At 45.3% G+C, this 57,671-nt stretch carries 58 protein-coding genes (2 of these 58 cut by a window edge); 31 read left to right on the top strand and 27 right to left on the bottom strand.

Annotated elements, in window-relative coordinates; translation table 11 throughout:
• Positions 1-128: the 3' end of an START domain-containing protein gene (locus L1D37_RS12685; RefSeq protein ID WP_239848106.1), read on the top strand. The gene continues 508 nt to the left of window position 1, outside the view; the window shows 128 of its 636 coding nt (coding positions 509-636); its start codon lies beyond the left edge, outside the window; it ends in the stop codon at positions 126-128.
• A gap of 51 nt (positions 129-179) precedes the next feature.
• Here the strand turns inward: L1D37_RS12685 and L1D37_RS12680 are convergent, their stop codons facing one another.
• The 4 genes from L1D37_RS12680 to L1D37_RS12665 form a co-directional block, all read right to left on the bottom strand.
• Positions 180-710 (bottom strand): DNA mismatch repair protein, encoded by a 531-nt coding sequence (locus tag L1D37_RS12680; protein WP_176678999.1) that lies wholly within the window; start codon positions 708-710, stop codon positions 180-182.
• An 8-nt stretch (positions 711-718) separates the two neighbouring features.
• Positions 719-1,105, bottom strand: a complete 387-nt coding sequence (locus L1D37_RS12675) for an MAPEG family protein (protein WP_176679000.1) — start codon at positions 1,103-1,105, stop codon at positions 719-721.
• Between the two features lie 615 nt (positions 1,106-1,720).
• Complete coding sequence (locus L1D37_RS12670; RefSeq protein ID WP_004737023.1) at positions 1,721-2,188, bottom strand: YjiG family protein; 468 nt, start codon at positions 2,186-2,188, stop codon at positions 1,721-1,723.
• A complete protein-coding gene (locus tag L1D37_RS12665; RefSeq protein ID WP_048610036.1) occupies positions 2,188-2,925 on the bottom strand; it encodes a nucleoside recognition domain-containing protein in 738 nt (245 codons plus the stop codon). Before L1D37_RS12665 ends, L1D37_RS12670 begins: the two co-directional genes overlap by 1 nt.
• Before the next feature lie 533 nt (positions 2,926-3,458).
• Between L1D37_RS12665 and L1D37_RS12660 the strand changes: the two genes are divergently transcribed.
• Entirely contained in the window at positions 3,459-3,629 is a 171-nt protein-coding gene (locus L1D37_RS12660; protein ID WP_176679001.1) for a hypothetical protein, read from the top strand.
• A gap of 249 nt (positions 3,630-3,878) precedes the next feature.
• A complete protein-coding gene (gene nhaD / locus L1D37_RS12655; protein ID WP_210473463.1) occupies positions 3,879-5,318 on the top strand; it encodes a sodium:proton antiporter NhaD in 1,440 nt (479 codons plus the stop codon).
• Here the strand turns inward: nhaD and L1D37_RS12650 are convergent.
• The 3 genes from L1D37_RS12650 to L1D37_RS12640 form a co-directional block, all read right to left on the bottom strand.
• Entirely contained in the window at positions 5,315-5,701 is a 387-nt protein-coding gene (locus L1D37_RS12650) for a hypothetical protein (RefSeq protein WP_239848105.1), read from the bottom strand. The genes nhaD and L1D37_RS12650 overlap by 4 nt on opposite strands.
• A 215-nt stretch (positions 5,702-5,916) precedes the next feature.
• Positions 5,917-6,399: a methylated-DNA--[protein]-cysteine S-methyltransferase gene (locus L1D37_RS12645; protein ID WP_239848104.1), complete on the bottom strand. Its 483-nt coding sequence runs from the start codon at positions 6,397-6,399 to the stop codon at positions 5,917-5,919.
• 19 nt (positions 6,400-6,418) lie between these two features.
• Positions 6,419-7,795: an AlkA N-terminal domain-containing protein gene (locus L1D37_RS12640; RefSeq protein WP_239848103.1), complete on the bottom strand. Its 1,377-nt coding sequence runs from the start codon at positions 7,793-7,795 to the stop codon at positions 6,419-6,421.
• 237 nt (positions 7,796-8,032) lie between these two features.
• Here L1D37_RS12640 and L1D37_RS12635 point away from each other — a divergent pair, with 237 nt between their 5' ends.
• On the top strand, positions 8,033-8,236 hold the full coding sequence (locus tag L1D37_RS12635) for a hypothetical protein (protein WP_017630337.1): 204 nt from the start codon (positions 8,033-8,035) through the stop codon (positions 8,234-8,236).
• Between the two features lie 191 nt (positions 8,237-8,427).
• On the opposite strand, the gene L1D37_RS12630 is transcribed toward L1D37_RS12635, so the two are convergent.
• Positions 8,428-9,318 carry a LysR family transcriptional regulator gene (locus tag L1D37_RS12630; RefSeq protein ID WP_017630336.1) on the bottom strand — a complete coding sequence of 297 codons (891 nt, stop codon included), beginning with the start codon at positions 9,316-9,318 and terminating at the stop codon, positions 8,428-8,430.
• A gap of 154 nt (positions 9,319-9,472) precedes the next feature.
• Between L1D37_RS12630 and L1D37_RS12625 the strand changes: the two genes are divergently transcribed.
• Together L1D37_RS12625 and nagB are read left to right on the top strand one after the other, a co-directional pair.
• Positions 9,473-9,826, top strand: a complete 354-nt coding sequence (locus L1D37_RS12625) for a DUF413 domain-containing protein (RefSeq protein ID WP_010432477.1) — start codon at positions 9,473-9,475, stop codon at positions 9,824-9,826.
• 583 nt (positions 9,827-10,409) lie between these two features.
• Positions 10,410-11,210: a glucosamine-6-phosphate deaminase gene (nagB, locus tag L1D37_RS12620; RefSeq protein WP_017630335.1), complete on the top strand. Its 801-nt coding sequence runs from the start codon at positions 10,410-10,412 to the stop codon at positions 11,208-11,210.
• A 283-nt stretch (positions 11,211-11,493) separates the two neighbouring features.
• Here nagB and L1D37_RS12615 read toward each other — a convergent pair whose 3' ends face one another.
• From L1D37_RS12615 to L1D37_RS12605, 3 genes are all read right to left on the bottom strand, one after another.
• The gene (locus tag L1D37_RS12615; RefSeq protein WP_206598100.1) at positions 11,494-12,030 is read right to left on the bottom strand and encodes an MltR family transcriptional regulator; all 537 of its coding nucleotides are present in this window, start codon (positions 12,028-12,030) and stop codon (positions 11,494-11,496) included.
• 50 nt (positions 12,031-12,080) lie between these two features.
• Positions 12,081-13,229, bottom strand: a complete 1,149-nt coding sequence (locus L1D37_RS12610; RefSeq protein ID WP_060469071.1) for a mannitol-1-phosphate 5-dehydrogenase — start codon at positions 13,227-13,229, stop codon at positions 12,081-12,083.
• A gap of 183 nt (positions 13,230-13,412) precedes the next feature.
• Complete coding sequence (locus L1D37_RS12605; protein WP_132969294.1) at positions 13,413-15,305, bottom strand: PTS mannitol transporter subunit IICBA; 1,893 nt, start codon at positions 15,303-15,305, stop codon at positions 13,413-13,415.
• Positions 15,306-15,922: 617 nt separating this feature from the next.
• On the opposite strand from L1D37_RS12605, the gene L1D37_RS12600 reads away from it, so the two are divergent.
• From L1D37_RS12600 to norW, 4 genes are all read left to right on the top strand, one after another.
• The gene (locus tag L1D37_RS12600; RefSeq protein ID WP_239848102.1) at positions 15,923-16,789 is read left to right on the top strand and encodes a glycerol kinase; all 867 of its coding nucleotides are present in this window, start codon (positions 15,923-15,925) and stop codon (positions 16,787-16,789) included.
• Positions 16,790-17,081: 292 nt separating this feature from the next.
• Positions 17,082-17,738, top strand: coding sequence for an NAD(P)H-dependent oxidoreductase (locus L1D37_RS12595; RefSeq protein WP_161685409.1), 657 nt, complete (start codon positions 17,082-17,084; stop codon positions 17,736-17,738).
• Between the two features lie 278 nt (positions 17,739-18,016).
• Complete coding sequence (gene norV, locus L1D37_RS12590; RefSeq protein ID WP_239848101.1) at positions 18,017-19,516, top strand: anaerobic nitric oxide reductase flavorubredoxin; 1,500 nt, start codon at positions 18,017-18,019, stop codon at positions 19,514-19,516.
• Between the two features lies 1 nt (position 19,517).
• Positions 19,518-20,687: an NADH:flavorubredoxin reductase NorW gene (norW, locus tag L1D37_RS12585; RefSeq protein ID WP_239848100.1), complete on the top strand. Its 1,170-nt coding sequence runs from the start codon at positions 19,518-19,520 to the stop codon at positions 20,685-20,687.
• A gap of 73 nt (positions 20,688-20,760) precedes the next feature.
• Here norW and gltS read toward each other — a convergent pair whose 3' ends face one another.
• Positions 20,761-21,987 carry a sodium/glutamate symporter gene (gene gltS, locus L1D37_RS12580; protein ID WP_176679011.1) on the bottom strand — a complete coding sequence of 409 codons (1,227 nt, stop codon included), beginning with the start codon at positions 21,985-21,987 and terminating at the stop codon, positions 20,761-20,763.
• Positions 21,988-22,303: 316 nt separating this feature from the next.
• The gene (locus L1D37_RS12575; RefSeq protein WP_132761598.1) at positions 22,304-22,660 is read right to left on the bottom strand and encodes a YibL family ribosome-associated protein; all 357 of its coding nucleotides are present in this window, start codon (positions 22,658-22,660) and stop codon (positions 22,304-22,306) included.
• Positions 22,661-22,853: 193 nt separating this feature from the next.
• Between L1D37_RS12575 and L1D37_RS12570 the strand changes: the two genes are divergently transcribed.
• Positions 22,854-23,663: a DUF4344 domain-containing metallopeptidase gene (locus L1D37_RS12570; RefSeq protein ID WP_239848099.1), complete on the top strand. Its 810-nt coding sequence runs from the start codon at positions 22,854-22,856 to the stop codon at positions 23,661-23,663.
• A 107-nt stretch (positions 23,664-23,770) separates the two neighbouring features.
• Here the strand turns inward: L1D37_RS12570 and L1D37_RS12565 are convergent, their stop codons facing one another.
• On the bottom strand, positions 23,771-24,157 hold the full coding sequence (locus L1D37_RS12565; protein ID WP_017070218.1) for a tautomerase family protein: 387 nt from the start codon (positions 24,155-24,157) through the stop codon (positions 23,771-23,773).
• A 264-nt stretch (positions 24,158-24,421) separates the two neighbouring features.
• Between L1D37_RS12565 and L1D37_RS12560 the strand changes: the two genes are divergently transcribed.
• The 16 genes from L1D37_RS12560 (at position 24,422) to L1D37_RS12485 (ending at position 37,053) form a co-directional block, all read left to right on the top strand.
• The gene (locus L1D37_RS12560) at positions 24,422-25,042 is read left to right on the top strand and encodes an LON peptidase substrate-binding domain-containing protein (RefSeq protein WP_239848098.1); all 621 of its coding nucleotides are present in this window, start codon (positions 24,422-24,424) and stop codon (positions 25,040-25,042) included.
• Between the two features lie 110 nt (positions 25,043-25,152).
• The gene (locus L1D37_RS12555; protein ID WP_239848097.1) at positions 25,153-25,800 is read left to right on the top strand and encodes a sigma-70 family RNA polymerase sigma factor; all 648 of its coding nucleotides are present in this window, start codon (positions 25,153-25,155) and stop codon (positions 25,798-25,800) included.
• Entirely contained in the window at positions 25,793-26,473 is a 681-nt protein-coding gene (locus tag L1D37_RS12550) for a ChrR family anti-sigma-E factor (RefSeq protein WP_239848096.1), read from the top strand. Before L1D37_RS12555 ends, L1D37_RS12550 begins: the two co-directional genes overlap by 8 nt.
• 144 nt (positions 26,474-26,617) lie before the next feature.
• The gene (locus L1D37_RS12545; RefSeq protein ID WP_239848095.1) at positions 26,618-27,565 is read left to right on the top strand and encodes a DUF523 and DUF1722 domain-containing protein; all 948 of its coding nucleotides are present in this window, start codon (positions 26,618-26,620) and stop codon (positions 27,563-27,565) included.
• Positions 27,562-28,992, top strand: a complete 1,431-nt coding sequence (phrB, locus tag L1D37_RS12540; protein WP_239848094.1) for a deoxyribodipyrimidine photo-lyase — start codon at positions 27,562-27,564, stop codon at positions 28,990-28,992. The genes L1D37_RS12545 and phrB overlap by 4 nt, the downstream gene beginning before the upstream one ends.
• A 14-nt stretch (positions 28,993-29,006) precedes the next feature.
• On the top strand, positions 29,007-29,438 hold the full coding sequence (locus tag L1D37_RS12535) for a nuclear transport factor 2 family protein (protein ID WP_239848093.1): 432 nt from the start codon (positions 29,007-29,009) through the stop codon (positions 29,436-29,438).
• Entirely contained in the window at positions 29,438-30,169 is a 732-nt protein-coding gene (locus tag L1D37_RS12530; protein ID WP_239848092.1) for an SDR family NAD(P)-dependent oxidoreductase, read from the top strand. The genes L1D37_RS12535 and L1D37_RS12530 overlap by 1 nt, the downstream gene beginning before the upstream one ends.
• A 2-nt stretch (positions 30,170-30,171) precedes the next feature.
• A complete protein-coding gene (locus tag L1D37_RS12525; protein WP_239848091.1) occupies positions 30,172-31,443 on the top strand; it encodes an FAD-dependent oxidoreductase in 1,272 nt (423 codons plus the stop codon).
• Positions 31,440-32,246, top strand: a complete 807-nt coding sequence (locus tag L1D37_RS12520) for a DUF1365 domain-containing protein (RefSeq protein WP_239848090.1) — start codon at positions 31,440-31,442, stop codon at positions 32,244-32,246. Before L1D37_RS12525 ends, L1D37_RS12520 begins: the two co-directional genes overlap by 4 nt.
• Before the next feature lie 117 nt (positions 32,247-32,363).
• Complete coding sequence (locus L1D37_RS12515; RefSeq protein ID WP_239848089.1) at positions 32,364-33,644, top strand: cyclopropane-fatty-acyl-phospholipid synthase family protein; 1,281 nt, start codon at positions 32,364-32,366, stop codon at positions 33,642-33,644.
• Positions 33,622-34,146, top strand: a complete 525-nt coding sequence (locus L1D37_RS12510; protein WP_176679022.1) for a DUF2878 domain-containing protein — start codon at positions 33,622-33,624, stop codon at positions 34,144-34,146. Before L1D37_RS12515 ends, L1D37_RS12510 begins: the two co-directional genes overlap by 23 nt.
• Positions 34,147-34,149: 3 nt before the next feature.
• A complete protein-coding gene (locus tag L1D37_RS12505) occupies positions 34,150-34,773 on the top strand; it encodes a chalcone isomerase family protein (RefSeq protein ID WP_239848088.1) in 624 nt (207 codons plus the stop codon).
• Complete coding sequence (locus tag L1D37_RS12500) at positions 34,770-35,312, top strand: DUF3833 domain-containing protein (protein WP_239848087.1); 543 nt, start codon at positions 34,770-34,772, stop codon at positions 35,310-35,312. Before L1D37_RS12505 ends, L1D37_RS12500 begins: the two co-directional genes overlap by 4 nt.
• Positions 35,313-35,540: 228 nt before the next feature.
• On the top strand, positions 35,541-35,804 hold the full coding sequence (locus tag L1D37_RS12495) for a hypothetical protein (RefSeq protein ID WP_048660586.1): 264 nt from the start codon (positions 35,541-35,543) through the stop codon (positions 35,802-35,804).
• 227 nt (positions 35,805-36,031) lie between these two features.
• Entirely contained in the window at positions 36,032-36,706 is a 675-nt protein-coding gene (locus L1D37_RS12490) for an SDR family NAD(P)-dependent oxidoreductase (RefSeq protein WP_239848086.1), read from the top strand.
• Between the two features lie 107 nt (positions 36,707-36,813).
• Entirely contained in the window at positions 36,814-37,053 is a 240-nt protein-coding gene (locus L1D37_RS12485) for an RNA-binding protein (protein WP_017057644.1), read from the top strand.
• Between the two features lie 156 nt (positions 37,054-37,209).
• On the opposite strand, the gene L1D37_RS12480 is transcribed toward L1D37_RS12485, so the two are convergent.
• From L1D37_RS12480 to L1D37_RS12460, 5 genes are all read right to left on the bottom strand, one after another.
• Complete coding sequence (locus L1D37_RS12480; RefSeq protein WP_239848085.1) at positions 37,210-37,554, bottom strand: ribosome recycling factor family protein; 345 nt, start codon at positions 37,552-37,554, stop codon at positions 37,210-37,212.
• A 217-nt stretch (positions 37,555-37,771) separates the two neighbouring features.
• Entirely contained in the window at positions 37,772-39,004 is a 1,233-nt protein-coding gene (locus L1D37_RS12475; RefSeq protein ID WP_239848084.1) for a PatB family C-S lyase, read from the bottom strand.
• Between the two features lie 121 nt (positions 39,005-39,125).
• The gene (locus L1D37_RS12470) at positions 39,126-39,593 is read right to left on the bottom strand and encodes an OsmC family protein (RefSeq protein WP_239848083.1); all 468 of its coding nucleotides are present in this window, start codon (positions 39,591-39,593) and stop codon (positions 39,126-39,128) included.
• 29 nt (positions 39,594-39,622) lie between these two features.
• Positions 39,623-40,015, bottom strand: coding sequence for a GFA family protein (locus L1D37_RS12465; RefSeq protein ID WP_102314787.1), 393 nt, complete (start codon positions 40,013-40,015; stop codon positions 39,623-39,625).
• 107 nt (positions 40,016-40,122) lie between these two features.
• Positions 40,123-41,058 carry a LysR family transcriptional regulator gene (locus L1D37_RS12460; RefSeq protein WP_239848082.1) on the bottom strand — a complete coding sequence of 312 codons (936 nt, stop codon included), beginning with the start codon at positions 41,056-41,058 and terminating at the stop codon, positions 40,123-40,125.
• A gap of 125 nt (positions 41,059-41,183) precedes the next feature.
• Between L1D37_RS12460 and L1D37_RS12455 the strand changes: the two genes are divergently transcribed.
• From L1D37_RS12455 to L1D37_RS12440, 4 genes are all read left to right on the top strand, one after another.
• Positions 41,184-41,867, top strand: a complete 684-nt coding sequence (locus tag L1D37_RS12455) for an SDR family oxidoreductase (protein WP_239848081.1) — start codon at positions 41,184-41,186, stop codon at positions 41,865-41,867.
• A 107-nt stretch (positions 41,868-41,974) separates the two neighbouring features.
• Complete coding sequence (locus L1D37_RS12450; RefSeq protein WP_239848080.1) at positions 41,975-43,168, top strand: MFS transporter; 1,194 nt, start codon at positions 41,975-41,977, stop codon at positions 43,166-43,168.
• A gap of 73 nt (positions 43,169-43,241) precedes the next feature.
• Positions 43,242-44,330, top strand: a complete 1,089-nt coding sequence (locus L1D37_RS12445; RefSeq protein ID WP_239848079.1) for an alkene reductase — start codon at positions 43,242-43,244, stop codon at positions 44,328-44,330.
• Between the two features lie 208 nt (positions 44,331-44,538).
• The gene (locus L1D37_RS12440) at positions 44,539-45,360 is read left to right on the top strand and encodes an HNH endonuclease signature motif containing protein (protein WP_239848078.1); all 822 of its coding nucleotides are present in this window, start codon (positions 44,539-44,541) and stop codon (positions 45,358-45,360) included.
• Between the two features lie 270 nt (positions 45,361-45,630).
• On the opposite strand, the gene rlmJ is transcribed toward L1D37_RS12440, so the two are convergent.
• The 8 genes from rlmJ to L1D37_RS12400 all read right to left on the bottom strand — a co-directional run.
• Positions 45,631-46,497, bottom strand: coding sequence for a 23S rRNA (adenine(2030)-N(6))-methyltransferase RlmJ (gene rlmJ, locus L1D37_RS12435; RefSeq protein WP_057622728.1), 867 nt, complete (start codon positions 46,495-46,497; stop codon positions 45,631-45,633).
• A gap of 201 nt (positions 46,498-46,698) precedes the next feature.
• Complete coding sequence (gene secF, locus L1D37_RS12430) at positions 46,699-47,640, bottom strand: protein translocase subunit SecF (RefSeq protein ID WP_048660573.1); 942 nt, start codon at positions 47,638-47,640, stop codon at positions 46,699-46,701.
• A gap of 2 nt (positions 47,641-47,642) precedes the next feature.
• Positions 47,643-49,442, bottom strand: coding sequence for a protein translocase subunit SecD (gene secD / locus L1D37_RS12425; RefSeq protein ID WP_176679036.1), 1,800 nt, complete (start codon positions 49,440-49,442; stop codon positions 47,643-47,645).
• A 238-nt stretch (positions 49,443-49,680) separates the two neighbouring features.
• Positions 49,681-50,181: a hypothetical protein gene (locus L1D37_RS12420; RefSeq protein ID WP_239848158.1), complete on the bottom strand. Its 501-nt coding sequence runs from the start codon at positions 50,179-50,181 to the stop codon at positions 49,681-49,683.
• Between the two features lie 218 nt (positions 50,182-50,399).
• Complete coding sequence (locus L1D37_RS12415; protein WP_239848077.1) at positions 50,400-53,174, bottom strand: M16 family metallopeptidase; 2,775 nt, start codon at positions 53,172-53,174, stop codon at positions 50,400-50,402.
• A 384-nt stretch (positions 53,175-53,558) separates the two neighbouring features.
• On the bottom strand, positions 53,559-56,321 hold the full coding sequence (locus L1D37_RS12410) for a M16 family metallopeptidase (protein ID WP_239848076.1): 2,763 nt from the start codon (positions 56,319-56,321) through the stop codon (positions 53,559-53,561).
• Between the two features lie 175 nt (positions 56,322-56,496).
• The gene (locus L1D37_RS12405) at positions 56,497-57,339 is read right to left on the bottom strand and encodes a response regulator transcription factor (RefSeq protein ID WP_239848075.1); all 843 of its coding nucleotides are present in this window, start codon (positions 57,337-57,339) and stop codon (positions 56,497-56,499) included.
• 73 nt (positions 57,340-57,412) lie between these two features.
• On the bottom strand, positions 57,413-57,671 hold the 3' end of the coding sequence (locus L1D37_RS12400; protein ID WP_239848074.1) for a sensor histidine kinase. The gene runs 776 nt beyond the window's last position; 259 of the gene's 1,035 nt are visible here — the last part of the coding sequence; its start codon lies beyond the right edge, outside the window; it ends in the stop codon at positions 57,413-57,415.

Genomic DNA, 57,671 nt, shown 5'->3' with positions numbered 1-57,671 from the left:
TCTTGCCAAATTGGTTAATGAATAAGTTATCGATAGGCAGTGCGCTGAGCACGTTTAAGGGACTGAAAGAACAGTTACCAAAGTACCAAGGCCAACAGCACCCGAACCTGCCAAGCGAGCCTCGCTAGCGATACAGATACCAACAAAGGAAAGAGAAAATCATTAAAATCTTCTTCTTGTTAAGGTCTTCTTGCTAGGTCTCGAGCTAAGATAAGTGCCAAGCCAAACACCTGCAGAAACAAGGCTATGTTCTTGTAGAAAGCCATTTTCTCATCGAGCCTCTGGATCAACTCAACCAAGGTCAGGTTATCCAAATAGTAATCATCGATTCGAGTTCGCTGCGATTCTTGGGCGCTGTTTATCAGCGTCATCAGCTTAGGTAAGTTATCCAAAGAGATCGTCGGCACCTCATCACTTACCCAACGTCTGAGCTGCCCACGTAGAGCTTCATTGAGTACAGTGGCGGGCTGAGGCGCTTCTGTTGACAGTTTATCAAGGTGAATCAGAATCGCTTCACGCTTGCGCTCTAGGGTTTCGATCGTGTTCCAAGCCAACTGTATCGAATACACATTGCCATATTTGCGATCGTTGTATTCCGCTTTCTCAGCTTCAATTTTATCGAGCACCAAGCTCGACATGACAATCGCCATGACGTTGAGTATGAGACCTGCGAGGACAATCGCCCAAGCAGGAGGAAGGCGCAATGCCATAATGCTCCCTAGAACATTTTATCAAAAGGTAGATAAACTAAGTTTAGGACAATCAAAGAGATCATGCAGATAAGCGTTAACACCATGCCCACTTTTCGACCTTTGAAGTTCTTTGCCAAAATGCCTTTTGCATGAATCACTCGCCCTAGAATGAACGCCACACCCAGTACATGAATAAGCCATACATCGGCACCATTCATTTCTAACAATCCCATCAAGATAACCGTGATTGGGATGTAATCCATTGCGTTACTTTGTGCCGAGCGTGCTATCTGCAACGACTCAACACCGCCATCGGCATGAGCAACAAGATTGATTCGCCTCTGCTTAATAACTTCAATCGCTAACCAAATCATTACGACCGTCAGCAAGGCTGCGTAAAGTGCTGTTACCATCATATTTTCCTATTACTTGGAGTTTGTTGGGTGTGTTTCACCTGCCGATTGACGGGTGAGGTCAACATCGAAGGATATTCACGCCCGAACACTTGTAAGAGATCTCTCACATCGAACGTAAGAGATCACAATCAAGCTTCGCAGAAAATTCCTAAAATACAAACCCAAGCCCTTGTTTTGTATGAATCCACGCATATTTCTTTTGGTTAGCGAGGATATTTATTTACCCAGGTGAATTGCGACCAAAGCCCTTAGAGGGTTTAATACACATGTCGACAGGGAGTTGGCAGGAACAGGAAAAAGCCTAACGGATTAGGTATCTTCAGGACGAAGATTTGATGACTTAGGATGAGTTATCAGCAAGGAAGTTATGCTCTAGGATAGAGTCACTTGTCAGGATGATGAGTTAGTAAGGACACCGCTAGGACGGCGATGAATTGGATAGGTTAAAGGATTTAGCCACGTCAAGGAACGATGCAGGGAGCATGCGTTACCTTATTGAAAAATAAGTAACAACGTCAGTAGCAGGATGGCTACGAAAAAGAACAGAACCCGTTTGGTGAAAGCCAAACGGGTTTTCCTTTTTCTAAAGCTTATAAAGATTCAGAAGTCAGGCTACAGAATGATGTTCATCAAGAACATTGCGCCAAATGCGTTCAGTACCGAAATCGCTATCATCACTGGGATGTAACGACCTTCAGTTCCGATTGGCCCCATGATACGGCCCATGTATTGCACCTGAGAACCCATCAGGTAGATAGCTGGTGCCAAAATAGCTATGTGGTTGCCATTCAAGATGCCTTGGTCAAACAACGTGATAACCACACCCACTGCACCACCCATCGACATCCACGCACCAATCAATACCGCTGCCGCTTCACCTGGTAAACCAAACACCGCCATGATTGGAGCAAACACGCTGCCCATCAGATCCAACGCACCCGTAATCTGCAATGCCTTGATAATCACAAACGCCATCAGAACATTTGGCACGGTCGAGGTGGTCGCAATAACCCAGCCTTTCTTAGCACCTTCAACGAAAATATCAGTAACCATAGGTTTCTTTGCTTTAACTTCGCTCATTATGCTACTTCCTCTTCCAGTTTTTGCTCTTTGTCTGATTTTGGTTTGTCTTCTTTGCCTTCAGTAATGTTGAGGTAAATGCGGAATAGGTTTGCACCGACAAACTTGAAGATGAACATCACCGCTACAGCAAGACCAATTGACGAGGTTACCGCCAAAGAGCCATCCATCGCAGTTAGAGTGAACAACACGGCACCCGACGAGAAGAAGTTAACGATCGCGGCACCCGCCGTGAACTGGAACATAGTAAAGACATCGGTTTCACGCTTCGTTAGATGCCCTTCGTCTTTTAGCTGACGCGTCATCGCTGCACCCGCATCGGTACTTTGCAGAGAAGCAATCAAAGCCAAGCCAGAGTTACCCGGAATACCCATCAGAGGGCGAAGTAGAGGAGTAAGCAGTTTGCGAGCCGCATCCAGCGCACCATAGTGCTCAAGTACGTTGATCATACCCAGTGCAAACATCACGGTCGGAATAAGTGTCAAAGCAAAAATGAAACCGTCGCGAGCACCGCTACCGCCTTTACCACGCAAAGAGGTGGTCGCCGCTTGGATGCCATCGGCCGTTTCACTCACATCGTAAGCGACCTTGCCGAATGAACCGTTGAGCGTTGTAAAATCGAACACGCCATACCATTCATTCGACTGCATTAAGCCGGAGAAGAACACAATCGCAAAGGCGAGTGCGATGTAACTGCCAATCGTGACTTTACGATCGGTTTTGGTTGGATTAGTCATAAGGACCTCTATACATCTCGTTTATGTGGAACAGAACACGTATAGATAGTGCAAACTAATGAGCAAAAGGTTAATGACCAAAATCAAATAGCGTATAAGTTTGAATGAAAGAACATCAACAACATATAAAACTGTGATTATGGTTTAGATATAGAAATACATACTGACAAAATCCTCATATTTCAAATACAAAACTAATCATAATCCGCTTCAACAGCGCAACCGAAAACACACAGAATCGACACACAAATCAGGCTTCAAGAGAAAAACCTATCCACAGTCCGATCTCTGATAATTATGTGAGAGATCTCTTACATAGATTTCAGCAATGAAATATATTTTTATTATAATACAAATACTTAAAGCGTGATTTCGCTTCCAAAATGCAACCGTTTGCCTCTCGTTAATTGAGTTTTGAGCCGAGCTAAAGCGATGAGCCATTTTATAAAGGATTTGAGCTTGATTCGAAATTCCAGCCATTAGAGGTGCTATAGACTTCGCGCTGCCAATATAGAAGGAGAACGGTGACTACTATGGAAATGAGAACACTTAAATATCAAGTAATGGGCAAAGGCATGTGGATCACTGCAACGGTATCTCGCGTAGTAGCGGACAAACTTGCGTTGGAATACCAATCCTACGGCTGGCCTGTTGAAGTATGTGCTGCAGAGCAAACAATGACGTTTGAGCTCGATGCTGCATAATATTGGCAATGTCGAATAAGCTCTATCGGCGCCGAGTTCGGTAGGGCTTTTTCACCTAGCCTCTATTTTCCTCTGATCGACAATTTTCACTCCGTTCTGTGCTTTTCGACCCGATCTACGGTTTCCCAATTAATCTACTTTCTCCACCATAATCTGTTGAATTATTAAGATATCTATCACACCCCACATGGTTATTTAGGTCTACGCTTTTACCCGTGTTAATGACTTATTAACTTCGGAGCGTAATCCATGTTAGGTATCCAGCTTTCTGCTGTTCTCTCTTTGTTTTTCTTTTCTACAGTAGCCGGCGCTGCCACATCGCAGTTAGGAGAACCTCTCAAGCTCACCAGCTCCTTTGCTGGCTATCTATCACTGACCATTTTCGTCATTGCCTACATCGTCGTGATGATGGAAGAATACCTTAAGCTCCGAAAGTCCAAGCCTGTGCTGCTCGCTGCAGGTCTCATCTGGATCATCATTGGTTTCACCTACCAAGAACACAACCTTGTTGAAGTGGCTAAGCAAGCCCTCGAACACAACCTATTGGAATACGCCGAACTGCTACTTTTCCTACTCGTGGCCATGACCTACATCAGTGCCATGGAAGAGAGAAGATTGTTCGATGCCCTGCAAGCGTGGATGGTCGGCAAAGGCTTTAACTTCCGTTCACTGTTCTGGTTAACCGGTATTTTGGCGTTCTTTATCTCCCCTATTGCAGACAACCTCACCACGGCTCTTTTGATGTGCGCTGTGGTTCTCAAGGTCGCGGGTTCCAACCCTAAATTCGTCAACCTTGCCTGTGTAAATATCGTGATTGCCGCCAACGCTGGCGGGGCATTCAGCCCATTCGGCGACATCACAACGCTCATGGTGTGGCAGGCAGGTTACGTGAGCTTTACTGAGTTTCTTCCGTTGTTCATTCCTTCGGTGATGAACTATTTGGTACCAGCCTTAATCATGTCGTATTTTGTTCCCACAACTCAGCCCGACACCGTGCATCAACATGTGGAACTCAAGCGTGGCGCAAGACGTATCGTGTTCTTCTTCATCATGACGATTGCGACCGCGGTTGCTTTCCATGCTGTACTCCATTTCCCTCCAGTCATGGGCATGATGATGGGCCTCGCCTATCTGCAATTCTTTGGCTATTTCTTGCGTAAAACTCTGCCGAATTCTTTAGCGAAGAAGAAAGCGGTGGCGATTGCCAATAACGATGAAGGTGCCCTGAAGCGACTCGGCTCGGTGGTGCCATTTGATGTGTTTCGCAGAGTCTCACATGCCGAGTGGGACACATTGCTGTTCTTCTACGGAGTGGTCATGTGTGTCGGTGGTTTGAGCTTGCTTGGGTATTTAGAGCTGGCCTCTGGCGTGATGTACAGCCAATGGGATCCAATTTGGGCCAACATCATGGTTGGGATCTTGTCTGCAATTGTCGATAACATTCCGGTGATGTTTGCTGTGCTATCCATGGAACCACAAATGTCGATTGGTAACTGGTTATTGATTACCTTAACGGCAGGTGTCGGCGGCAGCTTATTATCGATTGGTAGTGCGGCTGGCGTGGCATTAATGGGCGCGGCGCATGGTAAATACACCTTCTTTGGTCACTTGAAGTGGATGCCAGTGATCATGATTGGCTACGCGGTCAGTATCGCCGCTCACCTGTGGTTGAATGGTGCTCTTTTCTAATTAGATGAACCTTTGCTCGGCTTCTCAACTCGTGTCCAGACATTGCTCAATTGCATCGCTGGACACGTATTGCATGTAAGCACTTCACCTTGATGCTGAATTCGCATCACCAAATCTGAATCCGTTCTGCTACTTCCTGAGTTCAGTTCAATGATGATCAAGTCATCGTCGACGCTATAACTGCGCGTAACCGTGTTATCCGTGGTTTGATAGGTCACTTGTCCCGATTCAAAAAGCAGATAGCTGTCATTATCCGCGTTCTCGTACATGCCTTTAAACAAGACAAGCTGTGGGACTTCGAAGGGGCGACTGGTATCGGTTAAACAACCCGTCAGCAATAGCACGCTACTGCAGCCGATGATCAAAGAGTGATGGCTATTCATTTGGGCATCCTTGCCTAGAGAACATGGTTAAAGGATATGCAACCAAATAGGTATTTTCCACAAAGTGACGATTTTATTGCAAAGTCGCATTTTTATTGCGAAGTAACTGTTTTATTGCAAAGTCACGATTTTATCGCAAAGTCACACCAACAGAACTCCCAGCGTTCACTAGCCATTGATACTCACGTCACCAGTCATTCCCTTTGAATAACGGTTTAATCTTCTGCTCTTCCCTCAATAACCAACAAGCGCTGTTTGCGCTCTACACCGCCCGCATACCCTGTTAGTTTGCCATTTTTACCAATAACGCGGTGACACGGCACAATCACTGATACCGGATTTTTACCATTGGCTAAGCCCACTGCACGCACCGCTTTCGGGTTACCAATCGCTTCAGCCAATTGAGCGTAGCTCCATGTTTCTCCATAAGGGATTGTAGTGAGAGCTTGCCAAACCGACTGTTGAAACGGCGTTCCCTTGGCGGCGATCGGTACATCAAACTGAATGGCCTCACCAGCAAAATAACGATTGAGTTGTTCAGTGACCAATTCAAAGATCGGAAAGTTATCGTCTTGATCGCCCAACTGATCTGGCTTCGTGGTATGGATTTCAAACCAAGCGCCAAGCAAGCCTTGCTCATTAGCTTGCAAAGTAATGATGCCTAATGGGCTCTCATAATAAGTAAAACGATTTGCCATGATATCTCCTAGCTTAGGATTAAGATTGATTCCAACAATGGAATGTGGCGTAACTGCCCCACGGCGACACGCTTTGTGCATTAATAGCAGGACGATGCTCGATGAATTTCTTCACAACCAAATCACCGACTAACAAATGGTTAGGTTCGCTCAAGCCCCGAAGCAGCGCATATTGAATCGTCCAAGGGCCAATGCCTTTTAGTTCAATCCACTTAGAAGGATGCTCGGCTCCGTTGTCGACCATGTACTCGGCAAAACGCTTTAGGGTTTCCTTGCGACTTCCCGGCATTCTTAAAAAGCTCACATCTGCCTCAGCGATCTGCTTTGGTGTCGGAAAGTAAGTTTTCTCATCTTCACCAGAAAGCTCTCTAACCAACAGGTTAAGCTGACCAATCGCCGCAGTGACCGACACTTGCTGCCCGAGAATCGCTCTTACTCCGGCTTCCCAAGCACTCCACACCCCAGGAATACGAATGCCACTTTTAGCTACCAAATTAGGGTCGATAGTTGTAAAGAAAGCTTCGACCTTTGCAATGTCGACATCTAGGTCAAACATGCGTCGAATATTCGCAATCAAGCTTCTTAGTTGATTGATATCGTCTAACTCAAACTCAATATCCAAGCGGTTATCTTTAACTAAAGTGGCCTTGAACCAGCCCTTCGAACCGTTCACATTCACCGAGCGCTGATAATAGTGCTCACCGACCTCTTCTATGCCTTCAATCATTCTTCGTCGGTAGAAAGCCAACAGGTGTTTCCAATCTAGCGGGCCATGAAAACCAAGCTGAATGTGATTACTCAAGTTGTTACTTGGCTTAGAGCGTCGGATTTGACTTGGCGAAAGCTTCAGCTCTTTTAGGAAGGCATCATTGAAGCGGCGCGTGCTATTAAAACCACTCGCAAAGCCGACATCGGTAATGCTCATGCTACTGGTGTGCAGCAACTGCTTAGCAAACATCAATTGGCTATAAAGTCTATATTGCTTAGGTGACACCCCGATGTAATTGTCGAACAAGGTGCGTAAGTAACGGTCGGAAATACCTAAACGGGTCGCAAGATCGACGATTGAGCCCGTATTCAATGCGCCGTTGTCAATCAACTGCAAGGCGCGCAAGAAAGTAGTTTCAACGCCCTTCCATGCCGGAGAGAAAGGCGCACTGTCTGGTCGACAACGCAAACAAGGACGATAACCTGCCTTTAGTGCCTGAGCTTGATGAGAAAAGTACTCAACGTTCTCTTCTTTTGGTGGACTCGCAGGGCAAATAGGACGACAGAAGATCCCGGTCGTTTTCACCGCAGTAAAAAACATCCCATCAAAGCGAGCATCTCGCGCATATCGAGCTAAATGGCACTGCTCACTCGTTAAGGTACTGTTGTGATGGATATTTTTCGACATGATGTGTTCTTCCCATTTGCCATAATTTTGGCTCCGATAACTAAAAGTTTACCGTGAACGACCAGAGTCGCTAGCCACTTTCGGAAGCGAAGGTTATATAAATCACAAAAAAGGGTTTTAATTTTATTCAATTCGACTAAATTTAACCTAGAGAAGGCATTCTTCTCACAACGTCAACGATAGGTACTTAGCACGCCAAAGATGCAGAGACCTATCGAATATAAAAAGGAAAAGGCTATGGTTCTTCACACGTGTCGTATTGTTTTATCAAACCAACAGGTTCTCACCAGTCAATCAGTCGAACAGTCTCTAAGCTTTCTTGAAGGCAAAGCAGATAACGGGATTTCTAAAATTGAGATTGACGCAACGGATGGCCACACAATCCATTCGTACATGTCACACTCTCTCGAAGAGTCTATTGAGAATCTAATGAACCTATAAGTGTTAACACTATAGAGCCTTTAAATAGGGCTAGGTATACCAGGCTTAAACGATTTTATTGGAATTAGAAACGATCTCTAATTCAGAAAAGAAGTACATCTCTGGTTTAAAACAAAAATGGCACCTAACTAGTTAGGTGCCATTTTTTTATCTAGTCAACAGAGCATGCATATTGCTGGCTGCGCGTGCTATTACTCTGGCGTCTGCTCAGCGGCTTGTTGCAACGTATAAGCGGTCGATGGGTCAATCTCGTTAACCAATTTCTCAACCTGCATGATCGCATCCACCGAGGTACTGCTTTTTCGGTAGCTTAGGTAAATTGGGCGATACCAGTCTTCCACCCCTTTCACCTTATGTAGCTGGCCCGAATCGATAAAAGGTTCGACTAGAGAGACTGGCAAATACGCACTGCCACCTTTCTCTAAAATGAAATCGAGGGCAATACGAGCGGTTGAAGTACGTAGGTATGGCGCTGGTACTTTAGGGTGACGTTCTGCATGTTCAGAACCAAAGCGCGTACCCCAATCAACATAAACGTATTTATGTTGGAACACAGATTCCAAGTCATCTTGCTGAGTTGATACCAACACCAACACCAGATCAGCGACTTTTTTACAGTTCAGCTCTTCTGCTTTGATCTGATCGAAAGCGAAAGCCATGTCTAAGGTTCGCTCTAGCAAATTACGATTCAGTTGCTCACGCCCCATCACCTCTGCCATGAAGCCGTAACCACCAAAAGAGTCGGTAACTACGCTCAAACAGTTTTGCAAATACGCATCCCAAATATTAGGTGTGCCGCCGAGTGTTAACTGTAAGGCTTTTCCACTCTCTAACGACAGCTCAAATTTGGCTTGTTGTAAGGTGGACACCATCACTTCAGCATAACCAATCAAACGCTCACCAGAAGATGTGAGCTTGATGTTATTGCGGTCACGAATGAAGAGTTGAGTATCAAAATAGCCTTCAAGCTGTTTGATTCGCGCACTCACCGCCGCTTGCGTTAAATACAAGTTTTCAGCTGCACGCCCAAAATGGCGCACCCTTGCAACCTCAAGAAAGGTTCTAAATACTTTCACATCCATCAAATACATCTCTGTAATAAATCTGCTAACTAGCCGATCTAGGATTGTTTATCGTAAAGGCAAAAACGTTTTGTTTCCTATTTTAGCCTTTTAACAATATTTTCGCGTGAGCAATAAACACTAATTTCTATCTAACCACATTACTGAGGCTGATATGTCTGAGACCGAATTCCGTCACGGAAAAAAACGTTTTTATGACACAATTAAATTCCCACGAGGGTTCGCTAAGTCGGGTGATTTTACTCTGTCAGAAGAGGAAATCCTAACCTTGTTTGGTGACACTATGCTTGCACTTGAGACTGGTGAATTAACACCAACCAATGCAGAAGAAAAGCACTTCATCAAAGTGTTATCTCACCCTCACAAGGCAAAGTCCAAGTTAGAGCGTGTTTGGTTGAAGTACATTCAACTGGCTCGTGGACGCCGTCGCTTTCATACCCTAAACGGCTGCAAACGCGGCGAAGTGCCTAGGGAAGAATACGAAAGTGAGTTAGTGTTAGAAGATTAGTAAAATCGCTCAAGGTGATACCTCATCACTTTGGGCTTTTTTTTGCCTTCAAGGTTTACACTTCAAGCTCGCTTTTTCTTCGTAATAGGTAAGTTTAGCTAACCTGTTCGGTTTTACCAATATTTATAGATAATTCATAGCGATAGCGTGAATCAACATCTATCCCTAGCCATTCAAGTGGGTATCTAACCCAGCTAAATTCTTCTAACCTCGTTTAACAACTTCCTTTTATCACGATAGCGGCACATTGCCATCATTATTTTTCACGCCTCAACTATACTCTCAAAGCCCGTGAGCACGCTGAAGCTCTTTAATGCGCCAAAGCTTGTCAATCTACAGAAACGCACAGACCCTTTCAGGCACTGAATCAAATCAACATTCCTGTATATGACAAGCGTATTAATCTTGTTTAACGCTACCAAATATCCATACAATTATTGTGCAATTTTGAGAGTTCTAGTCACAGATACGACGAAAAAAGCAAAAACTTGACCTAAAACAATAGCGGAACTCGATAACTTATTTTATAATGCGAATTAATGTTTCAGAACACTATAAAATTTAATTTCTAGGGGCAAAATCAATGAGACTTATTCCATTAAGCAACAAAGCTAAAGTAGGTAAATGGGCTGCTCGTCACATCGCAGATTCTATCAACAAGTTCGCTCCAACTGCTGAGCGCCCATTTGTACTAGGTCTTCCTACTGGTAGCACACCTCTAACTACTTACGCTGAGCTAATTGAACTTTACAAAGCTGGCGAAGTTAGCTTCAAGCACGTTGTAACATTCAACATGGATGAGTACGTTGGTATCGACCCGAACCACCCAGAGTCTTACCGCACATTCATGCACGAGAACTTCTTCAACCACGTTGATATCCAAGCAGAAAACATCAACCTGCTAGACGGTCAAGCTGAAGACATCGATGCTCACTGTGCAGCATACGAAGAGAAAATCCGTTCTTACGGAAAAATCAACCTATTCATGGGCGGCGTAGGCATCGACGGTCACATCGCATTCAACGAACCAGGTTCTTCTCTATCTTCACGCACTCGTATCAAAACGTTGACTGAAGACACTCGTATCGCGAACTCTCGTTTCTTCGATGGCGACATCAACCAAGTTCCTAAATACGCACTAACTATCGGTGTTGCTACTCTTCTAGACGCTGAAGAAGTAATGATCCTTTCTCTAGGCCACAACAAAGCGCAAGCGCTTCAAATGGCTATCGAAGGTTCTGTAAACCACATGTGGACTGTTACAGCTCTACAGATGCACCGTAAAGCTATTATCGTTGCTGATGAGCCAGCTCAACAAGAGCTTAAAGTTAAGACTCTACGCTACTTCCAAGAGCTAGAAGCTGAAAACATCCAAGACCTATAATCTAAGGTTTTGTTGAATCAAAAAAGCCACTGTGTGTGGCTTTTTTTGTACCTGAAATTCACGATCGTAAACCGAGTAACCAAAAGATGATGATCAAGGAATAGAGTTAATAGGTGTAGGAAGTGATAACTAAGTAGGTTGGAGAAAAGGCAAAGATAAATACTGAGGCGAATACAAAAAAGCGACTCCTCTAACAAGAGAAATCGCAATAACTGTAAATTCTAGGATGAGTAAAACAAGTTATAGAGAACTGAATTGCAAAGAAAATGCTCAATAACGAAAACTAAGAACTCAAAGCGTTATCGCGGCATAAGGTGTTGATGATGTCTGTGATAGCCAAAACGATCGTCGACTTCACTTTCTGATGGTGTCTGCCCAAGAACATTTGAAGCATAGGGCCAGACATGGTTTCCACCATCTCTGCATCATATTCGATAGGCATAATACGCTGAATAGCGTGTACCTTGTTAAGCTCAAAAATAACGTCAACTTCCGTGAAGCTGGTGTCTTCACCTTGTATTTTCGCCCACTCTTTCAAGGTTACGAAAACCTCTAAATCGTCATAAAGCTCTTTGCTGATCACACCAAGCCCTAATAGAAGCTTACCGCGAACCATGATCTCGCCTAAAGGCCCACCACTGTTGAGTAGTGGCTCGACAACGAATTTAATCGCCGTGTCGTCTTTCTTGAAAATGTTTTTTAAAACCGCATCCACCGTGTCATCCAATGCATCATAAGCTGCCATTAGGCAGGCGCCAGCGCTCTCAGCTTCTGATAGGGCTTCGAGTAATTCAGTTTCGTGGCTAGGATGTATTGGCATAACGGCTCGGTAATAAGAAAGTGCCACAGGTGTGGCACTTTGATGATTTATCATTTCAATGCTAGATAAGCTTGTTCCGCTAGTTTAACAACTTCTGAGTCACTATTCAGCTCAGAATAATGCGCTAATGTCTCAGCAAAACCTTTTTCTGCGAACATTGCCTGAAGTTCAACCGCTTGTGGGTCATCTTCATTCTTGTAATGGAACGCAGCTGCGATCGCTTTTACTAGGTGTGCATTAGGAAGGCCGTATTCTAGCGTACCGTTCAATGGCTTGACTAGACGATCTTGTGGGCTCAGCTTACGAATAGGCTGACGGCCAACACGGTCCACTTCATCACGTAGGAACGGGTTCGCAAAACGACCAAGAATTTTCTGGATGTATGCCGCGTGCGCTTCAGGATCGAAGCCGTAACGCTTGATCAGAACTGCACCGCTCTCTTCCATCGTTGCTGTTACTTCAGCGCGGATTTTGTCGTCTTCGATAGAATCTTTGATTGTCTCGTGACCCGCAAGCACACCAAGGTATGCCGTTACCAAGTGACCTGTGTTTAGCGTGAACAGTTTGCGCTCAACGAAAGCCATTAGGTTATCCGTGCATTCCATACCTGGGATGTTTGGAATCTCACCTTTAAATTGTGTTTGGTCTACGATCCACTCGCTGAACGTTTCAACCGTTACCGCTAGAGGGTCTGTTTCGCCTGCTTCTGCCGGTGGAACGATACGGTCAACCGCTGAATCAACAAAACCAATGTGCTGTTCAGTGAAGGCTTTCATTTCATCAGAAAGGTGCTCTAGAACCGCTGCTTTTAATTGGCTAGTACCGCGAACCATGTTCTCTGCCGCGATGATGTTCATTGGTGCAGTGTTGTTTGCTGCTGCACGCTTTTCAATGCCTTGAGCGATAGACTTAGAGATGATTTTAAGAACAGTAGGACCCACAGCGGTCGTCACAATGTCAGACTCAGCAATGCAATCTACCACTGCGCTTGTTGCCGAGTTTACTGCTGTCACGTTCTTAACTACTTCAACAACACACTCTTCGCCAACAATCTTAACTGGGTATTCTTGGCGTTCAATTAACGCATTTACAACCGTTTCATTTACGTCAGCAAACGTAACCTTCATACCAGCGTCAGAAAGAAGCTTACCAATGAAACCACGACCGATATTACCTGCACCAAAATGTAACGCTTTCATAATTTTGACCTTATAAATATTTGAATCTAGATAGCTAACTGCTCAACAACATGCCTTGACGATGTGCCCTAGGCATTAAGCAGTAAGCTATTCAGACTGAATCTTCTTAGAGAGATTAAGACCGAAAATGAGGCCAGTAGGGGGATACCGGCCTCCTTCACTCAGGAGCTTGACTAGAGCTTTTTAGTTTCCGTTGAGAATACGTAGAACATCAGCAGGGTTTGTTGTGTTCTGTAGGCATTCCACAGCTTCTTCATCATCAAGTGAATTGGTAATAGCCATCAGCACCATGTTGTGCTCATCGCCTTGTGCGGCAATACCGATAACCATCTTAGCGATATCATCTTCATCTTCGCCCCACTGAATACCTTCAGGGTACTGACAGAAAACAATGCCGGTTTTTTGTACGTATTGTTTCGCTTCGATTGTGCCGTGTGGTACTGCGATAGACTCACCTAGGTAGGTAGACACAAGCTCTTCACGAGCAAACATACCAGCTACGTACTCAGGTGATACGTTGCCAAGTTTTACCAGTTGGTCGCCAGCGAACTTGATTGCGTCTTCTTTTTGAGTCGCTTTTAAGCCAAGGAAGATGCTGTCGTCAGTCAGTGCAAGTTTGTTGCCTTCTTGTGCTGGAGCCGCTGCAGGAGCCGGAGCTTCTACTTTTGCTTCACCACTTTGAGCGTCGGTAAGCTCAGCAACTAGCTGGTCGTATACACCACCATCTAAGAAGTTGTTCAGAGACATGTGCATTGCACCTGGTACGGTTTTGCGTGCACGGTCTGTTAAGTCTTTATGCGTAATAACGATTTGCGAATCAGCAGGTAGGTTGTTGATTGCGTAGTTGGTTACCTCGATGTCTAGACCTGCTGCTGCTACCTTTTTGCGAAGTAGACCAGCACCCATTGCACTCGAACCCATACCCGCATCACACGCTACATAGACTGCTTTTACATCCGCTAGGTTTACGTTTGCTTCTGCTGCTGCACCTTTAGAAGACGCTTTCATGTCTTTCATTTGAGCAGAGGCTTTTTCTAGTGAATCTTCGTCGTCACCTTGAGCTGAAGTCTTAAGTAGAATTGAAGCTACGATGAAAGACACAGCCGTTGCAGCAATAACAGAAAGAATCACACCGATGTAAGAGCCTTTAGGTGTCATCAACAATACTGCGAAGATAGAACCTGGAGATGCTGGAGAGATAAGGCCAGAATCGAACACTACGTTAGTGAATACACCCGCCATACCACCTGCGATTACAGCAAGGATTAGACGTGGGTTCATTAGAACGTAAGGGAAGTAAATTTCGTGGATACCACCTAGGAAGTGGATGATAGAAGCACCAGCAGCAGATTGCTTCGCGCTACCTTTACCAAACACCATGTAAGCAAGTAGAAGACCAAAACCAGGACCTGGGTTCGCTTCGATTAGGAAGAAGATTGAACGACCAATTTCTTCAGATTGCTGGATACCTAGTGGAGAGAAGATACCGTGGTTGATTGCGTTGTTTAGGAATAAGATTTTCGCAGGTTCAACAAAGATAGATGCAAGAGGTAGTGCACCTGCTTCAACCATCACGTTAACGCCAGCCGCTAAACCAGAAGACAGAACTTTAACTGCAGGACCAATCACGATGAACGCGATGATTGCGCAGATCATACCGATGATACCAGCAGAGAAGTTGTTCACTAGCATTTCGAAACCACTCTTCACTTTACCGTGAACAGCTTCATCGAATTTCTTAATTGCGATACCACCTAGTGGACCTACAATCATTGCACCCATGAACATTGGGATATCAGTACCAACGATAACACCCATTGTTGTGATAGCGCCGACTACCGCACCGCGGTCACCACCAACCATTTTACCACCGGTGTAACCGATCAATAGTGGTAGAAGGTATGTAATCATAGGACCAACCATTGATGCTAACGTTTCGTTAGGCCACCAACCTGTTGGGATGAATAGTGCAGTAATGAAACCCCACGCAATGAATGCGCCGATGTTTGGCATTACCATATTAGATAAGAAACGACCAAAGTTTTGAACCTTGATCTTAGCTTCTGGTGATAACATAGGTAGAACCCCGTAGTGTATTGGTTGGTCAAATGACCGAAAGTGTGTGCTCAAAAGTTGATTAAAATGTATCACAACATTCCCAAAATGCACCCCAGCCCAACTTTCGTGATAAACATCACACACAAAAAACACTTTGGGGTTAACAGTAACGCCTTAGATCACAAAAATGTCATGAATTTAAATTACAAAGTAAAATTAGTGAGAATAATTCCCATTAACACACGATCAAGATCACACTTTCACTCGCGACCATAAAAAATAAATAGTGATCAAAATCACACATAATAAAAGTTCACTCCATAAAACTATAAACCACGTATAAAAGAACGCCATACAAAGTGTGAAATATACGCACACTCTTGAGTATGAATTGGCATTGTGTAATTTAATTACAAAACCAATGAGATATAGATCACACTCGAAATTATCCTATCGCATCTTCTCGATTACACTATCGGCTTGTGCATCATGCGCACCTTCACCACACTATTTCAGCAAAAGCTGAGCACAACGCACTGCTGTCAGCGACAAGAGATGTGTTATTGTATTTACCTATTCATATTCACCACCGCCTCAACCTGAATCCGCAGATCGCTCTGCTTTGAGAAAAGACTATGTCAGACAAAATTTCCACATCAGCACTCGCGAAACAGAAAGGCGTAGAAGCCAAAGCGCTATTTGGTGATCTAAAAACCGCTGGCTATATTGTGCGTTCACAAGAGCGTTGGGTACTGACAGAGCGAGGGGAAAGTTTTGGTGGGGAGTATGTGGAGCACAAAAAGTTTGGTGTCTTTATCGTATGGCCAGAAAAACTGCTTATCGACTTAGAGTCATTCTCTGGCAAAACATTAACCGCGACGCAACTTGGTCACGCCTTTGAGCTCAGCGCCAAGAAGATCAACTTATTGCTCAATGAACTTGGGTGGATAAAGAAAGAAGAAGATGGCTGGCACGTCACCTCCACAGGCTTAAAAGCCGGAGGTGAACAAAGAGAAGACAAAGCGACTGAGAATTTATTTGTGGTGTGGCACGACTCGTTAGTCCGCAATAAACGATTAAAGCAATCTGTTGTCGAGTTCTTAGGCCACGATGCAGAAAGCCACTCGACCGATGTGTCGTTTTCTAGCTTCCGTCAGAAATTTGAGGCGAAACACCGAACCTTAGATGGGCACTATGTTCGTTCAAAGGGAGAGCTGATCATCGATAACTGGCTTTATATGGCAGGAGTAGTGCATGCGTATGAGCGTCCACTACCAATATCAAAAGAAGTGATCAGTGATTTTTATCTGCCAAACGGCAAGGTATACATCCAGTTCTGGGGAACCGACTCTGCCCCAATAGCAGAAGAAAAACGCGTTGAAACGAGAGAAACATACGCAGAACACGGCTTCAGCTTAATTGAGATCACCCCTGAAGACATCCCAAACCTAGACAGCGTACTTCCACCATTATTGCGTCAATATGGCATCAAGGCGTACTAAGCGACTGATCTTAGCGCTCCATAACACATCAAGATCACATTTAATTACTAATTATGGACATTATTTACCATAGTGATTTGATATGTTCGCTATTTTTCCCCAACCCATCTTCTATTATCTTACACCCATCGACTTGAGCTACCGCAGATACTCGATTTAATTGGGGCATGTTCGATAACTATTTAGACGTTCAATCTATTGAGAGCCGTCTAAATGCGTTATCTGTTTATTGTTGACGTTACCGAACATAACACCCTACAACATTTATTATTGATAGATATTAGGATTCAACATGACTCATCCAATCATTACTGATCTAAACACTCGTTACACAGCTAAAAAATACGATGCAGAAAAACGCATCTCTGCGGAAGACATGGAAGTAATCAAAGAAGCACTTCGTTTGTCTGCTTCTTCAATTAACTCTCAGCCTTGGAAATTCATCATCATTGAGAGCGACGCAGCTAAACAGCGCTTCCACAACACTTTCGAGAACATGTTCCAGTTTAACCAACCACATGCGAAAGAAGCGTCACACACGATCCTATTTGCTCATGATCCTAAGTACACTAAAGAGAAATTCGCTAAGCGTGCTGATACAGAAGTAAGCTCTGGTCACCTACCAGCTGAAATGTACGAGCAATTCCTAGGTGCTTACGCATTCGCAGAAATGAACACAGACGAAACAGGTTTCAACGGTAACTGGACTAAGTCTCAAGTTTACATCGCACTAGGTAACACACTGCACACACTAGCTCGCCTAGGCATCGCTTCAACTCCTATGGAAGGCGTAGACGCTGCTATGATCGGCGAAGAGTTTGCTGAAGAACTAGAAGGTCACGTTGTTGATGTAGCACTAGCTATCGGCTACCACAAAGACGGCGAAGACTACAACCACGGTAAACCAAAAGCGCGTCTAGCTCTTGATGAAGTGGTTACTACGTTATAACAGCTACTACGCTGTAATCGCTAAAACAAATCGCACTGCTTTATTTGGCCAGACTCTCGTCTGGCCTTTTTTATTCATGCTATATAACTGCTGCTACACGCTTAAAACACACCAGTCAAAAAGACACAGCGGAATCATATTGATTACAAAAATACACGAGTCATAAAGACACAATAAAGCGTTCAAAAAGCAAACAAACCCCTCCAAAACAACCATTTAAAAACATGGCACAACTAGTGCAATGATGACCTTAGATATTTAAATAAGGTATTATCATTATGACTATTCACGTTAAATCAAATGTTCATTGGGTTGGTATTCACGACTGGGAAACCGAGCACTTCCACGGCAAGGAATACCACATGAACAAAGGTACCAGTTATAACTCGTACCTGATCCGTGAAGAGAAAACGGTGCTTGTCGATACCGTTGATCATCGCTTTACTGAGCAATTCCTTGCAAACCTTGAGATGGAAATCGACATCAATGACATCGACTACATCATTTGTCAGCACGCTGAAGAAGACCACGCAGGTGCCCTTTCAGCGCTGTTAGCTAAGATCCCAAATACGCCTGTCTACTGCACTGAAGCAGGTGTTAACTCGATTGTTGGCCATCACCATCAACCAGACTGGAACTTCAGAACCGTTAAAACTGGCGACACGCTCGATGTGGGTAACGGCAAACAACTTATCTTTGTTGAGATGAAAATGCTGCACTGGCCAGATTCAATGGCGACCTACCTAACTGGTGATGAAATCCTGTTTAGTAATGACGCCTTCGGCCAACACTACTGTGACGAGAACCTATTCAACGACCAACTAGACCAAGTTGAACTGCACGAGCAGTGTCTACGTTACTTCTCGAATATCCTGACGCCATTTGCACCTCTAGTGAAAGCCAAAATCGAAGAGGTGTTGAGCTTGGGTGTGCCTATCGATGTTATCGCCACTTCTCACGGATGTATTTGGCGCGACAACGCCACCCAAATCGTTGAGCAATACTACGAGTGGTCAAAAGCCTACAAAGAAGATCGCATCACGATTGTTTACGACACCATGTCGAACAACACTCGTATGATGGCCGATGCTATCGCCAAAGGGATCCGCAAAGGCAGCCCAGAAACGGCGATCAAGGTGTTCAACATTTCCAAGCACGACAAGAATGACATCCTTGCCAATATCTTCCGCTCAAAGGGCGTACTCGTTGGTTCATCAACCATGAACAACGTGATGATGCCTCAGATCGCAGCTTTGCTTGAAGAGATACACGGCCTGCGCTTTGCAGAAAAAAGAGCCGCAGCCTTCGGGTCTTCAGGTTGGACTGGTGGCGCAGTAAAACGCATCGATGTTCGCCTACGTGAAGCCAATTTCGAAGTCAGCGCACCACAACACATCCATTGGAAACCAGACACAGATGCCCTTCGCCAATGCATCGATTACGGCATGACACTGGCTGAGGTTTGGCGCGCTGATGAAACTGAGGTTAGCCAACCTAAGCAAGTGGAGCGCAACGTTCAACGCATTGAATCAGCACCGACAAGCACCCCAACAGAGCTAAAAGGCGCGACAGAGCAGAAAACAGAAGAAGCACAAGATAAGCCTGTCCACAGCGCAGATTGTACGTGCTGGCGTTGCACCGTGTGTGAGTGGGTGTACGACCCACAATTAGGCGAACCGTACCAAGGCGTTGAACCGGGAACACCATGGGCACAAGTACCTGATGATTTCCTTTGTCCAGAGTGCCATTTAGGCAAAGAAGTGTTTGTGGAGAAGTAACATGTCGAACATTGTTATCGTGGGCGGTGGTTTCGCTGCCCTTCAAACCATCAAAATGGTGCGCAAGCTAGACCAAGATATTGCGATTACCATGATCACCGCTGATGCGGGCGTTGAGTACAGTAAGCCAAACCTTTCGCATGCGTTCAGCCAGGCACAGACGCCTGAAACACTGGCAATACATAGTGCGAAACAGTTGGCTGAGCAGTACAACGTCGTTATCAAGACCAAAGCGCTGGTGAGCGAGATAGACACTAAACAGCAATGTGTTCATGTTGATGACGAAACTATCCATTATTCGAAGTTGGTATTAGCGACAGGCGCAACGCCCTTCATACCACCAGCTAAGGGGTTAAAACGCAGCGCGACGATTACTCTTAATAGCTTGGAAGAGTTCGAAAAATACAAAGCGCAGATCGATGATGCACAGCGAGTCACTGTGATTGGCGGCGGCTTGATCGGGGTCGAGCTCGCCTTCGACCTTCAAACCGCAGGCAAAGATGTCACTATCATCGAACCCGCGAGTTACTTGCTCAATAGCTTAGTGCCACCTTTCGTGTCCCTAGACTTGGAAAGAGAGTTAAGAAAAGCAGGCGTCACCGTTGAAACCGATTCAACGGTGTGTCGAGCAACTGATCTCGCTGATGGGGTCAGGTTGCAAACCACTTCTTCTCGCTTGATACGAACTGATGTCGTGATTGCAGCCGCAGGGCTAAAACCAAACACGCAGCTCGCGACACAAGCGGGCATCGATGTAAACAGAGGGATTGTGGTCGATGAAACCATGAGAACCAGTGCCGAGAATGTGTATGCGATTGGTGACTGCGCCGAAATAGAGGGTCGTGTGATGGCTTATCTGCAACCCGCTATTTTGTCTGCAAACGTGTTGGCGAAGCAGCTCTCTATGGATAAAGATAAGCTCATAGCGGGAGAAGGAAAGCTCAGCTTGCCTCACATCATTACTAAGGTGAAAACGCCAAGTTACCCAATTCAGCTTGCCGGACGAGATATTCAAACCGCGCAGAGCTGGGAAACGCGATTCGACCCGAAAGGCATTATCGCAAAAGGCTTTAATGAAGATGATCAGTTGGTTGGGTTCATTGTCACGGGCGAGCACACCAAAGCCGCTTTCCCTCTGCTTAAAGAGCTACAAGCAAGCTCACCCGCATAAATACTGCTGCCAATAAAACGAAAAAAGCCAGTCAACAGACTGGCTTTTTTATACGTTAAACGTGTTGTTCACATTAACCGATAAACGAGATGTACCCTTGTAGGATAATCAGGTTAACAATATCGATAAAGAAGGCACCCACGATTGGAACAACCATGAAGGCTTGTGGTGACGGACCGAAACGGTTCACCAAAGAACCCATGTTCATTACCGCTGTTGGTGTTGCACCTAGGCCGAAACCACAGTGACCACCCGCCATAACTGCAGCGTCGTAGTTCGAACCCATCACTTTGAACGTCACAAAGTAAGAGAAGATACCCAACACAACGGCCTGAACAGCAAGGATGACCAAGAACGGAATCGCAAGGTCAAAGATGTTCCACAGTTTCAAGCTCATTAGCGCCATCGCTAGGAACAGTGACAATGACACAGTACCCAGAATATCGACCGTTTCGCTGTCGGTTTTGTGCAGCTTAGTCACTTCAAAAACGTTAGTGATGAACACACCAATAAACAACGCGTAAACGAAGTCAGGAATCATCAACCAAGAAATTTCAAAGGTCGCTACCCATTGCTCTAAATATCTCGCACCCGTGATACAGATAAGAAGAATGAACAATACTTCAATCACCTTCTTCGCCGTCACTTTGTCTTCTTCATACTCGTTATAAGTAACCAGTTCAGGGAAGCGTTCGTGCGTTTGCGTGCCAGTACCGTATTCAGATTCAAGATTGTTCTTATCAATCAGCTTTTGCGCCACAGGGCTACCGATGATACCGCCGATAATCAAACCGAAGGTGGCAGAAGCCATCGCGATTTCTAGGGTGTTAGCAATGCCAAACGTGTCTGCGAAGGTTTGAGACCAAGCCGCGCCTGTACCGTGACCGCCAGATAACGTGATAGAACCCGCTATCAAACCCATTAAAGGTTCAAGACCTAGGGCGGTTGCCAGTGTCACGCCCACACCATTTTGAATAATGATGTAAACCGAAGCGACACCTAAGAACAAGAACACCTTTGCGCCACCCTTTATAAGCTGGGTGTAGTTAGCAGCAAGGCCAACCGTTGCAAAGAACATCAACATGAATGTGTTCTGTAAAGGCAAGGAGAACTCAAGATCAACGCCGTTAAAATGTAGGGCTGTAATAGCAAAAGCGACGATCAAGCCGCCGACGATGGGCTCTGGAATGTTGTACTTTTTGAGAACCGGTAGCTTTGCATTTACAAAATGCCCTAGAAACAAAACACTAATCGCGATTAGGAAGGATTCTAGTGGCCCTATTGAAATTAATTGATTCATATAACCTCTATTTTTTTACGTTCTCATCTTCCCTAATGAGTCTAGTTTTATCTGTAATTGTTTGTGCTGCTCTACCTATATTTATGCAAATCGGTAAGAAATTGTGGATTTGAAAGCCGAACACATTACTGCGTCTGCCTAGTGTCATGTTAGTGGCACGTTAACTTTTATAGGAGATAGAAGGTTTTGTGACAACAATCACCTCCAAATAAGTCTAGGCTGATACAAATGTTATTGTCGATATTCCGCTTTCTGCATGCCTAAAAAAGCAAAAAGGAGCTATTGCTAGCTCCTCTTTTATCACCATCGCTGGTAATTAGAATTTTTTCGGTGCGTAACCCGTCATAACCTCAATGCGAAGCTCTTTACCAATCTTCGTCATTGGGTGAACAACCACTAATCCTTTTACAGACTTTTTCAGTTTACCCATATCTGCTTGCTCAGCTTTCGTGATTTCACGGCTAAATGGCATATCAAGCAACGACTTACGCTCTTGATTCACATCGAAGCTTTGCTTGTGCTTAAGCTGGGCAATTTTCTTCGTTAGCTTCTTAATCTCTTCTTCAAACTGACGAACAACAGGACGATCATTACGAGTTTTAGCAGCATCTAACTTGTGGCGACACTTGTCTAGACGGTTGTTAATTTGTTGAAGTTCGTTTTTAGCACTCATAATAATTTCCTAAGATTAAGCAAGCCAATTCGGATTGGGGCGCGGAGTATAGCACAAGGGTTTACGTGAACCGAAATTTATCTTAAAAATCACCAATGGGATGAAATCTAACCTAAACTGTCTATCAATCCACCTTCAGTCGCTCGCGAATCAATCTGGAGCTGAACATTCAAACAAATCACAAGGACCCGCGATGACACACCTGAAACAAGCACTGATCTATAGCCTAGCCATTGGCTCTGTGTTTGCCACAACTTATGCGTCCAGTGAAGCATCCGATGACAATACACTGCCTAACAATCTGATCGTTGAATATGCAACGCCTCAAACTGATGAAGAAAGGCAGATTAAGGAAGAGATTGAGCTCAGTGGCGTCAATGACACCGTGATTGACCTATCGAATCAACTATTCATGTTCAAGCAGCCCTTGGTCATTCAATACGGTGGCGATGATGGTCCACTCTACGATCCACAAACCCATCAGGTACTCATCCCATACGGTTTTTACGCCGAATCCCTCAATTACTTTGAGAAGAACCAATACGAAAAAGAGTACGGCAAACCGGCACAAACTGGGGCTGTCGATACCTTGCTGCATACTCTGTTGCACGAAGCAGGGCATGCTTATATCGAAGACCAAAAGATTGCCATCTTGGGCAAAGAAGAAGATGCAGTCGACAACCTAGCGACCATCCTGCTGCTGAACTATGTGGAACACGGTGCCGATGCCGCGATCAGCGCGGCCGACATGTTTGCCTTCGAATCTGAAGATCGCCCTGAATATTATGATTTAGGTGAATACATCGATGAGCACAGCTTTGACCTTCAACGCTACTTCTCTACTCTGTGCTTGGTGTATGGCAGCGACCCTGAAGCCTATAAGAATTTACTCGATGAAGTGGAAAACGACTATTTGAAAGACAGAAAGGAGTTCTGCGTCGAGCACTTTGATGTGATTACAGAGAATTGGCATCAGTATTTAAAAGATAGTGACGATGCTTGAATGCTTAAAGTTTAGTGTCGAGAACGAGACAAAACGGCTTTGGCATCAAACTCCAAAGCCGTCACTTGATAGGTAGGCTTAAGTCTTATGTGTTAAGAGCATAAACCCTACACCTTCACTTTGTACTTAAGATCTTGGGCTTCATCGCCTGTCATGCCTCGGAATCCCCAACAGTGCGACGGCTGTTCTTTGATGGTAATTTCAATATCAATCGGAGAGATAGCCAGCTGCTTTTCTATTTCAGAAAATATCTTCTTAATTAGGCGCTTCTTGGTGTTCACTGCTCGACCTTCCATCATGTTGATCTCAATAACGGTGTAGGCCTCTGTCCGTCCTTCAGGGTAAAAGAAATCGTCTCTTTCTAAAGGCACAAACCGATGGGCGCGCTTGTCATCAGGTAAACCCATCTCACTGTTTAAACACTGCTGCAACACGTTCGAGAGTTGCAACTTAATTGGATTTAAGCACTCTTTGATACCATAGATAACAATCATGACCATTCCTTTGATGCGATGTCAGGTAAAGAAGAACGTTAGATAGCAGCATCGTCTAGCCACTACACATTCGCTTACTATTTGTACATATAGTACCTAATACCGTCGATGAAAGAAGGTTAAAACAATGAATTTATGAACAGGTGCAACAAAAAACATATCCTCACCAAATGGCAGCAAACAATTACAGCCACAGCGAATTGATCGAACCCGTGCCACTGCCCGTATATCTCCTTGAATCACATCTGAACTAAGGAGTGCTATGTGCCTAATACACCTAGGAAGACCACACGGACAAAAGCCGAACCAGAAACACCCGTAGAGTCTTCCCTAGAACTCGCTGTGTTTCCTCTTCCCATCTTCCTGTTACCTGGAGGGAGACAAAGGCTGCGCATTTTTGAGCCCAAATTCCTTGCGATGGTCGCACACGCAGCGCAGGGCGATGGCTTCATCATTGCCACTCAAGACAACGTAAAGGCAGAACACCTCAGCTCTTGGGGAACCAAAGTATCCATCGTAGACTTTAATATGTCTGATGATCAGATATTGGAGATCGATGTGGAGGGTCAGCAACTTGTGCAGCTTCACTCCTCTCACAGAGATACCGTTGGCCTAATCAAAAGTAAATTCAGACCACTGCCCCATTGGCCAGTTCTCGAATACGACGTGCCTAACGTGTTTACTGCGTTTTTGGTCCAACTGTTTCGCGACCACGATTCGATAAGAACCCTTTACCCCACACCTGATTTCGAAAGCCCGCAATGGATTTGCGCGCGGCTACTCGAAATGATGCCTATCCCTTTGGAAAAGAAAACAGAGTTCACCGAGCCTGCTAGCTTTCCTTCTTTAGTTCCTTTTTTGAATCAAATCATTACGGGGCAATAAGCACTTTTCTTCACTATAATTTTGTATAGTGGAAATTAATTTAAATTAAAGTGATCCCGGCCTTCAACTTTCACGTAGTGCCACTCAAATTCGCATGATGGTTATTTACTATGCAAGTCGAAAGTAGAAGTTCAGGGAAAGGCAAGGAGCATGTCATTATCCCAGACAAAAAAACAACGACCGAATCCAAGGTTCCAGCAGAGCTTTCAAGTTGGTTGATCTTGGTTGGTACAGACAGAGACAAGCAGGCATTTACCTGTTTGTTCAAGTTCTTTGCTCCCAAGATAAAGCGCTTCGGAATTAGCAAGCTAGGCGGTGAAGCTGCTGCAAACGAGCTGGTTCAAGACACCATGACCAACGTTTGGAAGAAAGCCCATCTTTACAATGAAGACAAGGGCGCTGCGACGACTTGGGTCTACACCGTTATGCGAAACGCCGCTTTTGATATGTTGCGTAAAGTTAAAGCCAAAGCGGAACAGACAATCGCAGACGACATCTGGCCTATTGACGCGATGGTTGCTGAATCTCAAAGCGATGAATTACCGTTTGGCGATCATTTGATGAGCCGACACGTAATGACTCAAATAGAGAAACTGCCTCTGGCTCAGAAAACTATTGTCAAAGGCGTTTACTTTCAAGAACTCTCTCAAGAGCAGCTTGCACAACAACTTGGCGTCCCACTTGGAACAGTGAAATCACGTCTAAGACTCGCTTTAGCCAAACTTAAGGTTCACATGGGGGAACAAAGCCATGATTAAACATCACCCTAACGAAGCAATTTTGAAAGACTTTGTTGACGGCACGCTTGCTGACTCAGTGTCTCTAATTGTGTCGAGCCATGTAGAGCTATGTGAACACTGCCAAGAGAAAGTGAAACAGTTAACGGCTGAAGCGGCGAACAATGCCTTTGATAAAGAACCTGCGTTCGCGAGCGAAGAATCAGACAACTTTGCGATGGACGACATGGATTTCGACTTTGATGCAATCGAGCAGATTACTGCTGATTTATCTCAGTCAGTGGAAGTTGAGCCTAAGGTAGAGCAAGTTACCGTTGCAGATACCACGTTCACAATTCCTCGCGCTCTGAATTCAGTGGCGAGAAAAGATTGGATGAACCTAGGCAAAATTTCACGAGCAAGACTCGATTTCGATGACGAAGCACACCACACCAGTTTGCTGCACATCGATAAAGATGGACAAGTGCCTTGCCACACTCACAAAGGCTTCGAGATCACGCTGCTTTTAGAAGGTAGTTTCGAAGACGAAATGGGTGTCTACAACAAAGGCGACTTCATCTGGTTGGATGGTAATCATACTCACCAACCTGCGACCAAAGAAGGTTGTGTGTGCTTGACCGTTTCAAGTGATGCCTTGTACTTCACTAAAGGTGTCAGCCAATTGTTCAACCCGTTAGGTAAGTACATTTACTAGTTTAAAATGATTTACCGGGTAGATCACAAGATGCACAGCGTTGGCTAGGTAGAAAGGTAACAACCGGACTAAAGTAGTCTGGTATAAGCAATAAACCACATAATATAAAAACAATAATGAGCAATGAGCGTAAGGAATTGACCAATGGATAAAAAAATAAAAATAGGCATTAGTGCATGTGTCGCCGGTCATAAAGTTCGGTTCGATACTGGCCATAAACGTTCTCGCTTCTGCACAGACGACCTAGCAGATTACGTTGAGCTGGAACCCGTTTGTCCAGAAATGGGCGTTGGTCTTCCAACTCCACGTCCAACTATACGCCAAACAAGAATGCTGGATGACATCATCCATGTTTCTCGCCCAGATGGGTCTGGTGATGTGACCAATGAGTTAATCGAATTCGGTCAAAACTACTCGAAGAATAACCAACACATCGCGGGTTTCATCGTTTGTCAGAAGAGCCCAACTTGTGGCATGGAGCGCGTGAAGGTGTATCACCATCACGGTCGTGGCTCTGAATCAACAGGTGTGGGTATGTTCACCCAGCAGATCATGGATGGTAATCCGCTGCTTCCAGTTGAAGAAAACGGTCGCCTTAACGACCCAATTCTGCGAGAAAACTTCATGACCCGAGTGTTCACTTACCAGAAGTGGTTAGACCTTGTTGACGAAGGCATAACTAAGCACAAGTTGATTCAATTCCACAGTGCTCACAAATATCTAGTGATGTGTCATCACGTAGAAGGTTACAAACGCCTTGGTAAGCTTCTAGCCGGGAACGATCTCGACATCAACGAGCTTGCAGATCAGTACATCGAAGGTTTGATGACGGCGTTATCACATCACGCAAACCGCGGCAGTCACGCTAATACACTTCAGCATTTACAAGGCTACTTTAAGAAGCAATTGAGCAGTGCTCACAAGCAAGAGCTAGCTAACCAAATTGCTTCATTCAGAGAGGGCGTTATTCCCCTGTTAGTGCCACTGACACTGATCAACCACTACCTGATGGAATATCCGAACGAGTACCTAGAATCACAGGTTTATCTAAACCCTCACCCTCAAGAACTTAAACTGAGATATGGATATTGAGCGACATTCTATGGATACGACGAGACCTGCGGATTCACGATAATCCAGCTCTCGTCGCTGCAATTGAAAACGGCGTTTCTATCGCCGTTTTTATTTCAACTCCGCAGCAGTGGCAACAGCATCACCTTGCTCCAATAAAAGCAGACTTCATTTACCGACACCTCAAGCAGCTCGAATCACAGCTCGAGGAATTCGGTATTACTCTGATGCACCTCAAAGCCACAGATTTTGACGACCAAGCCACAAAGCTTATCGAATTGTACAAACAGCTCGATGCTCAGTCTGTTTACGCCAATTCAGAGCCGGAAGTGGATGAGCAAGCTCGCGACCATCAACTCATATCACGCGGTGTGAACCTCCAAATCAGCGATTGCGACGTGATGCTGCCATTGGGTAGCGTGCTTAATCAGCAAGGCGAGATGTTCAAGGTATTCACTCCCTTCAAAAACGCTTGGTTAAAACAGGTACAAGCTAAAGGCATTCAATGCAGTCATGCTCCAGTGATGCCAACTGAAATCCCTGATGACCAACGTTCAGAAGCGCAGTTACCTGACAGACTTTCAGCCTATCGACTTGCCGATGATTACGACTTCGACTTCCCTCGCGTTGATTCAAGTCGCTGGCCGATGAGCGAAGATGTACTAAGCAGCGTGATCCCCAATTTCTTGGCTAACAAAGTCAATGACTATGCACACCTGAGAGACATCCCTTCCGTCAAAGGAACCTCTGGACTGTCACCTTACTTGACGATCGGTGCAGTGAGCCCAAGATGGTTAGCGATTCAATTGATTCAGCAACAACCTGATCTGCTGTTTGACTCGCAATTACCTGCCTTTTCTTGGCTTAATGAATTGATTTGGCGAGATTTTTATAAGCATTTAATGTTTCATCATCCTAAACTGGTTAAAGGCGCTAACTTTCAACAAAAGTACAATGGCTTAGATTGGTATCAGGATCACCCGAGCTTCAAAGCTTGGTGTGAAGGGAGAACCGGCTATCCGTTAGTTGATGCAGCCATGCGCCAATTGGTTGATACAGGTTGGATGCACAACAGACTAAGAATGGTGGTGGCGAGCTTCCTGACCAAACACCTGCTGATTGACTGGCGTTGGGGCGAGCGATTCTTTATGACGCACCTTATCGATGGTGATTTCAGCGCTAACAACGGTGGTTGGCAGTGGGCTTCAAGTACTGGCTGTGATGCTCAACCTTACTTCCGAATTTTCAATCCAATCACCCAGAGTGAAAAGTTTGATCCGAAAGGGATTTTTATTCGTAAGTACATACCAGAGCTGCAAAATATTCCCGACAAGCATGTGCATTTTCCACATGATTACATTGCAAAAAACGGAATTAACAGCGAATACTGGCAACCCATCGTTGAACACAAAGAAGCACGATTGAGAGCCTTAGCCTTTTTCAAATAATTAGAGTGAACACTATGGATAACTCTCTATGGCTTGATAACTTTCTCAACATGTATCGAGAACTCGGAACCGACAATTTCGATGTGCTAAAGACGGTTTATCACCCTGATATCGAATTCCAAGATCCGCTGCATCATGTCAGCGGAATTGCTGCGCTAACTCATTACTTCGAAAACATCTACACACAAGTGACCAGCTGTGATTTCCACATCGAGCACGTTTTTGAAGCCAATGGCGAAGCCGCGGTGTATTGGACGATGCAATTCGCTCACAAGCAGTTGAACGGTCAAAAGCCTATCGAAGTTCAAGGCCACAGCCACCTGAAGATGCTCGATGACCAAGTGATCTATCACAGAGATTATCTCGACGTCGGCTCGATGTTGTATGAACACATTCCAGTCTTGGGGTGCGCAATCAAATCCATCAAGAAAAGAGCGAGCCGATAATGCGTATTATGATCACAGGCGCGACCTCAGGTATCGGCCAATCACTGACTCTCGATTATGCTCAACAAGGGCATCAGGTGATTGCTTGTGGCCGTAACCCAGAAAAGCTACAAGCGTTAGTCGATTCCCACGAGACGGATTTATCTCACTCATCGATAGAGCCACTTTGCTTTGACCTAACCGATTACCACAACTTCCCGGAACTAGACCCAGACCAGCCGCTCGATCTGCTGATTTTGAACGCGGGGGATTGTGAGTACATCGACGACCCAATCAATTTTGATGCGGAGCTTTTCGAGCGCGTCATCAACATTAACCTAATATCCATTGGCTACGCCTTAAAAGCGTGGCTCAAAAATATCAAACCCGGCGGTCGCTTGGTTTTGGTAAGCTCAAGCGCCAGCTTTTTGCCTTTGCCTAGAGCCGAGGCTTATGGCGCTTCAAAGGCGGCACTCACGTATTTAGGAAGAACGCTTTCGGTTGACCTGGCACAGCACGATATCCATGTCTCAATTGTGCACCCTGGCTTCGTAGAAACGCCATTAACCGAGCGAAATACGTTCTCTATGCCTATGATTATTAGTAGTGAGGCCGCAACTCAGCGAATCGTAAACGGTATTGCTCAAGGAAAGAGTGAGATCGATTTCCCAAGACGATTCATTATGTTGATGAAGCTGTTAAGAATGCTTCCAACTCCAGTTTGGCAAAAACTCGCTTCAAGGATGGTATAACAATGAAGAAGATCGCCATTATTGGTTCAGGCATCTCTGGACTCACTTGCGCGCACATATTAGATAAGCACCACGACGTAACGGTATTCGAAAAAAATGATTACGTTGGGGGTCACACCGCCACTGTTGATATTGAACATCAAGGCTCGGCGTTTTCTATCGACACTGGCTTTATCGTATTCAACGATCGAACCTATCCAAATTTCAATCAACTCCTCGAACAACTGGGCGTCGAAAGGCAACCCACCGAGATGAGTTTCAGCGTTCACAACACAACCACCAAGTTTGAATACAACGGCCACAGCATTAATTCTCTGTTTGCTCAACGAAGTAATATCTTCAAACCGCAGTTCTGGTCGTTGGTTTCTGACATTCTTAAGTTCAACAAATTGTGTAAAGCACAATTCGAAAGCAATGTGTTTACTCCTGACGTTACCCTTGGCAGTTTCTTGCGTGATAACCAGTTTTCTGACTTCTTTAGCCAGCACTACATTCTGCCGATGGGCGCCGCTATTTGGTCGACAAGCTTAGAAGAGATGGAAGAGTTTGAGCTCAAGTTCTTTATTCAGTTCTTCTATAACCATGGCCTGCTCGACATTGCCAACCGCCCGCAGTGGTACGTGATCCCTAAAGGGTCTCGCTCTTATGTTGAGATCATCCTTTCGCGCTTGAACAAACCAGTCGCGTTGAATACATCAATCAAACAGGTCACCCGCCAAGAGACTGGCATTACCATTGAGTTTGAAGATGGCGGCGCGCAAGACTTCGATGAAGTGATATTCGCTTGTCACTCAGACCAAGCCTTACGCTTACTTGGTGACGCAACCGAACATGAGCAGCAGGTACTGGGCGAGATCCCATACAGCCGCAACGAAGTGGTGCTGCACACAGACACCAACCTGCTACCAGACAGAAAACTAGCGTGGGCGAGCTGGAACTACATGCTCGATGGCAACAGTAAACGACCAGCTTGTGTGACGTACAACATGAACATTCTGCAAGGTATTGAAAGCCAAGACACCTTCTGCGTGACCTTAAATCAGAGTGAAGCGATCGATCCAAAGAAAATCATTCGAAGCTTTGTGTATCACCACCCTGTTCTGAATTCGAACACGGTGAACGCACAGCAACAACGTGAAAAAATCTGCGGCCAAAATAAGACCCACTTTGCAGGCGCTTATTGGTACAACGGATTCCATGAAGATGGCGTCCACAGTGCGCTCGATGTGACTAAACGCTTCGGCTTAGATTTGAGTACGAGTTCAGCACTATGAACACGCACACCATGACACCCAACATGGGGGCCGCATCCGAAAAGAGTGAAGAGTTCAGCGGTATCTATTGGGGTAACGTAAGACACCGCCGTTTTGGTGACATCACTCATGAGTTCAGTTATCAGCTTTATATGATGGGGTTGGATCTTGATGAACTGCCCCAAACCACAGCGCGCAGTGCGCTGTTTGGAACTCGATGGTATAACCCGATTCGCTTCGTCGAATCGGATTATCTTGCTGAAAAAAAAGAAAATGTCTCAACGAATGAACCTAAATCGCTCAAGCAACGTATAGCTTCCAAAGTGCAACAACTTGGTGGGATTTGGTCTGATTCAAACCGGGTGACGATGCTAGCTCAGTGCCGTTGTTTAGGTATCTATTTCAGCCCGATCAACTGCTTCTTCTGTTATGACGAAATAGGCGATTGCAGATATATGTTGGCTGAAGTGAGTAACACGCCTTGGCGAGAAAGACACTACTACCTCATCGACATGCACCAAGAGCTGAAGGTAAAGAAAGAGTTTCACGTTTCGCCGTTCATGGACTTAAACATGACCTATTTTTGGAAGATTAAGCCACCATCGAAACGAACACTCGTTCACATCGAGAGCCGCAGAAGTGACAAAATTTTCGATGCGACACTGGCACTGACTAAGCAGTCTGTGACCCAAAAAAACATTAGACGAACGGTATTCAAGATTCCGGCAATGACGATAAAAGTCGTGATGGGCATCTATTATCAGGCTCTCAAATTATTCCTGAAAAAAGTACCGTTCGTGGCGCACCCTGACTCAACGTCTTAAGCGCTTTTACAGTAACTAGACAGTACAACTCAAGCAACAATTTGGGTGTGCTTAACCAAAGAACAGCACCCGACTTTAGTTGGCAAAAAGTTAGAATGAATTCTCAGCGAGGTTTACATGGAACAGCTTGCAAAACAAAACAACAACATTGAACAACAAGCTAATGCCGTTGCTGTTTCAAGCAACTGTAAATATCGAGCTTTAATCTTCAAGGTGTTAGAACGCCTTCAATTCGCAACGCTTGAAATCATCGAGCGCGATCAGCATTCAGTGTTTGGTGATCGAGAAGCAGACTTGAAAGGTCGAATCGTGATTCATGATGCGACCTTTTTTAGAGATGTTGTTATCAACGGCAGTATCGGGGCATCTGAAGCCTACATTGATGGTAAATGGACCAGCCCGAATCTGACTCGTGTTATCCAAATCATGGCGCGCAACCAAGCGCAACTAGACGAACTGGACGATAAGACACAATGGATCTCTCGCATCAAAAATCTGCTACTGCGCCGTAAGAATGCCAATACCGAGCAAGGGTCTAAACGCAACATTCTGGCTCACTACGATATCGGCAACGAACTGTATGAGCGATTCCTAGATAGCTCAATGCAATACTCATCGGCTATCTACAGTGAAGACGCGTTAACCCTTTCTAAAGCCCAACAAAACAAGATGAAAACCATCTGTGAGCGTTTAGAACTTTCGGAATCGGATAGCGTGGTTGAAATCGGCACTGGCTGGGGCGGCTTAGCGATATTTATGGCTCAACATTATGGCTGCCACGTGACGACCACTACCATTTCAGACGCTCAGCACGAGCTTGCTGAACAACGCGTGAAAGCGCTTGGTTTAACCGACAAAATTACCCTGCTTAAAGAGGATTATCGTAACCTCACTGGTGAGTATGACAAGTTGGTCTCTATTGAGATGATCGAAGCGGTAGGCCACGAATATCTGCAAACCTTCTTTGAGAAGTGCTCTTCGTTACTGAAACCTTCAGGCAAGATGCTGATTCAAGCCATCACCATTGCTGACAGCCGTTATGAGAAGTACCGCAAAGGCGTCGACTTTATTCAGAAGTACATCTTTCCGGGTGGCTGTTTACCTTCCGTTTCTGTCATGACCCAGCACCTTGCGACCAGTACCGACCTTGTGGTTCAAGAGATTGACGACATCGGCCTGCACTACGCTCGCACACTGAACGACTGGAATGTTGCCTTTGAAAACAGTTGGGAAGAGCTAGAGTCTCTGGGCTACTCAGAAGAGTTTAAGCGCTTATGGATCTTCTACTTCTGCTACTGTGAAGGCGCATTCTTAGAACGCGTGATCAGCACTCACCATGTTGTAGCCAGAAAGCCTCGTTACTTTGGAGCAAAAGATGAAACGGTTTTGGATTATTAATCTCGTTCTGTTTCAAGCGACCTGGGTTTGCAGTGCATTCTTTACCGCGCAAGCCCCGTTCATCGCGCCACTGATTGTGGCCGTGCACTTCTTTCTCTCTCCAACTCGCAATAGCGATCTGAAAATACTCTGTTTACTTCCGTTGGGGCTATTACTCGATAGCCTCATGCTCCACTTCGGCGTGTTTGCCGTCGATTCTGAAATTGCCAATCAATCATGGTTTCCAGTGTGGCTCATCTGCCTATGGATCATGTTTTTGATTAGCTTCAACCACAGCCTTAATTGGCTTTTAAAATGCTCGAAAGTGATCTTGTTCGCCATAGGGTTCGTAGCAGGTACTAGTAGTTATTGGGGAGGCATCAAAGCAGGCGCCCTTCTTACTACTTGGCCAGATGCATCGGTAGTTGCTGCCCTTGCAATGAGTTGGGGGATTTTGTTGCCCTTGCTGGTGGCCGCCTACTCCAACTTAGTACAACCTGAAATGGCAAGGACAACGAGGTGACTTATGGCTTATTCACGTAACCCTGCACAAGCGTTCAAATCAGAGAGCGGCACTAGTCGCGTTGGTGCGCTATCAAACTTTCATACTCAAACTACTCATACGCAGACCGCTTATACGCAGACCAGAAACAAACTCTTCGGCTTCATCACTCTTTCTTTAATCTTTGCCGCGCTGCTATTCACCGCAAGCGCGAAAGCCTCTGCGGTCGATGACTTAAACAAACGTGGTCAAGGGGAAATGAGTTATCTGTTTTGGACACTCTACTCTGCTGAATTCTACGCAACACCAACCAACTCTGAACGTGCACTCAAGCTTGAATATTACCGAGCTATCGACAGCAAAGACTTAGTCGATGCGACCGAAGACCAGTGGAACAAACTTGGTTACTCAAATAACAGCATTCAGCGTTGGTTGGAGCCTTTGTACGCGATGTGGCCAAACGTTGAAGCAGGAAGCACACTCACCATTCGTGTCGCTGAAGACAATGTCAGCCGCTTTTACTTTGACGAGCAACCTATCGGGGTAATCCAAGACAAACAGTTTGGCGAGGCCTTTTTAGCCATCTGGTTATCTGAAAACACATCCGAGCCCGGCCTTCGCAAACAACTACTAGGTTTAAATAAATGAGTCCAAAAACAAAAATAACAAAATTCGCTCTGGCACTGCTTTCTCTCACTTGGCTAGCGGGTTGTGGTTCTGCAAATCTAGAGAATCACGTAGAGACCACTCCCGAGCTCAAGCTTGAAACTTTCTTCAATGGCGAGTTAATGGCCTACGGCATCGTGCTTGACCGCTCTGGCAATTTACTGCGCCGCTTCGACGCTAAGCTGATCGCCACATGGGACGGTGACAATGGAGAGATCAAAGAGTGGTTCTCTTTCGCCGATGGTGAGCGTTCAACCCGAGTTTGGAACCTAATTAAAACCGGCGAAAACACCTATTCAGGTACTGCCAATGATGTGGTGGGCACCGCTTACGGCGAGACCCAAGGTTCGGCTCTGTATTGGAAATATGACTTAGAAATAGAAGTCGACGGCAGCACTTATGAAGTCGTCTTAGATGATTGGATGTTCTTAATGGATGAGAAACGATTGTTCAATAAAACCGAGATGTCTAAATTCGGCTTTAAGGTTGGAGAGGTCATCTTATATATCGAGAAAATCTGATGGACCGAGCCTTAACTTCACCTTGTTTGGTTAGCCTTTAATTACAGCCCACGACGACATGTTGTGGGCTGTTTTGTTTGTTCCCGCGAATTGCATACCTGAAAGCTCAAGCCTCTGTGCTAAGATGCGCCACCAGCATACAAATAGGCTAGACTCATACTCAGTAGTTCCTGTTTGTTTCGCTTAGCGTAGATTCCCTACCATGATTAATTGAAAAGGCTTTAAAGCATGAGCAAGTTGACCTCAGCGGAGCGTAAAGCTCGCGACAATGAACGTTTCTCACAACGCGTAAACGACCGCAGAGAAAAGGGTGAAGACGTAGTTGCTTACGCACTGACCAACAAAAAAGCAGTGAAGTTCCTAACGAAGTCAGAGAAAAAGCGCCTTAACGAGATGAAAGCGACTCTACAAGAAGAGAAGCGAGTTAAAGAACAAGAAGAGCTAAACCGAATCGAAGACGCGTTCACTGTTAAACAGTTCGACGACGAATAATCACTTCTGATTGCTCAAAAGCGCTGGCTCTATGCTGGCGCTTTTACTTTCTGACGCACTTTCCCTCTCGAGATGCATTCCATTTGCCCTTTCACCTCTCTCATCTCTAATCTCAGCTTACCGAGCAGCTCATCACCCAAGCCATCCGCCAACTTTAGCCCCAGATCTCAGAAAAACTCGTCTCAGCCCCTTACTATCTCGGTTCAATTCTACAAATCTAAGACAGTATGATTTTAATTACCGGATCAAGCAGCGGTTTAGGCGCAGCGCTCGCGACACAATACGCTAACACTGCAACAGACGCTCAACGCATCGCCATTACGGGTCGCAATGCACAACGTTTAGCTGAGGTAGCGAAAAACCTACCAGCGAATACCATTAGCCACGCGTGTGACCTCTGTGACCCTCACTCCGTGAGCGAGATGCTTGATATGTTGCCAGAAATGCCCAAGCTCGTGATTCACAGTGCTGGCAGTGGCTACTTCGGTAAGATAGAGCAACAGGACCCTGCAGCCATCAGTGACATGCTGAAAAACAACATCGAATCGTCGATCTTTTTGATTCGTGAATTGGTTCAGCGTTACAAGGATCAACCTGTCACGATTGCTGTAATTATGTCGACAGCTGCCCAAGGCGCTAAAGCAGAAGAGTCCACCTACTGCGCTGCCAAGTGGGCAGTGAAAGGCTTTATCGAATCAGTAAGATTGGAGCGAAAAGGTCACCCGATGAAAATCGTGGCTGTCTATCCCGGCGGAATGGCGACCGAGTTTTGGGGAACGAGTGGCAAAGCAATGGATACCTCTAGCTTTATGACCGCTCAAGAAGCCGCTCAAATGCTGCAACAGGCGTTAACTAGCACTGAGCATGGCTTTGTATCAGACATCACGATAAACCGCGGCTAGTGCTTAGACAGAGCGACAAGGAAATAGAGTCGCGAGACAATTATTTGTGAGGGTGAGCATGAAAGTGTGCGACAATGCTCGGCGTAAATTCATATTCAAGGTTTATTATGAAACTTCTAGTTCGTAACCTATCGCGCTCTACTTCTGAGCAAGACATCCGTGTGCTATTTTCTGAGTTTGGCTCAGTAAAAGAGTGCAGCCTAGTTTTAGACCAAGAAACTGGCGACTCAAAAGGCTTTGCTTTTGTTGAAATGCCAGAGCACGAAGAAGCGAAAGCGGCACTAAACAAGCTGAACATGACTAAGCTTGGCAAAAACACGATTCGTGTAAAAGTAGCGAACTCTTAATAGAGCCACGCTTCATAAGCCACGTGGCTTAGCTTAATGCAGCACAGATGATAAAGCCCGTAACGATATTCCGCTGAAAAGCGCAATATCGTTACGGGCTTTTTGCTGCTTGCGATTCTCTTGTCACAACACGACTGGCTTACTTAAGGCTCGCGTTTACAACCCTTCATGCTCATCAATCGCACGCCTTGCTTCTGCCATTGAACATCCAGATTCCATCACTAACTGAGCGACTGTCATCGAGGGTGTTGCCGCTAACAGCGAAGCCAAACACACCACGGGTTTAGGCAGTACTTTGTCTATCGCAATCGCTATCCAACCGTCTTTTTCGTGAGTGAGTAGGGTTTTAAATTCAATGAGTTGATGTTCTTGAGCCACCAATAACCAATTGCGTGAACGACGAACTCGCTTCAACTGGCATCCACACTCAGTCGCACTCGCCATCACTTGGCTTTTATCACTCACACGATGTACAAAACTATTCAGTGGGACGCTAAACATAACTCTCTGCTAACCAATCTCTATCAATCATTGAAGCACTATGTACTCGCAACTCAGCACTTCAATCACAACTCAATAAAACCATGAGTAGGATTACACAGACACAAAAAAACCGCCAGTCATGCGCTATGCAGACTCGCGGTTATTTTATCTAATCGGATTTTAAAGCTGCGCCGTTATGCGCTCTGATTTCAACGCTTGCCGTTTACTATTAGACTTAGCAGCAGCTTTTAGAATTGCCTTTGTCGCAACAATTTGAGTTCACCACAGAGCCTCGCTCAAAGCCATCAATCGCATTAGCCAACGCAGTAAATGATTGCTCAATATTGTCACGTGAAGTAGCGATGTTCATTCGCATAAAATGATAACTCTCAGCGCCAAACCAGCCTCCCGGCGTTAACCCCATTTTAGCTTGCTCAAACACCACATTCTTTAGCTCTTCTTCCGAGAAACCTAACTCAGAAAAATCAAACCATACTTGGTAAGTGCCTTGCGGCTGGATCACTTTCAATTGAGGAAGACGCAGCTCAGCAAACTCAGTGATCCACTTAACCGTGTCTTGCAGATACACCAACATGCCGTCTAGCCACGCTTCACCCTTTTCAAAGGCGGCAATCGTCGCAAACGTGGTCAAGGCATTGCCATGATCAAGATACATCGCCGCTACGTTGGTTTTGAACGCTTCAAATAGTTCATCATTGTTCGTGTACACATAGCCGTTAGAGATGCTGTGCATGCCGAAGGTTTTCGCCGGAGAGCCAATCAAGGTGATGACCTTGTCGTAATCAAAGCTGGTCAAGCTCGTGAAAGCGTGACCTTCAAAGATAATGTCTGAGTGGATTTCATCACTGATGATCAACACATCATGACGCTTAGCAATCTCGATAACCTGTGTTACTTCCTGCTGCGTCCACACACGACCTGTTGGGTTATGTGGATTACAGAAAATCATCGTTTTAACTTTGTGTTCGATGATCTGCTGTTCCATACCATCGAAGTCAATGCGGTAACCTTGCTCATCGTTTATGAGCGGGCTATTCACGACCTGACGATTAGCCTTGTTCACCAAGTTAGAAAACTGGTGATACGCTGGCGTATGGATAAGCACACCATCACCTTCATTGGTGAACTGACGCAGTAGCAACGCGATACCAGAAAGCACACCCGGCACCTGCACAAACTTGTCCGCAGAAAGGTTTAAACCATGACGCTTTGAATACCATTGCGACAGGGCTTCAAATACACCTTGCTCATTGAATTCATAAGAATAGACACCGCGCTCAACCAGGCGATTCAGTTCTTGAGTGATCGGTTCTGCTACCTGAAAATCCATATCGGCAACCCAGTATGGGAATACATCCGTGGTGTTATAAATGTTCTGTAGCATCTGCGGTTTGCTTTTGATAAACGCATTTTCACCGTAGCTCGATGTACTCTTAAACGCTGTCATGAAGGTGTCCTCAAATAATTCTTTCAGTCTTTTTTACAATCATTGGGATTGCATGAATGCCCTTAAGACGATGGCGACATCAAAAAGACGAAGCTTTTAGAAAATAATCTAAAAATAAAAACTAATCTCGCATCTCAACCTTTATCTCAGTCTTAACCGAATTCGCGATAAAGCAATTCTTGTGTGCTAAGTGGTGCAGCTTGTCGAGTTGAGCACTGGTTGGAATCTTGCTACCAATAAACACAATCTTAGGGCGCAGTGTCACGGTAGTAACGGACGAACGACCTGACTCATCTTCTTCAAGCACACCTATCGCATCATCCACATAAGATTCAATCACGTACTTCTGTTTAGCCGCGATGCCCAAAAAAGTCAGCATATGACAGCTAGAAATTGCCGCAATAAACGCTTCTTCTGGGTCAACATTCTCCTCAACCGACAACGGTAGTGGCACAACATGAGGCGATGACGACGCAGGTACAATGACACCACCATCAAACTCCCATGTGTGGCCGCGGCTGTATTTGTTATCACTAAAGGCTTCATCTTTCGCTTTTTGCCAGCGAATGATCGCTCCGTATTCAGACATAATCTATTCCCTTTTTAATGCTCAATAAATTAGCGATCAGCTGGATGATTGACACCATCGTTAGTCACCACATCACCAATATCAAACGGGTTCACCCCTTCCAAACAACCGATATTAAAACCATATTCATTCGGGCTAGAACGGCGTTGATGATGGGTATAGATGCCGCAGTTTGAGCAGAAGTAATGCTTCGCGGTATTGGTATTAAATTGATAAAGCTTGAGATGCTCAGCACCTTTGATGATCTTGATGCCATCCAGCGCAACAGAGCCCACAATCGCGCCTCTACGACGACAGATAGAACAATCACATCGACGCGGCTTTTCGATTCCGTTAGGCAGGCTGAGTTCTAATTCGACTGCACCGCAGTGGCAGGTGGCTTTGTGAAAAGGTTGGATAACCGTGTTACCGACGACTTTCATGACTCTCTCCAATCACGTCCTTATGTTGCAGGTATCATAACCAGTTCAATGATCTCTGTCCGTAAGCTGGCGCTGAGTTCGAGAGATCCGTCATGCGTAGGTGGTGTCTATTCTTTGTTTGATCTCTCGACCAAGTCACTGAAGTTCTCAAGAAGAAAATCTAAGAAGAGTCGAATACGCTTCGGCTGATATTTCTTGCTGATGTACACCACATTCAAGTCGGCGCTTGATACAGAGGTCGAGGTGTTAAAGTTCTTCATGTAGCCATTAAGCAGAGTCACAAGGCGCTGGTTATTGATGTCGTCTTGCACATCCAACACTGATTTAAGCGCGATGCCCTCGCCTTTTAATGCCCAGTAGCGAATCACTTCACCATCATCTGAGAATCGCTTTGGTACAACGGTAATCGACTTCTTCATGTCGTGATCTTGAAAATGCCATGTTTTCAGTTCCTCATTGCTACGCAGCATCGCCAAGCAGTCGTGCTCGACCAAATCTTGTGGCGTCAACGGCGTTCCATGCTTGGCAAGATATTCAGGCGAGGCACACAGTACACGTCGGCTCGGAGATAAGCGTCTGGATATCAAACTGCTGTCGACCAATTCCCCATAGCGGATCACGATATCCATGCCAGATTCCGCAATGTTCGACAGGTTGTCGTTCAAATACAGGTAAGGAATCACATCTGGATACTGCTTACAAAACTCCGACAAGATTGGCAGGATGTACTGCTTGCCGATGTCTTTCGGTGCGGCGATCTTTAATGGGCCTTTGACCTCTTTGACGCCATTTTGAATCAGGTTTTCAGCCTCACTGACGTTATCCAATATCTCCAAACACGCCTTGTGATACAGCTCGCCTGAATCAGTCAAAGACACATGTCGTGTGCTTCGATTCAGCAACTTCACACCATAACGCTCTTCCAATGCCTGCAACCTTGCCGTCATTGTCGCGGGTGATAAACCCAGTTCACGCCCAGCGGCCGCCAACCCTTGATGCTTAACGATACTGACGAACATCGCCATGTCTGAAAACTTATCCATGCTATTCGTGCTCTCGCTCTATTGTTCATTTAAACCGAATAATGAATTTATATTTTAGCCAATTATCAAATTTAGTCGAACAAATATAATGACAACCATCAGCAGAACACGCAGGAATTCAGACCATGAACAACACACAAGCGAACCAAGAAAAACGCACTTTCGTCATCATTGGTGGCACATCAGGTATCGGCAAAGCATTAGCGATGCAGTTGAGAAACGACAACAACATAGTCCACATTGCTAGCCGCCACACAGGTGTTGATATCAGCAATGAAAAGTCGATTTGCGAATACTTCGAATCCATTGGTCCCTTCGATCATTTAGTCGTGACAGCGGGCTCATCCGCTCCGGCAGGAAAAGTGGCAGACGTTGCTATTGAAGACGCGAAAACGGCATTTGATACCAAATTTTGGGGAAGCCTAAACGTTGCTAAGCATGCTGCACGTTACATGAAACCCAACGGTTCTATCACGCTCACGACGGGCATGTTGTCACGCAAAGTAGTCGCAGGCACTTACGTAAAAACAGCCATCAACGCCGCACTTGAAAGCGTAACTAAGGTGCTTGCGAAAGAGCTCGCACCAATTCGAGTGAACGCCGTAAGCCCGGGCTTAACCATGACAACAGCCTACAAAAACATGGACGACACGGCTCGTTCAGCCATGTACGACAACGCCAAAAATAACTTACCCATAGGCAAGGTGGGCGAAGCTTCAGAAATCGCCATGGGTTACCTGTTCGCGATTAATAATCCATACGTGACTGGCTCAATCATCGACATCGATGGCGGTGCGCTACTCGGCTAACACTACGCAAAGAAGCAAAGAAGCAAAGAAGCAAAAACACAAAGAACAATCGTTAGGACGTGTATCTAAACGTCCTAACAAACAAGAATTTACATAGGTAACTCATCATGAAACAAGAACAGATTCCATTCCAAGTTTGGATACTGACACTCGCGGCGTTCGCGATTGGCACGGCCGAATTTGTTATCGCAGGCATTCTTCCACAAATTGCGACTTCCCTTTCAATAACAGAAGGCCAAGCGGGCTACCTAATCAGTGCATATGCGCTAGCTATCGTTATCGGCGGGCCAATCTTAACCATCTACCTTGCACGCTTTAACAAGAAGATGGTGCTGATTGGATTAATGGCGCTGTTCATTATTGGCAACGTGTTATCCGCCTTAGCGCCAAGCTATCCACTTCTACTGGCAAGCCGTGTTATTGCAGGCCTAGTGCAAGGTCCTTTCTATGGCATCGGTGCAGTTGTTGCGACCAATTTAGTATCGGAAAAAATGGCAGGTCGCGCGGTTGGTCAAATGTTCGCAGGCTTAACGCTCGCTAACGTTCTTGGCGTTCCCGCAGGTACTTGGGTGAGCTTGCAATTCGGTTGGCACACCACCTTCTTTACCGTGGCGGCACTCGGCACAGTTGCGATGATTTCTATCCTGACATCTATCAAATCAACAGGTCACAGCGAAGCGAAAGACATCAAAACTCAGCTAATGGCGTTCAAAAATCCAATGCTGCTTATCAGCTTAGCGATCACCGCTTTTGCTTGGTCTGGCTTCATGACGCTCTACGGCTACCTAGCACCTATCGCCATGCACATCACGGGTTACGGGCAAGAATCAGTTACTTGGATCTTAGTAATTGTGGGTGTTGGCTTAATCATAGGTAACACCTTAGGCGGTCGCTCTTCAGATAAAGACCTAGGTAAAGCTTCCATGTTTTGGGCAGTCGCGATGATCGCTTCATTGATTGTGGTTGGCCTAGTGGTAGACAACAAAATTCTATTCGTTGCAGCGGCATTTGTCTTTGGTATTGCATCATTTGCGAACGTTCCTGCCATGCAACTTCGAGTAATGAACCATGGTGGCGAAGGCCAAGAGCTAGCCGCAACAGCCAATATTTCAGCGTTTAACTTGGCCAATGCCTTCGGTGGATTCCTTGGCGGCATGGTACTCGACAGCCAACTGGGCGCAGGAATGATTCCGTTCGCAGCCGTCGTTGTCCCTGTCATTGGCTTACTGCTTATCGCCAAAGCCAACCGAGCTGACAAGCCACAAAGCAACTCGATTTTCAGCCCAGCTGAAAGCAAATAACGCGACTTATAGCCCGAACACAAAACTAAAAACACTGAATTCAAGAACACAGAATTAAAACAAGGTAGATACAATGAACAAATTATTCGAAACATCAGAACTCAAAGGCCTAGAACTGCAAAACCGCGTCGTTATGGCACCCATGACTCGCGCTCGTACTAGCCAACCTGGAAACGTACCAAACGATATGATGGCAACCTATTACCAGCAACGCGCCAGTGCAGGTTTAATCATCACCGAAGCCACACAAATATCCGACGACTCTCAAGGCTACTCATTCACACCCGGCGTTTATACCGATGCACAAATTGAAGGTTGGAAGTCAGTAACCACAGCCGCAAAAGAACAAGGCGCTGCGATATTCTGCCAGCTATGGCATGTCGGCCGCGTGTCTCACCCAACCTTTCAAAAGGGTGAACTGCCGATTGCACCGTCAGCTTTGGCTCCAATAGAAACTCAGGTTTGGATTTCTGATGAGAATGGCAACGGCAATATGGTGGATTGCATCCAGCCAAGAGAAATGACCCAAGCAGACATCGATCGCGTCGTTCAAGATTTTGCGAACTCAGCGAAGAAAGCTATCGAGGCAGGGTTTAATGGTGTCGAGATCCACGGCGGCAATGGCTACCTCATTGATCAGTTTTTAAGAACGAACTCGAACAAACGTACCGACAACTACGGCGGAAGCCGTGAGAACCGACTTCGCTTTTTGATTGAAGTAGTAGATGCTGTCATTGATGCGATTGGCGCGGACAAAGTGGGCGTACGTTTGGCTCCGTTCATCACCTTCAAAGACATGAACTGCTCAGACATCGTGCCAACGATTTTAGAAGCTTCAAAAGCACTGCAAGCTCGTGATATCGCTTACCTACACCTTTCAGAAGCCGATTGGGATGACGCACCCGTTATTCCTGAAAGCTTCCGAGTCGAACTGAGAGAGTTGTTTTCCAATACCATCATCGTCGCAGGCAGCTACACACCAGAGCGTGCCGAGGAAGTGCTAAATAAAGGCTACGCGGATCTCGTCGCATTTGGTCGCCCATTCGTGGCAAATCCAGACCTCGTATCACGCCTACAAAACGGCAGCGAACTATCAGAACTTGATGGCGCCACCCTATTCGGCGGCAACGAAAAAGGCTACATCGATTATCCAGCTTTGTAATGACAAAGCATTAAACAAACACCAAGCCTGCATGAGTCCAGCAGGCTTGCCTCTCTAGAAACGTGACTGAGCCGATACCTTTTCACACCCAAGAACCCACTTGCATATTTTCACTTAAACCACTGTTATATTTAAACTTTAAATAAAACATAAACTACAAAAATATCAATAATAATTCCGATTCAAACGGATAAATGAGGACTCTCCATTGTTCAATGTAGGACAGGTTTACAATCGACGTGCAGAGATACACGGTCATTACAAAGGTCAGCAATACGGTGGTATCGCTACGCCAGCTGCTCACCCGTATGTATTTATCTTCACTAGCGATGCGGGCGAAGAGTTTGGCTACTCTGATGGTTTTAGTGCAGACGGCACTTTCCGATATACAGGAGAAGGGCAAGAAGGTGACATGAAAATGGTCAAAGGAAACTTGGCCATCTTTGAGCACCAAAACAACCTCAAAGAGATTCTTTTATTTGAATCTGTCTCAACTGGTTTTGTTAGATTCGTCGGTGTTTGTAATTACATCTGTCATCACATTGAGCAACGCCCCGATAAGAACGACCAACTTCGTGATGCAATAGTTTTCCATTTAGATATCGTCCCGCAAAGTATTGGGGATTCAGTTCAATCTCCAAAAATGTCATACCTTACTAAGCCGACCAAAAGTAAATCTCTGAAGCAATTACGAGACATCGCTTTAGCTTCAACGCCACTTCAAACTGACACAAAAGAACAACTTACACATGTAAAATATCGTAGTGAAGCCATTAAGCTTTACGCGAAAAAGAGGGCAAACGGGCTTTGTGAAGGCTGTGGAAAGCCGTCGCCTTTTGAGACCAAGTCAGGTCCTTATCTAGAAGTACATCACCTGACACGGTTAGCGGATGGTGGTGCAGATTGTCCTGAAAACGTGATTGCACTCTGTCCGACTTGCCATCGTAAAGCGCACTACTCCGTGGAAGCTGCAGATTTCAATGCGAAACTCATCAAGAAAGCACTAAAGATTGAAGAACAGCTGTTGTAAACATTTCCTTCAGGCAAAAGAAAGGCTCGCATGACTAGTGCGAGCCTAATGCAGTTTAGGGGGTAAACCACAATCTGATATTAATCTGGGACTAATTATTTAACTTATGAACCATTATGCACTTGTGCGCATTGATATTCTATTTTTAAATGATTCACTGCAATTAATCAATCGATAAAAGTTAGCGTTTGGTCAATTTAAACCACATAAATAACAGTGATTTAGTGAACAGAGTCTAGAAATTAATCATAAATCCCATATAAATCAGATTTATAGACTTCTCATTTGCCAATAACCCTCACCATTGGTTGCGAGTTGATTATGTAAGTAATCGAGCGTGTCAGCCACCTTTCCAGCAATGCCTTGTGGCGGATTAAACAGTAGTAAACCACTGCCGATGAGGCGATCATCGCCCTTCGGATCGCGCAGTCGCAATTCCGACTTGATCGGACTTGGAAGCAAACCATCTTTCACCGCTGTCACGCAGTGGTTCAAAATCAGTGAGCTTTTGTCATCGGTGTAGAGCGGATACCAAATCAGCGCAGAGACTTTCTCTGATTGCTGATAAGCCTTCACCAAGGCGTCAATCACTGCGAGATATTCAGCATCGGTTTCATAGGGTGGGTCGATAACAATCAGGTGATGGTTATCATGTTTAGCTACATCATCAGGTAACGCTTTAAGCCCATCGCCGGCGGTAATGGTGAGCTTACTTGAGACATCTAGATCGCGTTGTAGCTTCTCAATATTGGTTTGAAGTAAGTCGGCTTCATCTTGCTGAATATCTGAAAAATAAAAGCTGTCTTGGCTACGCCCTTGTTGATAGGTAATGGCTGCAGAGCCGGGATACAGCGTGATTAGTTGATTAGGATTGTAGTATTCCAGCACCGACATAAAAGACGCGAATGACTCTGGAAGGTAAGCCTTGTTTCGCCATAAGTACCCAACCCCTTCGGCAAATTCGCCCGCATGATTACTTGGCGCGGTTGTTAGGTCATAACACCCTGTCCCTGAGTGTGTGTCGATAACATTGAGGCGTGAATGCTGCTGCATTAATGACTGAACCAGAGCACTCAATACTGGGTGCTTGAGTGCATCACCGTGGTCGCCTACATGACATTGATGTCGATATTCCATTCCCTTGCCTCATTTCTACTGACGTCATATAAACATACTTCATATCCTGAGGGCTTTCCTGCTCAATCTATCGTTTTTTGAAATAGCCTCTCTTTTGACTAACTGTCTGACTCTTATAAAAAATAAAGCCCTTCGTCTTATTACAAACGAAGGGCTTTACTGAGGTTAATCACCAGCTCGTGCTGTTAGCTAAGAAACACCTTAAGGGTACTCACCCTCAACTTCTACAGGTGCTTTTACTTGGTAGTGACAAGGCTGCAGGCCAAGCAGTTTAGGCAGGGTAATACCGACTGAAACTGAAGACCACGTACCGCTGACAATGCCGACAACCAATGCAATTGCGAATCCTTGCAGTGCTGCGCCACCAAGCAACCAAAGCGCTGATACCGTGATTAGCGTAGTGCCTGATGTCACCATGGTGCGCGAGAAAGTCGCTTTCACCGACTCGTTAAGCAAGTTATCAGTGTCACCGTTAGGGTTGCCACGCAGCATCTCACGAACACGGTCGGCGATGATGATCGAGTCATTGAGTGAGTAACCCAAAATCGCTAACACCGCCGCTAATACCGTTAGGTTGAATTCGAACTGAGTAAAGGCGAACAATCCCAAGATAAGCGTCACGTCATAGATGATTGCGGCAAGTGCACCCAGTGCCAAACGCCATTCAAATCGTACACTCAGGTACAGCATGATCATTAGGAAACACACCAATACTGCCAAGCCACCTTGGTCAACCATGTCTTGACCGACTTGAGGACCAACCACGCTGCTGTTAAGCACTTGCACTTGGTCGCTCACCGATGACAAAACATCCACTAGGTTAGGCTGTGGTGCATCTGTCAATTGGCTGTAACGCAGTGTCCAGCGGTCTTGTTCTGCCATGCCAACAACTTGCACGTCTTGTTGGAAAGCGGCATCAAGTTTTGTTTTTAAATCGTCTTTGGTTACTTGGTCAGAAAGCTGAACTTCGGCAACCACACCGCCAGTAAAGTCCAAGCCCCAGTTAAAACCTTTTACTGCCACCAGCATTACAGAGCTCATGAACAGCACGATAGAAATCACAGACATCACCTTACGAAGGCGAGTCATATTGCTATCTGAAATATAGCGGTCTGAATTAGTCACTTTTGTTGAAGTTCTCATGCTTAAATCCTTACATCGTGGCGTTGGTCACGCCCCCAAGCCAAATTGATGATCGCGCGTGACGCAAAAATACCTGTAAACATACTGGTTAGAAGACCCAAACCTAGGGTTAGTGCGAACCCTTGAATCGGTCCATTACCAATGGTGTACAGAGCCACGGCAACAATCATGGTAGTGACGTTGGCATCGAAGATTGAAGAGAACGCGCTATCAAAGCCACGGTCGATGGCACTTGCAAAGCTGCGCCCTTCTTTCATTTTGTCTCGAATACGCTCGAAGATAAGTACGTTAGTATCTACCGCCATACCGACCGTTAATACCAAGCCCGCAATGCCTGGCAGGGTTAATACCGCACCCGGAAGCATCGCAATCAAACCAAATAGTGTGGTCATGTTGACGACCAATGCAGCGTTCGCAACCCAACCAAGGCGGCGATACCATAGCGCCATAAACGTGAGAGTTAGACCAAGGCCAAGAGCCAAAGCTGCAAAGCCGTTCGTAACGTTTTCAGCACCCAGAGATGGGCCAATGGTGCGCTCTTCAATGATGGTCACTGGCGCAGTCAATGAACCCGCACGAAGCAATAGCGCCAGCTCTTGTGCTTCAGCCATGCTGCCTGCACCTGTGATTCTAAAGCGGCTACCCAATTGAGATTGGATGTTCGCCACACTGATCACTTCACTGGTTTTCTCGCTGTTACCGGCTCTGTCACGGCTGTACTCGCTGTACACGGTTGCCATTGGCTTGCCGATGTTATGACGAGAGAACTCAGACATTTTCTTACCACCCGCTGAATCCAGCGTGATGTTTACTTCTGCGCTGCCCATCTCACCAATGCCACTACGAGCATCGATAATGTGTTCGCCGCTCAGTACCGCTTTGCGAGCAACAACGACACGGTTGCCATCGGTATCTTTTAGCGTTTGAGTGTTGCGCGTCGCGTTATCGTAAACAGAGTAGAACGCCAATGATGCCGTCGCACCAATCACGTCTTTCGCGGCTGCTGGGTCTTGTACACCCGGAAGTTCGATACGAATACGGCTTTCACCTTGGCGCTGAATTGAAGCTTCTGTGATACCTAGCTCTTCAATACGACTGCGCATGATTTGCAGGTTTTGTTGAACCGTTAGGTTGCGTAGCGTTCTTTGTTCATCTTCAGATTGCGTTAGCGTCAGCTTTTTGTCTGAGCTATCACGTAGCCATTGCGGGAACTCTTCACGGATCAGCTTTTGTGCTTTCTCGAAATCCGCGTCAGTGCGGAAATTGAATTCCACTTGGTTGTTCACCACTTTACCGCGGGCATAACGTACTTGGCTGGTGATCTCATCGACCATAGCTTGCGCTTGTGCGTGGTAAACCGGCTCCATGTCCACTTCTAATAAGAACTGCACACCGCCACGTAAATCAAGGCCTAGCTGAATCGGTGCGAAGCCCATATCAGTCAACCATTTTGGTGCTGCTGGCTCCATCGCTAGAGCAACCGTTGCGTTGTCTAGTAGGCGCTCATTAAGCACCTCTTTAGCTTTTGCTTGTTGCTCGGCATCTTCTAGGATAACTACTAAGCGTTTGTCTTTTTGAAAGGCTGATTTGGCTTGGATGCCTTCACTCGCAAGGTATTGAGTTACCTGAGTAGCATCGATAGTTTGCTCAGAACGATTGCTGATTTGAACCGAAGCATTCTCGCCATACCAAGAAGGTAGAGCACTCAGAACCATGATGATGATAGTGGCGATAAGCACCACGTATTTCCACTTTGCGTAGTGGTTGATTTGTTTTCTTGGAATGCGCTTTTTCACAGTCAAGATCTCTTCTTTTTACCAATCACAGTAAATGTTCGAGCATTTTAACCAGCTAGGGTGTCCAGTTATTTACTACGATTGGTATAACTAATGTTTTGCGAACACGATCGACGACTAGCAGCAACCAGAACAAGCTGATTGAACGATAGTGAGGCTAAAATTATGTGTCGCTATATTTGATTAACTGGCGAGTTCAACGGGCACAAGTGACCATCGATACGACCAATTTGGGGTCAAACGATTAGCTAAGAAGATCTCGAAAGTGGGAATATTGTATGTTGCCCTCTTTCCACCCAGAAAGCCGGGAAGACGGAGAACTCACAATACTGGTCCAGTGCTGTTTTTGATCCAACAGAGGTGTGTTGACCAACAGAGAGGCCAGTAAAGAAGGAGGAGAAAAGTCGATAAGCAGATGATAAGAAGGCTCTAGGTCGGCCCCACTTTCTTGCTCATTGGTTAATATACGTCGGTAAGTGGTCGCTTGAAGGCTCGATTCAGTATCGTGGTAGTTGGAACTGTCACCGACAGACGCGGCGCCCAACTGAACTTTATCGCACTCTAAATAGGCTGATGGATCATCAACCGCGGCTTGCTTACATTGTTTTTCCGAAGAAGATTGTTTTTCCGCAGAAGACTGTTTGTTTGCGAAGGATTGCTGTTGAGCAGAGTCGATTTGAAACGGCTTAGAAGGAAACGAATAGCCGTTAGAATTCACTAAGCCAAAGCTCAGTAAAAACAACATTAAGACTAATCGGGTACCCAGTTTAAGCAATCTAATATCCAAACAACATTCTCGTAGATCGTCAATCTACAATACAAATGAAACGCTGTCTTGATTTAAAACATTTTTTTAGAAAATGATACGATGCAACCGATTAAGCATCATCGTTCTAAAGAAAAGAAAAAGCCAAGCAACAAGGCTTGGCTTTAAACAATGCATTAATTAAGCAATTGTAATTATTATAGTTTAGGACGCATGATGTTCTTAACCTTACGGCTATTGCCACCAAAGATGCGTTGCACTAACGCATTCATATCTTCCGTAGTGATCGACCTCGCAACACCCTCAACTTGAGACAAAGCTTCGATATCGTAACCATGCAGTAGATAACGAGACACATACCACGCTTGGTCGATAGAGCTCATTTCAAGCGGTGTGAAGTCAGCTTCAAACTGTTTCACTACCGCTCGCATTTCTTCCTCAGAGACACCTTGTAGAAGGTCAGCAATCACCTTATCGATCGCCACTTCCACTTCATCTACGTTTTCAGGCGCTATCATCGCACCGATGACCCACTCATGACTCAGCTCGCCGTCTGCAGACGCTGAATATGTATAAGGCGAGTAATCCAAGCTCAACTCTTCACGAATATAAGTATCTAAACGAGTCGCTAACAGGCGTTCCAGCAAGCTTTCCGTGAAGGTATCTTTTGCCGTTGCGCCTTGTTCGGCTTCGGTTGCTGGCTCTGAGATGACCCGTAAGACGTACTCTGCGCTATTCACATTGTTGATGGCGAGATCAATGCGTGACTCTGATGGCTGCTTGTAAGCCACCTTAAAATCAGGGACAACCGCTTTTTCCAATGGAATCGAAGCTAGATATTTCTGAACTAAAGGCTTCAACACACTAGGGTCGATGTCACCCACGACCACCAATTGATTATGTCTCATTTGACCAAACAACTGCTGATGAAGATTAGCGATGTCTTCCACAGAAACCGCTTCAACACGCTCTTTATCAACAAACAAGTGACCACTGTCCTGACCATAGATGTTCTGGTTGATTGCTCGTTCAAACTGACCAACAGGACTGTCTAAGAAAGATTCTTGCCCCTGTGCAAACTCTTGCTTCACCGCGTCTAATTGCTCAGGGTTAATTTTAGGAGCCATGATGAAGGTATAAAGCGCAGCAAACGTGTCTTCAAGGCCGTCTTTAGTAATATTAAATTCAATACCATGACGAGTATTGCCAATGAAGGAATCGGCGCGAATATTTTCACGATCCAAGTACGCTAAAAGCTCAGAGCCCGTAAATTCACCGACACCGCTTCGAGCGAAAGTAGGTAACGCAACCTCAACCGCTGGGTATAAGTTTGAATCCAAAGCGGCTTTTCCGCCGAGACTCATGTACATCACACCAACATCATCACCTGCCACATAATCACGCAGGTACCACATGTCGATACCATTGCTTAACGTCCACTTTTGGATGTATGGGTCGACGGACATTTGTTCCGCAAGCACAACCTCGCCCTGCGAACTTGGTACAGCAAAGGCATTCGCTGTCGCAATCGCGAGTGGCTGTATTCCCGTTTCGCTGTAAGTCGCTTTTAAACCATCTAGCGAGTCGATGATCGCCGCTCTATCTTCAGAATCGTCCAAGCCGATAACAAGGAAGTAATCATCAGAAAGCAGGTCTTTGATGTTGTCGTTAATCGCCTCAAGGTTTAGGTTGGCAATGAAGGTTTCTAAACTAGCTTGATAGTCTTTCTGAGATTGGACGATTCGATCAGTCACAAGCGCACTGGCTTTGTAGTTCGCGTGATCAACGCTGTCCATTTTGTCCCAGTCATGCTCGATGTCATCCAGCAAGTCTTGGTAGTAGTGCTGCTCGCCAACGATATCCGTTTTCGACACGCCAAAGTCACGCAGTGATGCCAATGTAGAAAGCATCTCTTGTTGGATAACCTCGCGACCGCCTGCTGGGAAGCCAACACTGATTGAAGAATAATTCAGAGAGCCCATTCGGTAGTTATCAGACGCTACCCATTGAGTCGGCAGCGCTGCATCGTTGAATACCGCTTCGAGTCGCTGTTGAATGATTTGTTGCGCGGTTTCATCTAACCAACGTTGATGCTGTTGAGCATGAGTTTCAACTCTATCTAAACCGCGGTTGAACGTCAGTGTGATACTCGGCGCTTCTCTTCCTGCGTATTCGACATAATCCCCCTCATTGAACGAGGTCATGTTCTGCTTTTCAGGTCTTGGTGTTTCACCACGTTCCCAGCTAGAAAACTTCTCTTCAATCAATGGAATCAAGGTTTTGATGTCTACATCACCTGAAATGACTAACTCGGCGATTTGAGGTTGATACCAAGTTTGATAGAAATCAGATAAGCCTTGCGGTGTTGCCTCTACAACCGACGTTTTCGAGCCCAATGCATCTTGAGATTCATACGGACCGCCTTCAATCAAGTGGTCATAAAATACCTCTCCGAATGACTTGTCATCAAGACGAGCCATGCGAAACTCACCCAGAATCACGCCTTTCTCTTTTTCAACTTCTGAGCTTGCGATGTCTAGGCCGTCACCCACATCACGCATCCACGTCAAAGCAGACTGCAGTTCGATGTTATCGGGCAAATCTAACTGGTATACCGTCTCTTCATAAGAGGTGTAGGCGTTAATATCCGCACCAAAGCTAGAACCGGCGTCTTCAAACAGACGAATCACATCGTTCTGAGAGAAGTTTTTACTGCCATTGAATGCCATGTGCTCGACAAAGTGAGCATAACCTTCCTGTTGAGAAGTCTCTTGAATCGAACCAGCGTGTACGACCAAACGTACAGAAACAGACTCTTCGTGATCAGGATAAACATGATAGGTAAGACCGTTTTCCAGCTGACCTGACTTCCACGCTGGATCCGGTTGGATTAAGTTTTCGGTAGTTTTTGATGTTGAGCTACAGCCAACCAAAGTTAGGCATAGTGCCGTCGCTAAATAATATGTTTTCATAACAACCTCTTAATGTCATTCACCGACAATATACAGATTGAGTTAACGATTATTATTTAATATTTAACCCGATGAATATCTTTGTGATCCTGATCTTGATTTTATAAATCACCATGCGATATGTAAGATTACTTATATTCACTTGAAGTAGCACTTTAATACGAGCTTATGAAATCCATTTAAACACGCTTGCTGAATACCTTAAGTGAGACTCTACATACCTTTAAACAGGGCTTGCGAAGCGCGGCTGATGGGTAGCTCTACCAAACCTCGTAAAGATTCAGCGCAATAAAAAAGCCAAATGCTTGAACATTCGGCTTGGAAGTGAATCCATATATAAAGAGTAGAAGTGGCTTTCAAGAAAAACCACTCACCTAACTAGACCTAACCTTGTGGGCTTAACAAATTCTTCAGCTGATAGCTATTATCACCAAAAATTTCTTTCGCATACTCTGTCATGTCTTGACTAGAAATGGAGTCTGCAGTCCCCTGCAGGTCGAACAACGCCTCAAAGCCATAATCATGAATCAAATAACGAGAAATAAACCAAGCTTGTTCAGTAGGCTTATATTTAAGTGGAGTAAGGTCCGCTACAAGCTGCTTAGCGGCCGTCCGAGTCTCATCTTCAGAAATCCCTTTTGCAGCTTCAGCAATGACCTTATCAATTGCCTGTTCAATTTTATCTGAGTTTTCTGGAGCCGTTAAAGAGCCGATTAACCAGTCATAACTCGGCTCACTGTCTTGTGCGACCGAGTACACATAAGGTGCATAATCCAAACCTAACTCTTCACGAACATAAGCCGTTAAACGGCTCGACAACACGCGCTGAAGCATATCGTCCATAAACACATCTTTTGCGGTTTGATCCCGAGCTTGCTGAGAAATCACACGCAATAAATACTGACTGCTGTCTTCATTATTGACGGATATATCCATTCGTTCTTTCGAATCAGGACTATAAGCCACCTGATAATCAGGAGACACAGCGGCTTCTAATGGCAATGAAGCAACGTATTGACGCACAAGAGGCTTAATTTCAGCTGGATTAATATCAGCAACAATAACCAATGTGTTGTCTCTTAACTTTTGGAAGAGTTGATGATGCACATCTAATATATCTTGCGACGTGACAGCCTTAATATCGTCACTTTCAAGCATCAGGTGACGGCTGCTTTTTTGATAGCTATTGCGATTAACCATCTGAATAAACTGACCAACTGGAGTTTCTAAATATGCTGTACGGTCTTGAGCAAATTCAGACTTCACAGCCTCAAGCTGATCACTGTCTATTTTAGGTTCAGTTACAATGGTGTGCAGCGCAGCTAAACCTTCTGCAAGCGTCTTTTTCTTGGCACTTATTTCTAAACCATGATGAGTAAAGTTGATGAAGGGATAGATTTCAATGTCTTTGCGTCTCAAGTGAGCGGTTAACTCCGAACCACTAAATTTACCAACACCACTACGAACCGAAGCGGGCAGCGCAATCTCTACAGCAGGAAACAGCGAAGGATCCAGCGCCGCTTTTCCGCCCTCACTGGCATAGTAAACCCCAACACTATTACCAGCCTCAGAGTTACGGAGATACAAAACTTCAATGCCGTTGCTTAATGTCCACTGCTTCAAATTAGGATCGTCACTCACCTGAACTTGTTTTACAATTTCGCCTTGAGACGCAGGCACACTAAACGCGGAGCTTGCAGTAACGAGCAATGGTCTGTTACCTGTCTTTTTATAGGCTTTTCTGACATCTTTTAGCTCGTTATTCATTGCCTGCAAGTCTTCTTTAGAAGATAAACCTAATCCCAAAATATAAGGGCTAGAAAGTAAATCATCTAAATTATCATTTACGGCCTCCAGATCAGTACTCGCAAGAAACTCTTTCAAACTCGACTTATAGTCAAGCTGTGATTGAACCGTCTGGTTAATCACCAGTGCTGTCGACTTACCGTCAGCATGAGCCACTGCGTTCATTCTCTCCCAGTTAGACTTAATGTCATCAAGGTTGGCTTGGTATTGCTGTATCACACTCGTAAACTCATATTCGCTCACACCATGATCACGCAATGAGGCAAGAGTAGAAATAAACTGCTGCTGGCTTTGCTCTCGACTATCGACAGGAAAGCCAACCGTAGTAATAGAATACCTTTGGTACTCTAAGAAATAGGGAATCGAAGCAACCCATTGCACTGGCAACGCAGCGTCAACAAAATCTGAATTCAACCTTTGTTGGATAAGTTGCTGAGCAATATCATCTAGCCAAAGTTGATGTTGTTGCTCATGGCTGCGTGTCACTCTTTGCCCACGATCAATCACTATCCCGATGCTCGGAGGCTCGACCCCAGATCCATACGCCACAAAATCTTGAGTATTGTAATCCGCTGATGTGTTCTTCACGGGAACCGGTGTTGTGCCTCTTTGCCAGTCATAGAAGGTTTCTTCAATCAAAGGGATCACTTCTGCCAAGGTAATATCCCCAGAGACAATCACCTCGGTTAACTGAGGTTGATACCAGGTTTGATAATAGTTTTTTAATTCTTGAACATTCGCATTAGAAACGGATTCTTTATTGCCAATTGGATCGTTGGTTTGGTAATTCGTGCCTTCCATCATATGATCGTAGAACTTAAATGAGAGCGGTTTATCTTCAACGCGTGTGTGTCGAAATTCCCCTAATATCACACCTTTCTCTTTTTCGATTTCATCTTCAGACAGCAGTAAACCATCGCCAATATCTCTAAACCAAGCCAACGCTTTATCTAGATTCTTGTTATCGGGCAGATCTAACTTATAGAGGGTTTCTTGATAAGAGGTATAAGCATTTAAGTCGGCGCCAAAGCTAGCACCAGATTGCTCAAACAACTCTACTACATCATTCCCTGAAAAATTTTTGCTGCCATTAAACGCCATATGTTCAACAAAATGGGCATAACCTTTTTGTTGTTCGCTCTCTTGGAAAGAGCCGGCATGCACAAGTAAGCGTACCGATACTGGTTGTTCTCGGTCAGGGTAAACGTGGTAGGTTAAGCCGTTATCTAATTCACCGGTGACCCAATACGGATCGGATTTCAATAACGTTTGTTGCTGAGGAGTAGAGCTGCAACCTAGCAATGTGGAGCTCAATACGACGACTAAATAGTATGCTTTCATAACGATCTCTTTGAAGGGCTTTACTCCAATATATCCGATCGCCAAAGTGTAATAATTCGCCATTAAATCAAACGACTAAAATTTTAGAGTCACTCGATATAAGTATGAAAATGTTTAATTTATAAATTACATGAATTAATTATAAATCCGATATGTAGCGCCTTTTTATCGCTCTCTACATACCCTTAAACAGAGCTTGCGAGGCGCGGCTGATCGGTAATTTCTCGCCTGACACATACGCCGACATCTGACCAGAAAGGCCTTTCTTAACCTTATCTATCGCAGATACTTTCACCACCACTGAGCGGTGGATCTGCCAAAACTCATCCGGGTTAAGCTGCGCTATCAACTCTTTTAGTGAAACGCGAAGAATAAACTCTTCTAATGAACCCCCTTGGTCCTTCTTAAATATAGACACGTACTTGTCTTCAGCTTTGAAATACGCCACATCGTCGACGGCAATCAGGTGAATGTCTTCCCCGATACTGGCTTTGAGCCATGTGAGGTGCTTTTGCTGCGGTCGATAGGGAGGTTGCTGCGAGGTTGACTGGGATAGCTGTTGAAGCTGATTCATTAATGCCGCGATATCAGGCTGTACTGGCGCGCTATCTGATTGCGCTTGACTGGTCGACAAGCGTGTTTGAACCTTCTGACATGTGGCAAGTAAACGCTCTTCATTGATTGGTTTTAGCAAATAATCCATCGCATTGTGCTCAAAGGCTTTAACCGCATATTCATCATAAGCCGTAATGAAAACCACCAATGGCGGCGAAGCTAACTTGTTCAGTTTTTTCGCTAACGAGATACCATCGAGCTCTGGCATTCGAATATCAAGAAAAACCACATCAGGCTCAAGTTGCTGAATACCCTGCATCGCCTCTAGCCCGTTTTGTGCCTTAGCGACGATCTCTAGCTCCGGCCAAACCTCAGCCAAACTCTTGTCTAGGTGATGCCTTAACAGTGCTTCATCGTCTGCGATAATCGCAGTGACACTTGGCTTTGATGCAGGGTTATTCATGATTATTCCTTTAAATTCACACTGTAAATCGTCTGTTTTTTGTCACTGTTCTGTGCTTTATGATCTGTAGTTTCTAAGCTGCTGCATCAGTCAGCGGTAACAAGATGGTCGATATCACACCGCCTTCAGCTTGCTCGGTGATCGTAAGGCTCGCCTTATCACCGTAAAGGGTGTCGATTCGCTGACGAATATTGCTTAACCCAACACCATGGCCAGTATTCACCGAGGGCGTTTTCAGCCCTGCGCCATTATCAGCCACTTCAATCTTCAAGTGCTCGGCTTGTTGAGTAATACGGATATTCACTTGGCCACCTGCAGCTTTTGGCTCAATA

This window comes from Vibrio sp. Isolate33, assembly GCF_022397895.1.
GTDB classification, from domain to species: Bacteria; Pseudomonadota; Gammaproteobacteria; order Enterobacterales; family Vibrionaceae; genus Vibrio; species Vibrio pomeroyi.
The sequence above is the reverse complement of the archived record's forward strand: the minus strand, read 5'-3'. Positions and strand labels throughout refer to the sequence as shown.

Coding starts and splice junctions, on each gene's coding strand:
- L1D37_RS12680 (WP_176678999.1), bottom strand. CDS start 710: ATGGCATTGCGCCTTCCTCCTGCTTGGGCGATTGTCCTCGCAGGTCTC.
- L1D37_RS12675 (WP_176679000.1), bottom strand. CDS start 1,105: ATGGTAACAGCACTTTACGCAGCCTTGCTGACGGTCGTAATGATTTGG.
- L1D37_RS12670 (WP_004737023.1), bottom strand. CDS start 2,188: ATGAGCGAAGTTAAAGCAAAGAAACCTATGGTTACTGATATTTTCGTT.
- L1D37_RS12665 (WP_048610036.1), bottom strand. CDS start 2,925: ATGACTAATCCAACCAAAACCGATCGTAAAGTCACGATTGGCAGTTAC.
- L1D37_RS12660 (WP_176679001.1), top strand. CDS start 3,459: ATGGAAATGAGAACACTTAAATATCAAGTAATGGGCAAAGGCATGTGG.
- nhaD (WP_210473463.1), top strand. CDS start 3,879: ATGTTAGGTATCCAGCTTTCTGCTGTTCTCTCTTTGTTTTTCTTTTCT.
- L1D37_RS12650 (WP_239848105.1), bottom strand. CDS start 5,701: ATGAATAGCCATCACTCTTTGATCATCGGCTGCAGTAGCGTGCTATTG.
- L1D37_RS12645 (WP_239848104.1), bottom strand. CDS start 6,399: ATGGCAAATCGTTTTACTTATTATGAGAGCCCATTAGGCATCATTACT.
- L1D37_RS12640 (WP_239848103.1), bottom strand. CDS start 7,795: ATGTCGAAAAATATCCATCACAACAGTACCTTAACGAGTGAGCAGTGC.
- L1D37_RS12635 (WP_017630337.1), top strand. CDS start 8,033: ATGGTTCTTCACACGTGTCGTATTGTTTTATCAAACCAACAGGTTCTC.
- L1D37_RS12630 (WP_017630336.1), bottom strand. CDS start 9,318: ATGGATGTGAAAGTATTTAGAACCTTTCTTGAGGTTGCAAGGGTGCGC.
- L1D37_RS12625 (WP_010432477.1), top strand. CDS start 9,473: ATGTCTGAGACCGAATTCCGTCACGGAAAAAAACGTTTTTATGACACA.
- nagB (WP_017630335.1), top strand. CDS start 10,410: ATGAGACTTATTCCATTAAGCAACAAAGCTAAAGTAGGTAAATGGGCT.
- L1D37_RS12615 (WP_206598100.1), bottom strand. CDS start 12,030: ATGCCAATACATCCTAGCCACGAAACTGAATTACTCGAAGCCCTATCA.
- L1D37_RS12610 (WP_060469071.1), bottom strand. CDS start 13,229: ATGAAAGCGTTACATTTTGGTGCAGGTAATATCGGTCGTGGTTTCATT.
- L1D37_RS12605 (WP_132969294.1), bottom strand. CDS start 15,305: ATGTTATCACCAGAAGCTAAGATCAAGGTTCAAAACTTTGGTCGTTTC.
- L1D37_RS12600 (WP_239848102.1), top strand. CDS start 15,923: ATGTCAGACAAAATTTCCACATCAGCACTCGCGAAACAGAAAGGCGTA.
- L1D37_RS12595 (WP_161685409.1), top strand. CDS start 17,082: ATGACTCATCCAATCATTACTGATCTAAACACTCGTTACACAGCTAAA.
- norV (WP_239848101.1), top strand. CDS start 18,017: ATGACTATTCACGTTAAATCAAATGTTCATTGGGTTGGTATTCACGAC.
- norW (WP_239848100.1), top strand. CDS start 19,518: ATGTCGAACATTGTTATCGTGGGCGGTGGTTTCGCTGCCCTTCAAACC.
- gltS (WP_176679011.1), bottom strand. CDS start 21,987: ATGAATCAATTAATTTCAATAGGGCCACTAGAATCCTTCCTAATCGCG.
- L1D37_RS12575 (WP_132761598.1), bottom strand. CDS start 22,660: ATGAGTGCTAAAAACGAACTTCAACAAATTAACAACCGTCTAGACAAG.
- L1D37_RS12570 (WP_239848099.1), top strand. CDS start 22,854: ATGACACACCTGAAACAAGCACTGATCTATAGCCTAGCCATTGGCTCT.
- L1D37_RS12565 (WP_017070218.1), bottom strand. CDS start 24,157: ATGATTGTTATCTATGGTATCAAAGAGTGCTTAAATCCAATTAAGTTG.
- L1D37_RS12555 (WP_239848097.1), top strand. CDS start 25,153: ATGCAAGTCGAAAGTAGAAGTTCAGGGAAAGGCAAGGAGCATGTCATT.
- L1D37_RS12550 (WP_239848096.1), top strand. CDS start 25,793: ATGATTAAACATCACCCTAACGAAGCAATTTTGAAAGACTTTGTTGAC.
- L1D37_RS12545 (WP_239848095.1), top strand. CDS start 26,618: ATGGATAAAAAAATAAAAATAGGCATTAGTGCATGTGTCGCCGGTCAT.
- L1D37_RS12535 (WP_239848093.1), top strand. CDS start 29,007: ATGGATAACTCTCTATGGCTTGATAACTTTCTCAACATGTATCGAGAA.
- L1D37_RS12530 (WP_239848092.1), top strand. CDS start 29,438: ATGCGTATTATGATCACAGGCGCGACCTCAGGTATCGGCCAATCACTG.
- L1D37_RS12525 (WP_239848091.1), top strand. CDS start 30,172: ATGAAGAAGATCGCCATTATTGGTTCAGGCATCTCTGGACTCACTTGC.
- L1D37_RS12520 (WP_239848090.1), top strand. CDS start 31,440: ATGAACACGCACACCATGACACCCAACATGGGGGCCGCATCCGAAAAG.
- L1D37_RS12515 (WP_239848089.1), top strand. CDS start 32,364: ATGGAACAGCTTGCAAAACAAAACAACAACATTGAACAACAAGCTAAT.
- L1D37_RS12510 (WP_176679022.1), top strand. CDS start 33,622: ATGAAACGGTTTTGGATTATTAATCTCGTTCTGTTTCAAGCGACCTGG.
- L1D37_RS12505 (WP_239848088.1), top strand. CDS start 34,150: ATGGCTTATTCACGTAACCCTGCACAAGCGTTCAAATCAGAGAGCGGC.
- L1D37_RS12500 (WP_239848087.1), top strand. CDS start 34,770: ATGAGTCCAAAAACAAAAATAACAAAATTCGCTCTGGCACTGCTTTCT.
- L1D37_RS12495 (WP_048660586.1), top strand. CDS start 35,541: ATGAGCAAGTTGACCTCAGCGGAGCGTAAAGCTCGCGACAATGAACGT.
- L1D37_RS12490 (WP_239848086.1), top strand. CDS start 36,032: ATGATTTTAATTACCGGATCAAGCAGCGGTTTAGGCGCAGCGCTCGCG.
- L1D37_RS12485 (WP_017057644.1), top strand. CDS start 36,814: ATGAAACTTCTAGTTCGTAACCTATCGCGCTCTACTTCTGAGCAAGAC.
- L1D37_RS12480 (WP_239848085.1), bottom strand. CDS start 37,554: ATGTTTAGCGTCCCACTGAATAGTTTTGTACATCGTGTGAGTGATAAA.
- L1D37_RS12475 (WP_239848084.1), bottom strand. CDS start 39,004: ATGACAGCGTTTAAGAGTACATCGAGCTACGGTGAAAATGCGTTTATC.
- L1D37_RS12470 (WP_239848083.1), bottom strand. CDS start 39,593: ATGTCTGAATACGGAGCGATCATTCGCTGGCAAAAAGCGAAAGATGAA.
- L1D37_RS12465 (WP_102314787.1), bottom strand. CDS start 40,015: ATGAAAGTCGTCGGTAACACGGTTATCCAACCTTTTCACAAAGCCACC.
- L1D37_RS12460 (WP_239848082.1), bottom strand. CDS start 41,058: ATGGATAAGTTTTCAGACATGGCGATGTTCGTCAGTATCGTTAAGCAT.
- L1D37_RS12455 (WP_239848081.1), top strand. CDS start 41,184: ATGAACAACACACAAGCGAACCAAGAAAAACGCACTTTCGTCATCATT.
- L1D37_RS12450 (WP_239848080.1), top strand. CDS start 41,975: ATGAAACAAGAACAGATTCCATTCCAAGTTTGGATACTGACACTCGCG.
- L1D37_RS12445 (WP_239848079.1), top strand. CDS start 43,242: ATGAACAAATTATTCGAAACATCAGAACTCAAAGGCCTAGAACTGCAA.
- rlmJ (WP_057622728.1), bottom strand. CDS start 46,497: ATGGAATATCGACATCAATGTCATGTAGGCGACCACGGTGATGCACTC.
- secF (WP_048660573.1), bottom strand. CDS start 47,640: ATGAGAACTTCAACAAAAGTGACTAATTCAGACCGCTATATTTCAGAT.
- L1D37_RS12420 (WP_239848158.1), bottom strand. CDS start 50,181: ATGTTGTTTTTACTGAGCTTTGGCTTAGTGAATTCTAACGGCTATTCG.
- L1D37_RS12415 (WP_239848077.1), bottom strand. CDS start 53,174: ATGAAAACATATTATTTAGCGACGGCACTATGCCTAACTTTGGTTGGC.
- L1D37_RS12410 (WP_239848076.1), bottom strand. CDS start 56,321: ATGAAAGCATACTATTTAGTCGTCGTATTGAGCTCCACATTGCTAGGT.
- L1D37_RS12405 (WP_239848075.1), bottom strand. CDS start 57,339: ATGAATAACCCTGCATCAAAGCCAAGTGTCACTGCGATTATCGCAGAC.